The organism is uncultured Microbulbifer sp., from assembly GCF_947489355.1.
Classification (GTDB): domain Bacteria; phylum Pseudomonadota; class Gammaproteobacteria; order Pseudomonadales; family Cellvibrionaceae; genus Microbulbifer.
Window position 1 is genome coordinate 1 of the sequence record NZ_CANLDD010000017.1, and the last position, 57,671, is coordinate 57,671.

Annotated in this window: 48 protein-coding genes and 4 pseudogenes (1 of these 52 running past the window's edge); 28 read left to right on the plus strand and 24 right to left on the minus strand. The window is 52.8% G+C overall.

Features of this window, described 5'->3' with window-relative positions; translation table 11 throughout:
- Positions 1–128 precede the first annotated feature (128 nt).
- Positions 129–1,078: pseudogene (locus Q1A48_RS09265) on the minus strand (IS5 family transposase).
- A 594-nt stretch (positions 1,079–1,672) separates the two neighbouring features.
- Here Q1A48_RS09265 and Q1A48_RS09270 point away from each other — a divergent pair.
- Positions 1,673–2,259 (plus strand): annotated as a pseudogene (locus tag Q1A48_RS09270) (DDE-type integrase/transposase/recombinase).
- A gap of 98 nt (positions 2,260–2,357) precedes the next feature.
- Here Q1A48_RS09270 and Q1A48_RS09275 read toward each other — a convergent pair.
- Positions 2,358–2,675: a multidrug efflux SMR transporter gene (locus Q1A48_RS09275; RefSeq protein ID WP_299943876.1), complete on the minus strand. Its 318-nt coding sequence runs from the start codon at positions 2,673–2,675 to the stop codon at positions 2,358–2,360.
- Between the two features lie 178 nt (positions 2,676–2,853).
- Here Q1A48_RS09275 and Q1A48_RS09280 point away from each other — a divergent pair, with 178 nt between their 5' ends.
- The 4 genes from Q1A48_RS09280 (at position 2,854) to Q1A48_RS09295 (ending at position 6,388) form a co-directional block, all read left to right on the plus strand.
- A complete protein-coding gene (locus Q1A48_RS09280) occupies positions 2,854–3,192 on the plus strand; it encodes a hypothetical protein (protein ID WP_299943879.1) in 339 nt (112 codons plus the stop codon).
- A gap of 144 nt (positions 3,193–3,336) precedes the next feature.
- On the plus strand, positions 3,337–5,424 hold the full coding sequence (locus tag Q1A48_RS09285) for a TonB-dependent receptor (protein ID WP_299943882.1): 2,088 nt from the start codon (positions 3,337–3,339) through the stop codon (positions 5,422–5,424).
- A 244-nt stretch (positions 5,425–5,668) separates the two neighbouring features.
- Positions 5,669–5,803, plus strand: a complete 135-nt coding sequence (locus Q1A48_RS09290; RefSeq protein ID WP_299943885.1) for a hypothetical protein — start codon at positions 5,669–5,671, stop codon at positions 5,801–5,803.
- A 207-nt stretch (positions 5,804–6,010) separates the two neighbouring features.
- Positions 6,011–6,388, plus strand: coding sequence for a transposase (locus Q1A48_RS09295; protein WP_299943887.1), 378 nt, complete (start codon positions 6,011–6,013; stop codon positions 6,386–6,388).
- 47 nt (positions 6,389–6,435) lie between these two features.
- Here the strand turns inward: Q1A48_RS09295 and Q1A48_RS09300 are convergent, their stop codons facing one another.
- Positions 6,436–7,101 (minus strand): replication protein P, encoded by a 666-nt coding sequence (locus Q1A48_RS09300; RefSeq protein ID WP_299943890.1) that lies wholly within the window; start codon positions 7,099–7,101, stop codon positions 6,436–6,438.
- Positions 7,013–8,386, minus strand: coding sequence for a DnaT-like ssDNA-binding domain-containing protein (locus tag Q1A48_RS09305; RefSeq protein WP_299943893.1), 1,374 nt, complete (start codon positions 8,384–8,386; stop codon positions 7,013–7,015). The genes Q1A48_RS09300 and Q1A48_RS09305 overlap by 89 nt, the downstream gene beginning before the upstream one ends.
- A 306-nt stretch (positions 8,387–8,692) precedes the next feature.
- On the opposite strand from Q1A48_RS09305, the gene Q1A48_RS09310 reads away from it, so the two are divergent.
- Both Q1A48_RS09310 and Q1A48_RS09315 read left to right on the plus strand, forming a co-directional pair.
- Positions 8,693–10,951 carry a heavy metal translocating P-type ATPase gene (locus Q1A48_RS09310; RefSeq protein WP_366523397.1) on the plus strand — a complete coding sequence of 753 codons (2,259 nt, stop codon included), beginning with the start codon at positions 8,693–8,695 and terminating at the stop codon, positions 10,949–10,951.
- Entirely contained in the window at positions 10,951–11,322 is a 372-nt protein-coding gene (locus Q1A48_RS09315) for a cupredoxin domain-containing protein (protein WP_299943895.1), read from the plus strand. The genes Q1A48_RS09310 and Q1A48_RS09315 overlap by 1 nt, the downstream gene beginning before the upstream one ends.
- Before the next feature lie 214 nt (positions 11,323–11,536).
- Here the strand turns inward: Q1A48_RS09315 and Q1A48_RS09320 are convergent, their stop codons facing one another.
- The 6 genes from Q1A48_RS09320 to Q1A48_RS09345 all read right to left on the minus strand — a co-directional run bounded on the left by Q1A48_RS09320 (position 11,537) and on the right by Q1A48_RS09345 (position 16,076).
- Positions 11,537–12,052, minus strand: a complete 516-nt coding sequence (locus Q1A48_RS09320; RefSeq protein WP_299943897.1) for a hypothetical protein — start codon at positions 12,050–12,052, stop codon at positions 11,537–11,539.
- 351 nt (positions 12,053–12,403) lie between these two features.
- Positions 12,404–12,736, minus strand: coding sequence for a hypothetical protein (locus tag Q1A48_RS09325; protein ID WP_299943900.1), 333 nt, complete (start codon positions 12,734–12,736; stop codon positions 12,404–12,406).
- A 92-nt stretch (positions 12,737–12,828) separates the two neighbouring features.
- Positions 12,829–13,344: a ClbS/DfsB family four-helix bundle protein gene (locus Q1A48_RS09330; RefSeq protein ID WP_299943902.1), complete on the minus strand. Its 516-nt coding sequence runs from the start codon at positions 13,342–13,344 to the stop codon at positions 12,829–12,831.
- Positions 13,345–13,429: 85 nt separating this feature from the next.
- Complete coding sequence (locus Q1A48_RS09335; RefSeq protein WP_299943905.1) at positions 13,430–13,810, minus strand: STAS/SEC14 domain-containing protein; 381 nt, start codon at positions 13,808–13,810, stop codon at positions 13,430–13,432.
- 1,011 nt (positions 13,811–14,821) lie between these two features.
- Complete coding sequence (locus Q1A48_RS09340) at positions 14,822–15,619, minus strand: MBL fold metallo-hydrolase (RefSeq protein WP_299943908.1); 798 nt, start codon at positions 15,617–15,619, stop codon at positions 14,822–14,824.
- 13 nt (positions 15,620–15,632) lie between these two features.
- A complete protein-coding gene (locus Q1A48_RS09345; protein WP_299943911.1) occupies positions 15,633–16,076 on the minus strand; it encodes a plastocyanin/azurin family copper-binding protein in 444 nt (147 codons plus the stop codon).
- Positions 16,077–16,340: 264 nt separating this feature from the next.
- Here Q1A48_RS09345 and radA point away from each other — a divergent pair, with 264 nt between their 5' ends.
- Positions 16,341–17,735, plus strand: coding sequence for a DNA repair protein RadA (gene radA, locus Q1A48_RS09350; RefSeq protein WP_299943914.1), 1,395 nt, complete (start codon positions 16,341–16,343; stop codon positions 17,733–17,735).
- Positions 17,736–17,954: 219 nt separating this feature from the next.
- Here radA and Q1A48_RS09355 read toward each other — a convergent pair whose 3' ends face one another.
- Positions 17,955–19,001: an AraC family transcriptional regulator gene (locus tag Q1A48_RS09355; protein WP_299943917.1), complete on the minus strand. Its 1,047-nt coding sequence runs from the start codon at positions 18,999–19,001 to the stop codon at positions 17,955–17,957.
- An 890-nt stretch (positions 19,002–19,891) separates the two neighbouring features.
- Positions 19,892–21,493 carry an AbgT family transporter gene (locus tag Q1A48_RS09360; RefSeq protein WP_299943920.1) on the minus strand — a complete coding sequence of 534 codons (1,602 nt, stop codon included), beginning with the start codon at positions 21,491–21,493 and terminating at the stop codon, positions 19,892–19,894.
- A gap of 368 nt (positions 21,494–21,861) precedes the next feature.
- Between Q1A48_RS09360 and Q1A48_RS09365 the strand changes: the two genes are divergently transcribed.
- Together Q1A48_RS09365 and Q1A48_RS09370 are read left to right on the plus strand one after the other, a co-directional pair.
- Positions 21,862–22,563, plus strand: coding sequence for a gamma-glutamyl-gamma-aminobutyrate hydrolase family protein (locus Q1A48_RS09365; RefSeq protein WP_299943923.1), 702 nt, complete (start codon positions 21,862–21,864; stop codon positions 22,561–22,563).
- A gap of 383 nt (positions 22,564–22,946) precedes the next feature.
- Positions 22,947–24,244: pseudogene (locus Q1A48_RS09370) on the plus strand (IS1380 family transposase).
- Positions 24,245–24,688: 444 nt separating this feature from the next.
- Here the strand turns inward: Q1A48_RS09370 and tnpA are convergent.
- The 7 genes and pseudogenes from tnpA to Q1A48_RS09405 form a co-directional block, all read right to left on the minus strand.
- Positions 24,689–25,117 (minus strand): annotated as a pseudogene (gene tnpA, locus Q1A48_RS09375) (IS200/IS605 family transposase).
- A gap of 127 nt (positions 25,118–25,244) precedes the next feature.
- Positions 25,245–26,570: an ATP-binding protein gene (locus Q1A48_RS09380; RefSeq protein ID WP_299943925.1), complete on the minus strand. Its 1,326-nt coding sequence runs from the start codon at positions 26,568–26,570 to the stop codon at positions 25,245–25,247.
- On the minus strand, positions 26,570–27,922 hold the full coding sequence (locus tag Q1A48_RS09385; protein ID WP_299943928.1) for a sigma-54 dependent transcriptional regulator: 1,353 nt from the start codon (positions 27,920–27,922) through the stop codon (positions 26,570–26,572). Before Q1A48_RS09385 ends, Q1A48_RS09380 begins: the two co-directional genes overlap by 1 nt.
- A 351-nt stretch (positions 27,923–28,273) precedes the next feature.
- Entirely contained in the window at positions 28,274–29,476 is a 1,203-nt protein-coding gene (locus Q1A48_RS09390; RefSeq protein WP_299943930.1) for an FtsX-like permease family protein, read from the minus strand.
- A gap of 9 nt (positions 29,477–29,485) precedes the next feature.
- Positions 29,486–30,802, minus strand: a complete 1,317-nt coding sequence (locus tag Q1A48_RS09395; RefSeq protein ID WP_299943933.1) for an ABC transporter permease — start codon at positions 30,800–30,802, stop codon at positions 29,486–29,488.
- A gap of 12 nt (positions 30,803–30,814) precedes the next feature.
- Positions 30,815–31,516: an ABC transporter ATP-binding protein gene (locus Q1A48_RS09400; protein WP_299943936.1), complete on the minus strand. Its 702-nt coding sequence runs from the start codon at positions 31,514–31,516 to the stop codon at positions 30,815–30,817.
- A 71-nt stretch (positions 31,517–31,587) separates the two neighbouring features.
- Positions 31,588–32,868: an efflux RND transporter periplasmic adaptor subunit gene (locus tag Q1A48_RS09405; protein WP_299943939.1), complete on the minus strand. Its 1,281-nt coding sequence runs from the start codon at positions 32,866–32,868 to the stop codon at positions 31,588–31,590.
- Between the two features lie 398 nt (positions 32,869–33,266).
- On the opposite strand from Q1A48_RS09405, the gene Q1A48_RS09410 reads away from it, so the two are divergent.
- Together Q1A48_RS09410 and Q1A48_RS09415 are read left to right on the plus strand one after the other, a co-directional pair.
- On the plus strand, positions 33,267–34,757 hold the full coding sequence (locus tag Q1A48_RS09410) for a SulP family inorganic anion transporter (protein WP_299944040.1): 1,491 nt from the start codon (positions 33,267–33,269) through the stop codon (positions 34,755–34,757).
- The gene (locus tag Q1A48_RS09415; RefSeq protein ID WP_299943941.1) at positions 34,757–35,659 is read left to right on the plus strand and encodes a universal stress protein; all 903 of its coding nucleotides are present in this window, start codon (positions 34,757–34,759) and stop codon (positions 35,657–35,659) included. The genes Q1A48_RS09410 and Q1A48_RS09415 overlap by 1 nt, the downstream gene beginning before the upstream one ends.
- 9 nt (positions 35,660–35,668) lie before the next feature.
- Here the strand turns inward: Q1A48_RS09415 and Q1A48_RS09420 are convergent, their stop codons facing one another.
- On the minus strand, positions 35,669–37,342 hold the full coding sequence (locus Q1A48_RS09420) for an aminotransferase class V-fold PLP-dependent enzyme (protein WP_299943944.1): 1,674 nt from the start codon (positions 37,340–37,342) through the stop codon (positions 35,669–35,671).
- 196 nt (positions 37,343–37,538) lie between these two features.
- On the opposite strand from Q1A48_RS09420, the gene Q1A48_RS09425 reads away from it, so the two are divergent.
- A complete protein-coding gene (locus Q1A48_RS09425; protein WP_299943947.1) occupies positions 37,539–38,009 on the plus strand; it encodes an Lrp/AsnC family transcriptional regulator in 471 nt (156 codons plus the stop codon).
- Between the two features lie 27 nt (positions 38,010–38,036).
- On the opposite strand, the gene Q1A48_RS09430 is transcribed toward Q1A48_RS09425, so the two are convergent.
- Entirely contained in the window at positions 38,037–38,723 is a 687-nt protein-coding gene (locus Q1A48_RS09430; RefSeq protein WP_299943949.1) for a DUF2238 domain-containing protein, read from the minus strand.
- Positions 38,724–39,065: 342 nt separating this feature from the next.
- Between Q1A48_RS09430 and fabV the strand changes: the two genes are divergently transcribed.
- Positions 39,066–40,247 (plus strand): enoyl-ACP reductase FabV, encoded by a 1,182-nt coding sequence (fabV, locus tag Q1A48_RS09435; protein ID WP_299943952.1) that lies wholly within the window; start codon positions 39,066–39,068, stop codon positions 40,245–40,247.
- Positions 40,248–40,986: 739 nt separating this feature from the next.
- Here the strand turns inward: fabV and Q1A48_RS09440 are convergent.
- Complete coding sequence (locus Q1A48_RS09440; protein WP_299943955.1) at positions 40,987–41,757, minus strand: SDR family oxidoreductase; 771 nt, start codon at positions 41,755–41,757, stop codon at positions 40,987–40,989.
- Positions 41,758–41,964: 207 nt separating this feature from the next.
- On the opposite strand from Q1A48_RS09440, the gene Q1A48_RS09445 reads away from it, so the two are divergent.
- Both Q1A48_RS09445 and Q1A48_RS09450 read left to right on the plus strand, forming a co-directional pair.
- A complete protein-coding gene (locus Q1A48_RS09445; RefSeq protein WP_299943957.1) occupies positions 41,965–42,933 on the plus strand; it encodes a flavin reductase in 969 nt (322 codons plus the stop codon).
- A gap of 44 nt (positions 42,934–42,977) precedes the next feature.
- Positions 42,978–44,051, plus strand: coding sequence for a Rieske 2Fe-2S domain-containing protein (locus Q1A48_RS09450; RefSeq protein ID WP_299943960.1), 1,074 nt, complete (start codon positions 42,978–42,980; stop codon positions 44,049–44,051).
- Positions 44,052–44,087: 36 nt separating this feature from the next.
- On the opposite strand, the gene Q1A48_RS09455 is transcribed toward Q1A48_RS09450, so the two are convergent.
- Both Q1A48_RS09455 and Q1A48_RS09460 read right to left on the minus strand, forming a co-directional pair.
- On the minus strand, positions 44,088–44,861 hold the full coding sequence (locus tag Q1A48_RS09455) for an SDR family oxidoreductase (protein WP_299943963.1): 774 nt from the start codon (positions 44,859–44,861) through the stop codon (positions 44,088–44,090).
- A 373-nt stretch (positions 44,862–45,234) separates the two neighbouring features.
- On the minus strand, positions 45,235–46,797 hold the full coding sequence (locus Q1A48_RS09460) for an AMP-binding protein (protein WP_299943966.1): 1,563 nt from the start codon (positions 46,795–46,797) through the stop codon (positions 45,235–45,237).
- Positions 46,798–47,890: 1,093 nt separating this feature from the next.
- On the opposite strand from Q1A48_RS09460, the gene Q1A48_RS21805 reads away from it, so the two are divergent.
- The 12 genes from Q1A48_RS21805 to Q1A48_RS09515 all read left to right on the plus strand — a co-directional run.
- Positions 47,891–48,073 carry a CoA transferase gene (locus tag Q1A48_RS21805; protein WP_366523398.1) on the plus strand — a complete coding sequence of 61 codons (183 nt, stop codon included), beginning with the start codon at positions 47,891–47,893 and terminating at the stop codon, positions 48,071–48,073.
- Between the two features lie 153 nt (positions 48,074–48,226).
- Entirely contained in the window at positions 48,227–48,379 is a 153-nt protein-coding gene (locus Q1A48_RS09465) for a hypothetical protein (protein WP_299943969.1), read from the plus strand.
- Between the two features lie 406 nt (positions 48,380–48,785).
- On the plus strand, positions 48,786–49,274 hold the full coding sequence (locus tag Q1A48_RS09470) for an Lrp/AsnC family transcriptional regulator (protein WP_299943972.1): 489 nt from the start codon (positions 48,786–48,788) through the stop codon (positions 49,272–49,274).
- Positions 49,271–49,744, plus strand: a complete 474-nt coding sequence (locus Q1A48_RS09475) for an Lrp/AsnC family transcriptional regulator (RefSeq protein ID WP_299943975.1) — start codon at positions 49,271–49,273, stop codon at positions 49,742–49,744. Before Q1A48_RS09470 ends, Q1A48_RS09475 begins: the two co-directional genes overlap by 4 nt.
- A gap of 127 nt (positions 49,745–49,871) precedes the next feature.
- Positions 49,872–51,029, plus strand: a complete 1,158-nt coding sequence (locus tag Q1A48_RS09480) for a flavin-dependent monooxygenase (protein WP_299943978.1) — start codon at positions 49,872–49,874, stop codon at positions 51,027–51,029.
- A gap of 165 nt (positions 51,030–51,194) precedes the next feature.
- Positions 51,195–51,827: a winged helix-turn-helix domain-containing protein gene (locus Q1A48_RS09485; protein ID WP_299943980.1), complete on the plus strand. Its 633-nt coding sequence runs from the start codon at positions 51,195–51,197 to the stop codon at positions 51,825–51,827.
- Between the two features lie 414 nt (positions 51,828–52,241).
- Entirely contained in the window at positions 52,242–53,072 is an 831-nt protein-coding gene (locus Q1A48_RS09490) for an alpha/beta hydrolase (protein ID WP_299943983.1), read from the plus strand.
- A 3-nt stretch (positions 53,073–53,075) separates the two neighbouring features.
- Entirely contained in the window at positions 53,076–53,867 is a 792-nt protein-coding gene (locus tag Q1A48_RS09495; protein WP_299943985.1) for a fumarylacetoacetate hydrolase family protein, read from the plus strand.
- A gap of 26 nt (positions 53,868–53,893) precedes the next feature.
- Positions 53,894–54,832, plus strand: a complete 939-nt coding sequence (locus Q1A48_RS09500) for an acetaldehyde dehydrogenase (acetylating) (RefSeq protein ID WP_299943988.1) — start codon at positions 53,894–53,896, stop codon at positions 54,830–54,832.
- The gene (gene dmpG, locus Q1A48_RS09505) at positions 54,829–55,920 is read left to right on the plus strand and encodes a 4-hydroxy-2-oxovalerate aldolase (protein WP_299943991.1); all 1,092 of its coding nucleotides are present in this window, start codon (positions 54,829–54,831) and stop codon (positions 55,918–55,920) included. Before Q1A48_RS09500 ends, dmpG begins: the two co-directional genes overlap by 4 nt.
- A gap of 196 nt (positions 55,921–56,116) precedes the next feature.
- Positions 56,117–57,037, plus strand: coding sequence for a VOC family protein (locus tag Q1A48_RS09510; RefSeq protein WP_299943993.1), 921 nt, complete (start codon positions 56,117–56,119; stop codon positions 57,035–57,037).
- A 32-nt stretch (positions 57,038–57,069) separates the two neighbouring features.
- Positions 57,070–57,671: the 5' portion of a CoA-transferase gene (locus tag Q1A48_RS09515; protein ID WP_299943996.1), read on the plus strand. It continues 280 nt past the right edge of the window; the window shows 602 of its 882 coding nt (coding positions 1–602); it begins with the start codon at positions 57,070–57,072; its stop codon lies beyond the right edge, outside the window.

A 57,671-nucleotide genomic window follows, 5' to 3' on the forward strand; every position in this document is an offset into this window, starting at 1 on the left:
CCTCCCGCGCTCCTACACCAAAACGGGAGAAGTTGATCAAGGATCAGTCAAAAATCACGTTTTCACAGCAAATAACCTCCGTTTTCCCACCCAAAATCCGCTTTTCACGGATTTTGGGCGCACTGCCCCTATGCGGGCAGATATTTTTTCCCAATCAACAAATTGGTGAAGCCCGTCAACAGGCACAAGCGTTGGGTATTTTTCTCCAGTCCCCGGTAGCGCACTTTGCAGTAGCTAAAGATGCATTTGATATAGCGGAACGGGTGCTCCACTTTAGCCCGGATCTGCGCTTTGATTTTTTCCGCCGCTTTCAGCTCTTCTTTGCCCGGCAGCGTCTTCAGCCTGCTCGGTTTCATGGCGATATGCCACTCAACCTCCTTATCTTTTAATTCCTCACGCTTCTCGGCACCGGTATAGCCGAAATCACCCCAAACATGCTTTTCCTCGCCGTGCAGCAGTTGTTCTGTCGCTGTCACGTCGTGCGCATTGACGGTCGTGGTTTCGAGGCTGTGGATAAGTCCGAGCACGTCGTCGGTACCAATGTGCGCTTTCATTCCGAAGTGCCAGGTGTTGCCTTTTTTGTTTGGTGCATTTCCGGATCGCGTTCTTTGGCTTGGTTTTTTGTCGAGCTGGGTGCAGAAATAATGGTGGCATCGACGATGGTGCCCTCGCGCAACATCATGCCTTTTTCCCGCAAGTAGCTGTTGATCTCTTCGAAAAGTTTACGCCCAAGGCCGTTCTTTTCCAGCAGGCGGCGGAAGTTAAGGATGGTGGTTTCATCCGGAATTCTGCCCGCCAAACGCAGCCCGGCGAAATTGCACATAGATTCTATTTCGTAGAGCGCATCTTCCATTGCCGGGTCGCTGAGGTTGTAAAACAGCTGCATGCAGTGGATGCGCAGCATGACATCCAGAGACTACGCCCGTGGGCCGCGGTCGTTGTTGTGGTAGAAGGGCTCACTACGGTCAAGCAGGCGCTGCCAGGGAATGAGCGCATCCATCTTTGCCAGAAATTTTTCACGCCGGGTTTGGCGACGCTTGCTGCGGTATTCGGCTTCGGCGAAGGTGACTTGATGCATGATTTTGGGTAGCCTTGAGGAGTAGTACGATTCTATCCGATACTTGGGGAATTATTCAGAGGTTCCTTAATAGGATTAGCGAAACTGAGCTACAAATAAAGATACCTAGTGGGAAAACGATAACCTACAAAGACAGAACTGACAGTAAAGTATATGTAGAGAATGCTTCTTATACTGCCATCGAATTAATGGTGGCAATCGACTACCTGCTTATCCATAGGCAATTTTGGGGGGCAGCGCATATACTTTACTCAATCTCAAGTCGGGCAAAGAAACAAAAATATGGCGGTATGCAAATGTTTCACCTGATAACAACTATATTGTTGTTGCCGAGTCAGATCTTGAAGCAAACTACAGCCCAAACATGTTACAAATTTACAAATTAATCAATAATGAGCCATCATTAATATATGATGCCAAGCCTGACGTCTGGGCACGAAGTAGTGTGCATTGGGTATCTAGTAATAAACTAAAGTTTTTCATCACTGAAACAAACCTTAATAATATTTCAATGCAAGAGTCTGACTGTAGTGGTCTACTAATCCCGGACACCAATTTAGGTGGTAAAGTCGCTGCCTGAGACAGAGGTGTTCAATGAGTAAACAACGTAGATCCTTCTCACCCGAGTTCAAATTAGATGCTGCCCGCCTGGTCGTCGATCAGGGCTATTCGATTTCAGAGGCGGCCCGGTCACTGGATGTCGGTACCACCGGCATCCGTCGCCGGGTAAAGCAGCTTGTGGCTGAACGTGGTGGTGAGACGCCTACCAGTAAGGCCCTTACCCCTGAGCAGCAGCACAGCCGGATGCAGCTCTGACGATAAAGGCGCTGGAAATGGCCTGGGAGCAACGAGGTCAGCCGAAAGGTGTCATGTTCCACTCGGACCAAGGGAGTCAATATGGGAGCCGTAAGTTCCGGCAGCGGCTGTGGCGCTATCGGATGACTCAGAGTATGAGTCGTCGTGGAAATTGCTGGGACAATGCTCCGATGGAAAGACTGTTCCGCAGCCTGAAAAGCGAATGGGTACCGTCTCTTGGCTACGCCTCCATCGCAGAGGCAAGCCGGGACATCAGTCACTATCTGATGACCTACTACAACTGGGAGCGTCCCCATCAGCACAACGATGGTATACCACCTGCAAAGGCGGAAGAAAATCTTAACTTACTGTCCGGAAAAAGTTGACCACTACACACTGAATTCGGTACGGACAGGTATGTTGATCTGAGCCTATTTGTGCATGTGACCCCATACATGTGATCGATTTTTTCTTTAATGAAGGTCTAGTGCGCCAGCTTTAATGTGACCACCCCAACTATAATCAGCAACACACCGAGGTAGCGGCTCAAACTGGCGGGGTCCCCAAAAAAGAGAATGCCTACCAGAAATGCCCCGGCGGCGCCGATACCGGTCCAGACCGCGTAGGAGGTGCCGATGGGTATCTCCCGTTGCGCCAGCCACAGCAGCAATCCGCTGGCCCCAATAAAGACCGCGGCCATCAGGATGCCCAAAAGGCGCGTGGTGTTGTCCTGGGAAATCTTTAGCCCGAAGACCCAGCCGATTTCACACAGGCCCGCCAGTATCAGGTAGAACCAGGCCATTTTTTCCTCTTCGAGACGCAGGGTTGTGTATCCGGGCGGATAAGTATACGCCCGCGCGCTCCCCTTAATATATAGCCAAGGCGCAAGCAGCGAGGTTCTTTCTTTCGGGGTGTGCAGTAAGGGTAACCCCTATAGGCACGTTAACGGTATCCACGCCACACACATAAGGCCCTGGGCGATGTACGCCAAACAGCCGAAACCCATCCAGTTGCTGTACAGTCTGGGCAAAACCGGTCCTGCTCAAAGAGGGATTGCACAGGGCAAACCGGGTTTAATTGCTGTCGCTGAGTGTATTCCGGGCCCTGTTGTGTTGATATTCTGTTATCTATCCGGACCTGCTGGATGGGGTTATCAGGTAGTATTTTTGCCCTGTGAATTTGATACCGTAGAAATCCTTGGCGAATTTTTCAGGGGAGTTGTAAAGCAAAGTGATTGCGTAAAAAAGCCAACTACACCGGTGCCTGTAGTGGTTTACTTGGCCCGGAAATTTCAGGATTTTATTGACTGTATTTATTAGTGATACTTTGGTCGAAACCTCCGTGGGCCGCCCAAGTGACCATTCATACACATAATGACGCTGAACTTTCCTTTTGGTCAGGGAGAGAGCGGGCATTGAAAATGCTATAGGGGGTTTCAGATGCTAAGGGGGATAGCCCGGTTAATGCGGCAGGGGACAAACCTGTATTGCATGATCGGTCTGCTGGGATGGCTTATGCTGCCGGGCAGCGGCATGGCCGAGCAGGAGCGCATCGAGACCTTGCTGGTAACTGCCAGCCGCGCCGGGGCACCCACAGGGGCAGCGCCGGAGCGCTTCTCTGAAGTTGGCGATGAGGCCCTGGCCCTGGTGGGACATAGCCATATTCAACAGAGCCTGGTGCGGGTGCCCGGTGTGAATCTGGCCAGGGGCAATGGCCAGGAATACCTGCCGGCGCTGCGTTCGCCGGTGCTGTCCGGTGCCGGGGCCTGTGGCAGTGTGCTGAGCGCCGAGGACGGCATACCACTGCGGGCGAAGGGCTTTTGCAATATCAATGAACTCTTCGAGTCCCACAGTGAGACGGCCCGGAGTATTGAGGTGATACGGGGGCCCGCTGGCATCCTGTTTGGTGCCAATGCCCTGCACGGCGTGGTGAATGTGATCAGTCCCACCGTGGGAGAGCAGGCGGGCGGGGCCTCGGCTGCGGTTGGGCTTGAAGCTGGTCCCGAGGCGTTTTACCGGGCGAAACTCTCGGCAGACACCGGTACCGAAAACCCTTGGGGCCTGCGTATGGATCTGTCGCTGTCCACAGACGGTGGCTACCGAGACCGCTCCGGCTACGACCAGCAGAAACTCAGCCTGCAGCACCTGGTGCAGGCTGGCCCTCTTGAGGCCCGGACACGTCTGGCCGCAACCAATGTCAATCAGGAGACGGCGGGATATATTGAAGGTACCGGTGCCTATCGAAGCCGCCGGGCCAGTCGGGAAAACCCCAACCCGGAGGCTTTTCGCGATGCCGGCGCCCTGCGGCTGTATTCGCGGATAGATATCGATTTGGACGGGGATCGGGCGTTGGTACTGACGCCCTACCTGCGAAAAACAGAGATGCGTTTTTTACAACACTATCTGCCCGGGCAGGCCCTGGAGGAAAACGGCCAGGAAAGTGCGGGAATTAGAAGCCGTTACCGCGTTGCTAGCGGAGACCTGTTGGAACTGGTTGCGGGGGTCGACGGGGAGTTTACCCGGGGCTATCTGCGCGAGAGCCAGGCACATCCAACGGAAGGGTCGGATTTTCTGCAGGCGACAATTCCCACTGGCAAACACTACGATTACGAGGTCGACGCCTGGAGTATTGCCCCCTTTGCCCTGGCCACCTGGCGCCCGAACGAGCGATGGGATCTTCTCGGAGGCCTGCGCTTTGAAGCGGTCAATTACCACTACGACAATAACATGCTGACCGGGCGCACCAGGGAGGACGGCACACCCTGTGGGTTTGGCGGCTGCAGGTTCAGCCGCCCGCAAGACCGGGAGGACCACTTTATGAATGGGTCCCCGAAACTGGGTGCTATTTTCCGGGCCGCGCCGGGCCTGCAGCTATTTACCAATCTGGCCCAGGGGTACCGAGTCCCTCAGACTACGGAACTCTACCGCCTGCAGCGGGAGCAGCGCGCTGCGGCGCTGGATTCGGAGCGGATAAAAAGTATTGAGCTGGGTTTGCGCGGCCGCGACAGTGGGTTTTCATACGAGCTGGTGGCCTACGGGATGCGCAAGCGCAATGTGATTTTTCGGGATACTGAGTACTTTAACCGCGCCAATGGAAAAACCGTCCACCGCGGCCTGGAACTTGCGTTCGAGTACGCATTCGCCAGCCGCTGGCGGATAGAGACTGCCGCCAGTTATGCCGAGCACCGTTACCGGGACTCGCGCCGGTTGCAGGGTGTGGCACTGGATGGCCGGCTTGTGGATTCGGCGCCGAGGGTGTTTGGCAGCGCCCGCCTGCGCTGGCAGCCACTGGCGGGGATGGCCGCCGAGTTGGAGTGGCTGCACCAGGGGCGTTACTACACCGATCCGCAGAACCGGCACGAGTATCCCGGCCACAATCTGCTCAACCTGCGCCTGCGCTGGGCCGTGGAGCGCTGGGTGCTGTCTGTACGGGCACTGAACCTCGCCAATAAAGCCTATGCGGAGCGGGCGGATTACAGCCGTTTTGGCGGCGAGCGGTATTTACCCGGTGCGCGGCGCGCACTCTGCCTTTCGGTGTCCGCCGACTGGTAAATACGGGGCGTTCCTGCGGGGGTTGAGCCGGAGCCCCACACCTGCCGGGTTGCCGGGTAACGCTAGGGGCTGTTCCCGTTTTGATGTAGCAGGGCCATTTTCCGCTGCGCCCGTCGAGCTCCGGCAAACGCTGGCTGAGCTGCTCCGATTACAGCTGATCTTTGATGGGATTGGGGTGCAAAAGTCACGGAAATTAAAGCGCTATAAGCACAATGTTTAGCGCCATCTTGGTATAATCCAGGCCATGAAACGCGCAGAAAAATCAGCGAAGATATGCTCCGAGGAAATCATTCAAGTCCAGAAGCCCCTCTCCGAGAAGCTTGAAGAAAATACTGGCCTGCGCGAAGAAGACGTCTCACTAAAAAACCGTCTCGCCTGATTTGAGAAGCAGATCTTCGGCCAGAAGCCGGAAAAACGTCCCGCGGATACCAATCTCCATCAGCCCTCCCTGCTGGGCGCTGCCGCCGAACTTGCCTCGGCGGAAGGCGAGAAGATCACGGTCATCTACGAGCGGGGCAAGGCATCCAAGCAGCGCAACAACGACTGTGTTAATGCTAGCGACTTGCGTTTCGGCCCGGAAGTGCCGGTGCGGGAGATTGCGCAAACTCCAACGGAATTCGCAGGCCCAGTCGCGGATAAGGAAGTGATCGGCATCAAGACCACCCACCGTCTAGACCAGCAACCGGCCAGTTACGTGGTGCAGGAGTGTCGCCGGTTGGTACTCAAGCGCAGGGGTGGGGGCAAACCGCTGCCCAGCCCGGTACCGGGCAATGTGCTGGACAACAGTATCGCCGATGCCAGCTTCCTGGTGGACATGCTGGTCGACAAGTTCCAGTACCATCTGCCGTTGTACCACCAGCACCAGCATCTGGGGCAGGCGGGAATCACCCTCAGCCGCGCCGCAACTAAACAGCATTCTGCAGGGTATGCAAGGAAACGTTCGCCAGTAATCCGTTGCGATTAGATATCCATGGCTGGGGCAATGACGCCGTAGAATGAGCGGTTACGGGGCTAGAGCCCTAATTCCTCGCGAAGTTCGGCCAGTTTATGGGCATTTTCCCGTTTCGACAGCGGTTTACCTGGGTTCTCTTCCAGCTTCAGGGGCTCCGGAGCGGTGAGCTTTTCTCCCTCCAATACCCGCGCACAGAGTTTGCGATAGTGGTCGGCAAAGACCGGGTAGGCCACTGACTCCGGATTATTGGAGAGAAAAAACCAGTTGGATTCGCGCCCTGCATAATACACCGCCGGGTGGCTCCAGGTGTGGTTGGTTTTCGGGCTGGGTGCGTTGCAGGCTTCGCGGTAGGCGGCGCGGGTGTCTGGAAAACCGTTTTCTCCAGCGGCGCAAAGCAGCAGCATTTTGTGTATCGTGGGAAGGTACTCACTGTGCAGAATAGCGCGTTTGGCGCCCTGCATAATCTTCTGCGGCGCAAAGGCAACGAGGGCTTCCAGCCACAGGCGCTTGGCGTGGTGCAGCGTTTCGGTGTCGGGGAAAGCCGCGCTGAACTGGTTGTGGTAGTTCAGCTTGAACAGTGCGAAAACCTCGTTGATCGCGCGCTTTTTTTCATTCAGCAGTCCCTGCTCCGCGGTATTACCAGCTTGTGTCTGTGAGGATGTCGCCGATTGGGCGGTCGCGGGTGCGCTGGTTTGCGCTGTTTTTGGGGTCTTGCCGCTTGCCATAGGAGTCTCCAATTGCCAACTTGTTGCGCTGCGCCCACTGGTGGCGCGCGTGACGCACAAAGACGGCGTCCCAGCTCTTGCGCGCGGCGTTCTGGCCGCGCCAGTAAATAATAAATTCCGCAACCAGAGACAGGGCGAAGTCGCGCTCTATCTCGCACTGGTTCACCAGGTGATTGAGGCAGTCGTCCCCTGGCCGCCAGTTGCGCGAAATGGACTTGGCGACAGGGTTCTTATCGATACCCTGACAGTAATAGGCCCATTCCTCGCGGGCGTATTCAATAAACAGTTCGCCCCAGCGCGCGCTGTGTCCGCCGCGCTCTAACCACTGGTAGATAAATTCCGGCAGTAATTCTGCGCAGAAGCGCGGATTGATGGCCAGGCGCTGCAGTTGTTCCCAGGTGTGCTCGCTCGGTTGCCAGTCGCGGCACATGGCGGTGGGTTTGCGCTTCTCGATAAATGGCGTTTCCTGTTTTTCCCAATCTTCCATGACCCAGTCATTGAATTCCAGATCCCAGGAAATGGATTGCTTGCCACTGGAGCGATGATAATCCAGGAAGCGTTGCAGAGCACGGCTGACAAAGGTGCTGGGGACACCTTCATCGGCCAATTTTTGCAGGGTGTCGCTGTTCGGCTGCCAGCTGTCGGGCAGGGCCTGCTTGCGCTGGGTGGTGGCGCGAAAAGCTTCCCATTTACCCTTGATCTGGCGCAGGAAAAGGGCGCCGAATGAATGCCGGGGCTCGCCCCGTTCGCGCCAGTAAGTGACGAATTCCGGTAAATGCTCGCGTACAAAGTGCTCCGGAATCCCCAACTGGCCGATGCGCATCAGGGTCTCTGCGTCGGGTTGCCAGTTGGGCGCAATGGTGTTGGCACTGCGGCTAGCGGGTGTCTGCGGTGCCGGGGCGGGGCGGGTCTGTCCCGTGGGCAGGGCAAACTTGAGGATCTCGCCGCTGCCGAAGGGGGCCGCGCCCAGAAGCAGGGTCCCTTGGTTGCGCAGGCTGGTGGCCACCCGCTGGATATCCGCCGCTTGCCAGAAGGGCACCAGCGGGTACAGCTGTTCCCCCTCTGCCGTATACCAGTCCCGCCCAGCGTAGGGTTGCTGGGGCAGGAAGGGGAGCAGGTCGCCAAGTGCGGTGAGCAATACCGCCTCCTCAAGGCCGACAGTAGCCGCCAGGGCAGGGGAGATACAGAGGGGTCGTTCCGGGAGCAGGGGGTGTGTCATGGCGTGATAATAACACTCCGTCGGTGGGCTTGCGCAGCTATTGCGCCAGATCTGTGGTCCCGGCACTAAAGAGCTGCTCCAGTCACTAAGCTGACTATGGGCGGGGCCACAGTGTTATCATTAACCTGGTAATTCAATCGGCTTTCCGGGGCCTGATGCGGCCGCTTGAAGCGCTGCCCTTGAAATTCCGCTGCAAGGGATGGGTTGTTAATATTGCTGCAGGCCCTCTGCAGGAGGCCGAAGGCGGTATCGCTTTTATTTTGCTATCAGTCCGGCAATCCCTATTTCCAATTCGGGTAACAAAGGGGCCGCCGATGCAAAGGGTTGCCCTGCCTGCGCGGTGCGATTGGCGGTTTGTCGCTGGAAACAGTAATGCGAGAGCGCAATATGACCAGAGAGCAACAGTCAGCGCCAAGGGTCTTCCGCCTGTATGGCATCACTTGCGCCGGCTGTGTGCACAAAATTGAAACCGCCGTGCAGCGGGTGGTGGGGGTGCGCGATGCCCGCGTCAATCTTGCCGGGAAAACACTGACCGTGCGCGGTGAAGCCGAGCCTCGGGCCTGTATAGAGGCGGTGCGCTCGGCAGGTTATGACGCCGAGGTTGCAAAGCAGAGCGAGCGCGAGCTGCGCGCGCAACAGCATAAAGAAGAGATATACCACTACCACCAGCTGTTGTGGCGCTCAGCATTTGCCCTGCTTGTGGGTGTTCCACTCATGGCCTGGGGTTTGGTTACCGCCAAGGTATCGGTGAATACCCCCACAGATCAGCTTGTCTGGGGCACGATGGGACTGATCACTCTGGCGGTGCTGATCTTTTGTGGTGGGCATTTTTTCAGTGGTGCCTGGAAGGCACTGCGCCATCACAGTGCCACAATGGACACGCTGGTAGCGCTCGGTACCGGTGCGGCCTGGCTGTTTTCCATGGGGGTCGTTGTGCTGCCCCAGCTACTGCCGGAGTCGGCGCGACACGTGTACTTTGAGGCCAGTGCCATGATTGTCGGCCTGATCAGCCTTGGACAGGCCCTGGAGGTACGGGCACGCGGGCGCACCAATGCGGCGGTGGAAAAATTACTACAGCTGCAGGATAGCTCGGCGCGGGTATTGCGCGATGGCAAAGAGGTGGATATTCCCATCGAACAGGTACAGGTGGGAGACCGGTTGCGCGTGCGTCCCGGGGAAAAAATCCCGGTGGACGGTGAGGTGATCGAGGGAAACAGCCGGGTGGACGAATCCATGCTCACCGGGGAACCGGTGCCGGAAAAGAAAAGCGCCGGCGACAGCCTGGTTGCGGGCACCCTGAACAAGAATGGCAGCCTGCTGTTTCGCGCGGATAAGGTCGGCGACGAGACCCGTCTCGCGCAGATTATTGAGATGGTCAAAAACGCACAGGGTTCCCGGGTTCCCATTGCACGCCTGGCGGATAAAATTTCTGCAATCTTTGTGCCGGTGGTTATGGTTATCGCCGTGGTGGCGGCACTGATCTGGTTCAATGCGGGCCCCGAACCCCGCGCCGCACATATGCTGGTGGTGCTCACCTCTGTGCTCATCATCGCCTGCCCCTGTGCGCTCGGGCTGGCCACCCCCATGTCCGTGATGGTGGGGGTGGGCAAGGGGGCCGAATACGGTGTGCTGGTGCGCAATGGCAAGGCGCTGCAGCAATCCTGCAACCTGGATGTCCTGGTTGTGGATAAAACCGGAACCCTCACCGAGGGATCGCCACGCCTTACCGCTATCGACACGGATGGCGACAGCGATGAACTTTTGCAGTTGCTTGCAAGCCTGGAGCAGGGTTCTGAGCACCCCCTGGCAGAGGCCATCGTCAGTGCGGCCCACGAGAAAAAGCTGGCGCTGCAAACACTGGGTGATTTCGAAGCAATCACCGCCCATGGGGTCAGCGGCACTATTGCCGGCAGGCGCGTAGTGCTGGGCAACACGAAATTAATACGGCGGGAAAACATTCCCATGGGCACCTGGCAGGCCCGCGCCGACCAGTTGGCGGAGGGCGGGCGCAGCATCATATATGCGGCCGTGGACGGCGAGTTGAAAGGCGTCGTCGCCATCGCCGATCCCGTCCGGGGCGATGCCGAGGCAGCCATTGGGCGCCTGCGCAGACTGGGCCTGCGTATCGAAATGCTGACCGGCGACAATCGGGCCAGCGCCGAAGCCGTCGCCAGGCGCCTGAAAATTAACCAGGTGCATGCGGAGCTTTTGCCTGAAGACAAGGAGCGGATTGTCGCGGAGCTGCAACGCGGCGGCGAACGCGTGGGAATGGTGGGAGACGGAATTAACGATGCCCCGGCCCTGGCCCGTGCCGATGTGGGCTTTGCAATTGGTGCCGGCACCGATGTCGCCATCGAAAGTGCCGATGTCACCCTGATGCGCTCTTCCCTGCACGGCGTGGCCAATGCGGTGGAACTCTCGCGGGCAACACTGCGCAATATCAAGCAAAACCTGTTTGGTGCATTTATTTATAATACCCTTGGCATCCCCATTGCCGCCGGTATTTTGTATCCCCTCACCGGCATGCTGCTCAGCCCGATTGTTGCCGGTGCTGCGATGGCATTGTCTTCCCTCACGGTGGTCAGTAACGCCAATCGATTGCGCCTTTTCAAACCCTCGGAGCCACATTGATGGAAGTGTTATGGGTAAACATTATTGGTCTTTTGCTGATTGCCTGGATTATCTGGTGGTTCTGGTTGGGCCCTAAGCATAAAGCAGGCAAAGAGGTCGCCGGGGGTGAGAAACTGCATATCCTGGTCAAAGACGGTGTCTATGAGCCGGATCGTATCCGCATGCCGGCAGGCCGCCCCGCCACCTTGCACTTTTGCCGCGAGGATCCCAATCCCTGTTCGGAGTGGGTGCTTTTTCCGGACCTGGAAATCAGTGCGGAACTGGCGCTCCATCAGGAGACACTGGTAGAAATTCCGGCGAGTGCGCCGGGTGAGTACCCTTTTACCTGCCAGATGCAAATGTACCGGGGAGTACTGGTGCTGGAGCCTTAATCCGGCTTGCAATCCGCCGCGGTGTACCTACTAAGCGGGTTTGCTGTCGTGAGATCTCAAAAAGCCGGCAGCCTTTCAATGGCGGTATGTATAGAGGTCTTGGCAGAGCAATCAGATTGCCCGGTTTAAAATATCCATAGGTAACGCCTGAAAGGGAAAAGTTACGCACCAATGTTGTCCTGGGTTTTTTTATACAATCCTGTGAGCGGGGTTTTCAGCCTGTGCCACTGATATGACCGATATAAATCACTGCGTCTCTGATATCAAAGATAAAAGAAAATAGGATGACGCCTGTGATGGTGCCCGTCCAAATTCGAAACCCGGCCGGTTCATTTGTATTCAGGAATGGCCGGTGCATGAGTAAAAGAATTAGCCCCGGCAACCAGCAGAGAATATGCATTAATGCGATGGAACCACCCAGGAAAGGCAGTCTCAACAGCGCAAAAGCCATAGACCCGCCTGCTGCTGAAAGGATGAAGCCACCCGAAGTCCACCGGGCCAGTGGGTGCTTCCAGGCAAAGTAAAATCCTACTAAAAATGTGATCGCCAGAAAGCAAACCCAAATCTGTACCCATGTCGGGGTCTGCATAAATCCATGGGCATTGAATACTTCTAAGGCGCCATGGCCAGCGATATATTGCTCCTCCGTACCCGTAAGCGCAGCGTTGGGAGTCAGGAAAAAAGCGAGTAATGGAAGCTTCAGAGCGAAACACGATTGAGTCAAGTGCATATTCCCCTTCTAGAAATTTTAGAGTTCACGGCAGGGTTCCGACAATAAAACCGCTCTACCGTCTGGCATTGAGCGGGTCCGGTCTGGGGACGCCTGGAGGCCCTTTGAGGCTGTGACCTTTTCAGGTGGGCCATAATTGAGGCTTTCAGCGCCTCTGACCGGTGCCGGTATAAATGCCTGACTTAAATACTGCAAATCAGAATCTCGTACACCTTGCCAGACATGGATAGATGAATCCTCTTTGCAGCCCATTCATTGGTCTTTAGTTTGAGGTGTGAAAACCCTTATGCTTTATGCCGGAATGACTTCCTGCTTGTTTGTCAGTGGGTTCAATACTCCGGTTTTTTTTATCTACATGCCGGGTTGTTTTTTCCTGTATGCTGATCCAACCATATATATACATTTTAAGCAATTTCCTGATCCCATTTGCTCATTTTCAATAAACACCAGGGTTCCGGCCTGTTGGGCAGCCTGATTTTTCATATCGTTGCGACAACTTTTAATAATATCCAAAATGGAGCTGAAACTTCCTGTGTAGCTGCAGGACACATCAGTAATATATTCGTATTCATCTGCGTTAGGGATGCCTTTGGTAAAACGCACTTGTTCAGCACCAGAAGTTAACTTGGTAGAAGCGCAGGATGTCAAGAAGTAAATCGTGCCAAGCAAGATGGCTTTTTTCATGAAAGGCTCCGTAACTATTCTTGTTTCAATGGATGGGTAATATCAGAAACAGCGGTGTGCGTACCCTTTGATGGCGCTGTCTGTTGAGAGGTTCACATTAGTTCGTTTTTCTTTTTGAATGTTCTAACTCTGGTTCGCATATTTCGCATTGGTGAGGTGGTGTTAAATTGAATCATCCTTCCGAGAGTATATTTCCTATACCAATTGTCACCATAAAGCTCCTCTTCAGTCAATGAGTTAACCAGGGTTAAAATTTTATTGGTTGTGACTTTAAATTCATGAAGAAGGCATGGGTAGGACCAGTCTTTGTAATGCGCATGAAAATGCTGGGCAAGTTTTCCCAGTTGATTCCATTTGTATCCAGTAGCTGGCAGCGTAACGGGTTGTCCGATAGAAGTCTGTTTGTGCCACTTTAGGACCAATTTTCCCCAGCCAATAAGATAGGCCAGAGTATCACATACGCTAATTTCAGTACCTTTTACATTTCCCTCGACACCAGTCTTCCGGGAATAGCTATCGGGAATGGTTTTATAGTCAGCACTCAGCTTGTCATAGGCATGTTGGATCGAATCGTATAACGCCTGCTTATTCATTGGTATGGATGACATGGCTGGCTCCAGGGGGCTGATGCATGTAATACGGGTGCGAATAGGGTGACGTCAAGCCAGGCCTGACGTCGATAAGCGGATGATATTATTCGCTCAGCCAACGCATAGCCTCGCTTTCATCTTCAAAATACTTGGCCTCGCCCGAGATGAACCAGTGGCTCAGTTTTGCCGCGACCTCCTGCCATTTTTTATTGCCGTAAATGGCAATTTTCTGAAACTCATTGCCATGTTTGAGCCCGAGCTTGAAGTCATCCCATGCCGCTCTTGGCTCCCAACCCTCGAGTTCTGTGCCATCCAGGAAGACCTTGACTCTGGGGTCTTTAACTTCTTTCAGAGCTGAATCAATCATTGGGGTTATTGTTTCATAATCCTGATGGGTAAGCTTCCCCTGGGCTTTTAAAGACAGGAAAAAAAGATCACCGGCTCTTTCAATGCCGATGGATAGCCCGTGCCGTCTGGATACCATTTGTAGCTCCTTTTGTTCAAGTAGGGTGCCTGCAATACAGGTGGAACAGTCAGTTCATATGGCTTTGCGGTTTTGATCGTCTGCTCAAAGCAGGCACTGTCTGTTAATTCTATCTTTATTGAAAATGACTGTCACCTAAATTGCATTTTTTGAGGATTGAGTTTTCAATGAAGGGCCATCGAGGAGGCATCTCCTGAGCATAGGCACTTTTCGCCGTCAAGACGTGATGCGACCCAACGGTGAAAGTAGTGTCATCATGCCGTATTTTTATGCTTGATTGGAGTTACTAGTAAAGCAGGAGGGAAGAATACCCCTCTGTCAGGATCGTATGAGGCATGGATGCCGATTACGAGCGTACAAGGAAGTATTCACAGCGTGTCCTGGGAGAGGGGTATTCTTTCCTTCCGACCCGGTAGTATGTATTCAAAAGCCATCTCCAGCATTTTTCCGGCTGACAAGCCGTTTTCCCTGCTCCCGTTATTTTAAGCGCGTGAAATGATATCCCGACGCAGCGTTATTATAGCAATTGCCGGTTACACGCCAATTGCAACGTAGTGTCTGTGTCTCGATCTTTGAACCCCCTCGGGGGTGGTAATAGTGTCCTCTCTTAGTGTGGCTGGGAGCGTGCGCAGTTATTCTATGCCGTTATAAATTCAATCAGCACATTCCGAGCCAATATGGGCGTCATGCTTTTCGACATGGTGCATTCCACTATCAGGAGGCTGTACGGATCAGGCTCCACAGGCGGAAATTATCGGTCTTCTTATTCCTCGCAAATGGCGCGGTGCTCCCGTGGTGCCAGGGCTGAAACATCAGGTTGTGACTCCGATAAAAGTTGGCCGCTCTATAAACCAGCCAAAGCCACTGTATTTCAGCGGTTTAGGTAAATCGTTGCGAAGTACAGGCGGTCCCGGGTGACAGAAGGGCCGGTTGAGTGCCTGGCAGGGCGAATCGGCACGACAATGGCTTTGCATCAATGAGAGCGTGTGGATGCACTGTTGAATTTTTGAATCAGGCCTTGTCTATTGGCAGTTGAAAGTCCTGATGACGCAGCAGATCCGGCCCGCACTCCAGCTGCTCAAACCAGTCCAAAAAGCGCTTCTTGACTGCTTCTGACACGAAATAGCCACCGTGCTGCGGCACGATCATTGCGGGGTTTAATTCGCGCACCATCTGTACCCATAAGCGGCAGGCCCGATTGCCGCCCATATAACGTCGATGGAAGCCTTCCATGGACTGTAACTGGGCGTCGAAATCCGTCACCTCCCCCTCTTCTCCTCCCAATGAGGCGCCGATATCGCCGGAAAAAAGGATTTGGCTGACCGGGTCATAAAAGCTGAAATTGCCGCAGGAGTGGAGAAAGTGGGCGGGCAGGGCCCAGATTTCACCGCCGGCAAAGCTCAGTACCTGGCCCCGGTCATCCAGTGGCACTATGCGATCGTGCCATCTTTCATTACCGGCACGGGAGGCTACAAAACCGGACACCAGGTGCGGCAGGAAGCGCGACCACAGTTTTGATACTGCCACTTTGCAGCGGGAGTGCAACATCCAGCGGGGCAGGGAGGTGATAATGTCCGGGTCCTGGTGCGAGGCCAGGATATATTCCAGGTCGCTCAGGTTCAGGTGACGACTGAGTTCGATCGTCAGGTGTGTGTAGGTGAGATCGCCGCCGGGATCGATAAGCGCTCCTTTGGCACCGCGTCGGATCACGAATTGATTGGCCTGTATGCCGTCACTGTCATGTTGCTCCTTAACAAGATCGCAAAACCGCGCAACCAGGTGATTTCCCTGTTCAAATAGAATATCCACACTGCGGCTCCCCTTATTTCACCTGGTCTGGGTATTGTTCGAGCCGTGCCTTGTTGACGGCAATGAGGCCACGCATTGTCAGAGCCTGTTTCCCGGTATTCTCCAGGTTGCCGGCTTTGCCCACCTGGAAGACACCCACTATGCCGAGCGCCAGGTGGAGGTCACACTGGTACACAAAGACGCCCTCCTCTTCGAGCATCACCGTTACCTCCTCGCGCATGTTGCCATTCCAACTGGCCCCGTTTGCCGGTGAGAATACCGAGCGGGTGTTATGGGCTATATCGGTGGGCAGGAAGGTGACGGTGTCGTCGGGGGCAACTTTCAGGAAGGTGGGCTCAAAAGCCATCATGCCGTGCTTGCCCCGGTTCAGCATCTGGAGCTGCTCATTCGCAGCCAGGGCGGAGGTTGAAGTGAAGATGAGTACCAATATCGCACTGCGAAGAAAAATAGACGGCATTTTGACTTCCTGTTTGATGGCTTGCCGGTGTTTTGTCTGTACCCACCCAATCGCAGTTACGGACCGCGGCGGATAGTATCTTGCTGAAAATGCGGTGAATTGATCTGGATCAATCGGGCAGAGTCCCCTGAATGAGGAAAAATCTGCCATTGGGAGCAGGATGTGTCAGTGCTTTATCCCTCGGTGTAGGCCCTGCCCAGAAGTGGCCTGTCCGGGGTAAACTGTGCGCCAAACAAATGATGGGCGACTTTTCGGGAGAAAATCTTGGCCACAAAACGCAAAACGGCCTATGTGTGCAATGACTGTGGGGCCGATTACACCAAGTGGGCAGGGCAGTGTAGTGCCTGCGGTGCCTGGAACAGTCTGTCAGAAGTGCGCTCGGGGTCGGGGTATAAAGACAGCCGCGCGGCCGATTTTACCGATACCCAGAGCGGCTATGCCGGTGCAGCCGGTAGCGGCAAGGTGCAGAAACTCTCGGAAATCGACCTGAGCGAATTGCCGCGTATCCCCACCTCTGCCGCGGAGCTGGACCGGGTGCTGGGCGGCGGCCTGGTGCCGGGCTCGGTGGTATTGATCGGAGGTCACCCCGGCGCGGGTAAATCCACGGTGCTGCTGCAGACCCTGTGTCACCTGGCCGCGGGCATGCCCGCGCTGTATATCACCGGTGAGGAATCTCTGCAGCAGGTGGCGATGCGCGCCAAGCGTCTGGGGCTGCCCACGGATTCCCTACAGGTTCTCAGCGAGACCGGTGTAGAACGTATCTGCCATGTGGCCAAGAGCGTCAATCCGCGCGTGATGGTGGTGGACTCCATCCAGGTGATGCATATGAGCGAGGTGCAATCGGCACCGGGTTCCGTGGCTCAGGTGCGCGAAAGCGCAGCCTTCCTCACCCGCTATGCCAAACAGACCGGTACCGCACTGATCCTGGTGGGCCATGTCACCAAAGACGGCAGCCTGGCGGGCCCCAAGGTGCTGGAGCATATTATCGACTGCTCCATCCTGCTCGAAGGCAGCCACGATTCCCGCTTCCGTACCCTGCGCGCCCATAAAAACCGCTTTGGTGCGGTGAACGAGCTTGGGGTGTTTGCCATGACCGAGCAGGGCCTGAAAGAGATTTCCAACCCCTCCGCCATTTTCCTGCAGCGCGCTGAGGAGGTGGCAGCCGGCTCGGTGGTGACTGGGGTGTGGGAGGGCACCCGCCCCCTGCTGGTGGAACTGCAGGCGCTGGTGGACGACAGCAGCCTGGGCAACCCGCGTCGGGTGGCGGTGGGGCTGGACCAGAATCGCCTGAATATGCTGCTGGCGGTACTGCATCGCCACGGCGGGGTGCTGGTGGGGGACCAGGATGTGTTCATTAATGTGGTAGGTGGCGTCAAGGTGGTGGAAACAAGTGCCGATCTAACCCTGCTGCTGGCGGTGGTCTCCAGCTTCCGCAACCATCCCCTGCCGCGGGATCTGGTGGTGTTCGGTGAGGTGGGCCTGTCCGGGGAAATCCGCCCGGTGCCTTCCGGTCAGGAGCGTTTGCGCGAGGCCGCCAAGCACGGTTTTCGCAAGGCCATAGTGCCCGCTGCCAACCGCCTTAAAAATGATATCGAGGGCATGGAGATGCAGCCGGTGCAAACCCTGGCAGAAGCGCTTGCGGCCATTGATTTGAGCTGAGGCGGGGCGATTCCCCGGGGAGCAAACAGTGATAATCATCGGGCGGGGCGCCAAGCAGTAACTCAAGGAGATTGCCGATACTGCCAGTGAGATGCGTGCAGGCAAGCTTGCTTTTGCCAGTGGACTTGCCGCTCGCAAGGGTATCGAATGGTGAGCGGGTTGGTATTGGTATACCCCGCCCATTCCTAGCCAGTATTGCCCACGCGATAGAAGATGGCCTTATTCGGCCTCACAAGTCCCGAGTGCTGCATTGGCCAATAACCTGCGTCTTACCCGCATTGGCGTAGCCTTGAACCACCGGGCGCAGGCGCGGTTGAAAGAGCTCTGCTCGCGGTACCCCAACATACTGGATATCTGCGACATAGGCGGCTGTTTGCCACTTAAATAGTATTCCGCACGCTCCCGGCGTATACGATCCAGTATATCCTCAAATACCAGCCCACGATTCCGCAACCTGCGCTGCAGGGTGCGCTTGTGCAAGCCCAACTGGTTGGCCACTTCCTGCAGGCTGCAACGTTTCAGCGGCATTAGGCAGTCAATCAATTGCTCAACCTGTCCTGGCAAGTCCGTCGCACCTTGCTGGAGCAAGTCATCGATATAGGCTTTGAACAGTGCACGCAGGCCCGTACCGCACTTTTCTGTCGGCAATAACAGGGCGTTGCTGCTGAGAACGAATAGGTTGCAGTCACTGTCAAAACGCACCGGCGCCTTGAAATATTCCTGGTATCGTCCGTGCAGAGGCCGTTGTGTTTTCAAATGCACAGCTTCCAGCTGAAAGTGATCACCACACAAGGTTTGCAAGGCAATTAGACACACACCCATCAGAAATTCCCGGCACTGCTCGGGAGCCTGCGGGGTTTCCACCTGTTCTTGTGGGTCCTCCAGACAGTGAAAGCTGATACAGGCTCTGTCGCCGTTGTTCTCTAATGCCAAGCGCAGACCGTAGGGTGGGTTGCCCAACAGATCTATGGCAACTTTCAGGAACTCTTCCAAAGTCAAAGACTGCAATATTGCTGGGCCCAGGAAGGCCAGTGCGGCCACTCCCTGACTGTGTGCCAGGCGCAGGCCAAAGTCGGCACAGTCCAGTTGCTGTGCCGACTTTTGCAGTAGTGTGGTGACAGAACTCAGGGGGAGGTACCCTGACAGGCGTGCAATCTGGTGCGGATTAATGCCGGTGCTGGTCAGCAGTATCTCCGGGTTGTGGTGCAGCTGGTCGACCAGATCGCAGAAACCTGTCAGCAGCGTCGTTTTTATTTGTTGAGTCAATTCCTGTGAGTCCTGTGTGTCATCCGCAAAACTAAAGTCGCTGAATCTTTCTGTTGAGAAGAATATGTTCAGGCGGAATCGATCGGGTTTTTGCGATGCCCGGATATTAAAGACAACCAGAATATTACGGTGTCGTTTTCAATCGTTGTCTCTAATGGCAATACTGCGACTGGTTTTTGAACAGTCTCGCCGACAAAGGCCTGCGCTGTTTTGATACCCTGCTATGCTGGCGAAGGAGCGCAATAGCTATCTGTTTCTCATCGAGATGAAGGCAAATCAGGGTACAACCAAGGTGCTCGTCCTGAGCGGAAAAATAATGATCGCTAGGTCAGGGCAGATTTTGCCGGTGGCGATAATCCGCGTATCCATCTCCGCTAAACGTTTTTACAGGAAACTATATTACTTGTTTTATTCCACGTTTTTGAAGGCTATAAATCGCATCGGGAATACATGAATGTCGCCTAATGAAAAAAAATACCCCTATAAGCCTTCATTAAGGAATAGTGTTTCTGCATTTCATTGTTTTTTTTTTTTTGTTTTAAGGTGGACGCGTATTTGGGAATATAAGTTTTTTCCTCTTTTGGCTGTCAGTGGATTCTCCACAGTTAATCCCGGCGCGGGTGGCCCCATTTGCGGGCGGTTGGCTGGACCGATACCAGGCAATATCCGATTGGGGCAGTCTCCCGGGGGGGTCGGTTAGTCCGGCTACCCAATGGGCCCTGCCCTACAGGACCTGTTTGAACACGGCTTTTGTGATAGCGGTGGATTTGCGCAGCACCTTTGTCTCTTGAGGCTCTTGCCGGCTGGGGGGTGCATCTCAGGGTATGGGTAGGGAGATGGAGTGTGGAATAAAAAAGCCCGCTGGCGCGGGCTTCCCGGTTGCGTTTATCTTAGTTGGCGTAGTAGGTGGCCGCACTCGGACCAACGGGCAGGCCGAAAACGAATACCCAGAGATAGAATAGAATGGTCCACCCAACAAAAAAGAAGATGGAATAGGGAATCATCGTGGCGATCAGCGTGCCCATACCCAGGTCTTTCTTATAGCGGGCGGCGAAGGTGATGATCAGGCCAAAATAGCTCATCATCGGGGTGATGATATTGGTTACCGAGTCGCCAATGCGGTAAGCCGCCTGGATCACTTCCGGCGCGTAACCCACGAGCATCAACATTGGCACAAAGATAGGCGCGGTCACCGCCCACTGTGCTGAAGCGCTGCCCAGCATCAGGTTTACAAAGCCGCACATCATAATAAAGAACAGAAACAGAAGCGGCCCGGTCAGGCCGATGTTTTGCAATGCATCCGCCCCCAGCACGGCGAAAATAGTGCCCAGGTTGGTCACCTTGAAGAAAGCGACAAATTGTGCGGCGAAGAACACCAGTACGATGTACATGCCCATGCTGTTCATACTTTTGGCCATAGCGTCGATTACGTCACGGTCATTCTGCATGGTGCCGACAGTTTTACCGTATACGAAGCCTGGAACGGCGAAGAAGACCAGGATGAGTGACACTATACCCTTGAGGAAGGGAGAGCCGGCTACCGCGCCGGTTTCGGGGTTGCGCAGCACGCCCCAGGAGGGCACCACTGACAGCGCAAACAGGGCTGACACGGCGAGGACGGCGAGGCCGGCGTACTTCAGGCCGCGTTTCTCGGCATCGGTGAGGGTTCCCAACTTGTCCTGGCTCAAATCTACAGAGGCTTCCCTGGGATCGTACTTGCCAAGTTTGGGTTCCACGATTGACAGGGTAACCCAACTGCCTATGGCGGTAATCAGGAAGGTGCTCACGAACATAAAGTACCAGTTCACTTCCGGGCCCACTGTATAGGTGGGGTTTATGATATGGGCCGCGGCCTCGGTGATTCCCGACAGCAACGGGTCCACGGTGCCCAATAGCAGGTTGGCGCTGTAGCCGCCGGAAACGCCGGCAAAAGCGGCAGCCAGGCCGGCAAGTGGGTGGCGTCCCAGGGAGTGAAAGATCATTGCCGCCAACGGAATCAGTACCACGTATCCGAGTTCGGATGCGGTGTTGGAGATGATGCCGGCAAAGACCACGATAATGGTCACGGTGCGCTTGGATGCCTGCAGTACCAGCCCGCGTACAGCGGCGCTGAGCAGGCCGGAGCGCTCGGCAATACCCACGCCCAGCAGGGCCACCAGCACCGTTCCCAAGGGGGCAAAGCCGGTGAAGTTTTTCACCAGGCTGGTCACGATTATCCTGAGGCCGTCACCGCTCATCAGGTTAAAGACTTCAATGACACCATCGGGGTCGCGGCCCGCGGACCCAACCGGCCGCGGGTCTGCCACAGACAGCCCGAAATAGGAGGCCACGCCGCTAATCAGTATCACGCCTATCGCGAAGAGCGCAAACAGGGTGATGGGGTGGGGCAGGAGATTGCCAAGCCATTCCACTGCATCCAGAAAGCGGGTAAAGGGCGTCTTGCGCCCGGCAGGGCTATCCTGCCGATCATTCGGGGAGGTCGTTGTGGTCATTGTTTGTCCTCGATCGTTGAATTACGGGCGGGCTCTAATGGCTTCCGAGCCGTCCGGCAGCCCAATAATTGGCTGAAAAATGTTCTAAGGTCGCGATCATACACAAAAGTCTTGTGGGTAAGAATGCCCGGGTAGGGATGCGGCCGACTGGACGGTCGGGGAAATGCAGGCCTGGTCTGCCCTCTGGGAAAAGATCCTAGGGTAGGGGATATGGCGCCTGACTTATTCCTGCTGATCTACAAAGAGGCGCTAGGGCCCCTGGGCTCTAGGCGGGTGGGGGGTAGCATCCAAAAGGATCACTGATACGACCCGGCATGCCCGGATATGCCATAATCCCAATACTCAGCAGTCAACCGAGCGGTGAAATAATGAAGATTGGAGTGTTAAAAACCGACGATGTACGCAAAGAGCTGGTGGGCGAGTTTGGCGAGTATCCGGAAATGTTCGCCGACCTGTTGCGCAGCCAAGACCCGGAACTGGCGTTCACTACCTATGAGGTTCAGCACGGCCACTACCCGGATCAAATGGATGAGGTGGATGCTTATCTGATAACCGGAAGCAAGGCCGGTGTCTATGATAACAAAGACTGGATTTCACCTCTGATGGACTTTGTGCGCAAGTTGCATGAGGCCAGAAAACCCACGATCGGTATTTGTTTTGGCCACCAGCTGATCGCTCAGGCACTGGGCGGCAAAACCTGTAAATCAGATAAGGGCTGGGGGTTGGGGGTGCATACCTATGAGATGCAGGAGACGCCCTCGTGGATGTCGGAGCCCATGACCAAATTCAGCTTACTGGTGACCCACCAGGACCAGGTAGCAACATTACCGCCAGGTGGCCGGGTGTTGGCCTCGAGCGAATTCTGCCCGATGGCGATGCTGCAGGTGGACGACCATATGCTCAGCTTCCAGGCCCATCCGGAATTTAGCAAACCCTATTCCAACAGCCTGATGGAATTGCGCCGCGAGACCTTTGGTGAGAAAGTGGTTGAAAAGGGGCAGATCTCCCTGCAAAACGATATCCACGAAAGTGTCGTTGCCAAGTGGATGCTGGAATTTTTGCGCAGATAAATGCCTCTTACCTATTGGGTGGGTTTACCCGCCCGTATTCCTAAATGAACTCCTACTGTTCATAGTACCTCTTAACGCTTATCTCGTTCTGCTTCGGCTATACCAGCTGGGGCATATTCCCGATGCTAAATTTTATTTTGGTGCGGCTATCGACCTAATACAATCTGGTAAAGGCGGGTTTCTAGCCCTCCCTCCCCACACCACCGTACATGTGGGTCCGCATACTGCGGTTCATTAAAACTATCTGTTCAGATAGTGAAATTTCACCCATACATCCCTTACCGAAACAAGCCCTAGCCCGGATTTTGCACTACTTCAGATACAAAAGCGGCGGAAAGTCTTATTATTTTGGTATTTAAAACAGCCCAATAAGAACTTCCGCCGTGCTAAAATGCTACCAGCCTGAACTCAGTTTTTCATCTCTTTCCCGTCGCAAAACCACCGCAGATTTTACTGGCGGTGATTTGACCTCCAACGTCAGCCTGCTGCTTCTGAGAGAGTGCGACTGCCATCTGGGCTTGGCTCGCTCCGTCGCGGATGACGTCCATGATCTGCGAGATCCTCCTGGGTTGACACAGCACCGTACAACTGGCGCGACAGAGGCTGCTGGCTTTGAAGACCTGAACGATCATGGTCAGTTACGCTTCGATTCCGCGTTCCAGTTCGGTTTCCAGCGCCCGAAAACACTCGCGAGCACGGCTACCCTGTGTCGCTTTGAGCAGCAGCAGAATCGCTCCGTGGCGGGCAACTTGCACAAGCTGCTCTTTGACCAGTTCGTGGCTCGCCATAAGAAATCGCCCAGGCGCCTGATTCCGGACTTCGATACCACGGATATTCCGGTGCATGGGGAGCAGGAGCAACGTTTCTTTCATGGCTATTACGACAGCCATTGCTTCATACCACTCTATGTCTACCGTGGACGGCACCTGTTGGTGAGCTATTTACGCCACTGCCGACAAGACACTGCTAAGCACAGTTGGGCCATTCTCGCTTTGGTGGTTAAAGCCCTATGCCAACAGTGGCCCGTGGAGGAGATCCTTTTTCGAGGTGACAGCGGCTTTTGCCGTCACCGGATGCTCGACTGATGCAATCTAACCGAGTGAAATACATTATCGGTATCGCCCGCAAAAGGCGCCTGGAAAGGTCGATTAGTGGCTATCTGGAACTTGCGAAACGCTGGAGTCTCAACGGTACTTTCGAATTCAGTCTGTTCCGGAGCTTCCTGTACGCTGCCGGCACCTGGAAACACAAACGACGAGTGATCGGCAAGACCGAGTACACCCAGAGCGGCCCCAACCCCCGCTTTATCACTACCAACCTCGAAGACGAGGATGCGGAAAAGCTCTATCGCGAAGTCTATTGCGCTCGCGGCGACATGGAGAGCCGCATTAAGGATCAACAGAGAGATTTGTTTGCTGACCGGACCTCCTGTCATCATTGGTGGCCGAATCAATGGCGACTACTACTTTCGGCCCTGACGTGGGTACTGTTCGAATACCTGCGGGATCACCTGCACAACACCAAACTTGCCAAGGCATCGGTGGCCACATTACGTAATCGCCTGATCAACATTGCCGCTGTGGTGATTAAGAACACACGCCGCCTGCGCTTTCGGTTACCAGCAGCGATGCCGGACAGGGAAACCTTCTGCGCGTTGGTATCCCGTCTAAAGCCGACGTAGTCAAAAAGTGTGCTATTCCCGGCAAAGAAAACAATGGTGTAGTGGTATCCAGAAAAAACTGGGCTGCCTTAAGCTTAATCAAAGAGAGCAAATGATAACCATTTCCCACGCTGCTCTAGCGGATCACTGGCTGCCAGAATAATATTCTGCCAAGTCAGATTGTTGATGCAAAATTCCGGCTAACGCTCTACCCCTCGTCTTTATCGCTTGCCAGTGAAGCCAAAGCAGAAGCTTGGGACTATAGCCGATAAGCGTTGCTCCCGTGCGGGTCATTCATTTTCGGTGACTGCCAGGAGCTGCTGATTCAGGTCAGCTTTATATACAAATGAGAAGGAAACCAGTAAATAGCCACCGGCAAAGCCGGTGGCTTTAATCGTGAACCGCTCAAAGCGGTCTGTAGGGAACTAACGTTCCCTGAGCCCCCAAAGGAGGCTGCCTATATCTTCATACCAAGTTCAGTTGCTCTACTCGCGATCTTCTCTTCTCCTGATGACAAATATGCTCCCTGATCACATTCTCATCACGATCAACGGTGGACGCAAAGTAACCTCTCGCTCAGAAGTGTTGCCCTACATAATTTATATGCCGGCCAGAGTGGGTCCTCGCACTGTAAATAGCACTTTTACCTTTGATATATCCCACCACCTGGGAGACAGCATATTTGGGCGGAATCGATATCATCATATGGACATGATCCGGCATTACGTGCCCCTCCTCAATCAGGCTCTCCTTTTGCCGGGCCAACTGGTGAAATACCGTGGGCAACTCTCTGCGCACCCGTCCAAACAGCACCTTTCTACGATACTTTGGGATAAAAACTATGTGGTACTTACACTCCCATTTCGTGTGACTTAAACTGTCCACTTGTCTCATAGTGACTCCTTTGTGTGTTGCTTGGCGGCTCACACATTGGAGTTACTATGGGACTTCCGGATCTGTCAAACTATGCGTGCCTCCCCGGCAAAGCCGGGGGTCTCCCTTTTGGACTAGGGAAAGCCTCTCAGCTTTCTTTCCTTACCCAGGGTAGCCACAGGGTGATCTGCAGACCGCCGTCAGAGCGATTGAGAAGTTGAATATGGCCGTCATGGGCATCGACAATTTCCCGGCAAAGGGCGAGTCCCAGGCCAACCCCCTGTTCCTTGGTGGAAAAAAAGGGGAGTAGCGCTTGTTGCAGTATCTTTTCACTCATGCCGCAGCCTCGGTCTGCGATCACCAGCCGTTGGCCGAGTCCGTCTGTGGTAATGTGCAGTTCAATATCCTTGCTATCGCTTCCGGCTTCGCGGGCATTCTTGATAAGGTTTAGCAACGCTTGTTCAATTTGTATGGGATCAAAATAGCCGGGGCGTTCCGGCAGTTTGCCCGATAGGGTCAATTGTTGCAGGGGGGCTATACGCCCTATCAATTGTGGCCAATCCACAATTTCACAACTGGGTGCAGGCAGTTTGGCGAAGGTGGCATAGCCCTGGGTAAACTCGGTGAGATGTTCGCAGCGCTCGGCGATAATATCGAAGACCTTTTCCAGTGCAGCGGCCTTATCCGGTTGGGTGGTCAGCAGTTTGCCGGAATGTGCCAGAGATGATATTGGCGCCAGGGAGTTATTCAACTCATGGCTGATGAGCCGGATCACTTTTTTCCACACGGCCACTTCCGCGCGGGTCAACTCCCGGGTCATTTCGCGCAAAACAATCAGCCGGTGCTTGTGGGCGTTGAGCACAAAAGTGCTGTTACCGATATGCATGGAATGGACACCATTGTTATCGGTGAAATTAAACAGGCCGTTTTCCCAGTTCTCAATGGCCTTGGCAATTTCCCTGGGGCTGTTCGGGAGCAGTTTCTGCAAAAGCAGGCCCTGGAGGGGTCTGCCCTGGTTCAAAAGTTGTCTCGCACTGCTATTGGAGTAAATAATATGATTGTTCTGGTCCACAAGTAACAGGGCTTGTGGGGAACTCTGGATCACGGTATCGAGGAGCAATTCACGCTGGTAGATATGGGCACGCTCGCGCCGCAGATGCTGACCAATGTCGTTGTAAAGATTTGTGATTTGGCGTAGCTCAATATCCCCTGGAGGAACCAGGGAAATGGAGAAATCACCATCGCGAAAATTCAGCAGGCCCCACCGCAGGGCCTTCAGGGTAGAGGTCAGCGGGCGCAGAGCCAAGCGTATAAAGCCAATCAGTAAGAGTACGCCCAATAGTAAGCCAAAAGCCCAGGAAAAGTGCGCACCGAGGCCGAGATACGCCAATAGCCAGGGAAGGGCGGTGCCTAGGGCGAGTGCCGGGATCGCGATGGCGACAATGCGGCCCTCCAGGGAGAAAACCTTGGACATCAACAGGCAATCCCGTGTTTTTCCAATCGGCGGTACAGCGCTTGCCGACTCATGCCCAACTCCCGTGCCGCCTGAGCAATAATGCCGTTGCAGCGGGCAAGGGTCTGCTCTAATAGTTCGCGACTGGGTTCAAAATCCACCTCTCTTCTTTTGGCTGTTGGCGGTTCCGGCAAAGCCAGGATGGCGTCGTCAATCGTGTCTTCCAGACATAAAACAGTGACACGCTGCATCACATTCTGCAGTTCCCGCACATTGCCTGGCCACGTATAGCGGGTCATGGTAGTCAGCGCCTGCGCAGAGAGTTTCTTGGTGTTGCCGTTTTCGGCTAAAAAACCCATTGCCAGAGGAGCGATATCCTCGGGGCGTTCACAAAGTGGTGGCAGGCGCAGCTCGATCACATTCAGGCGGTAAAACAGGTCCTGGCGGAAGCTGCCCCCGGCAATGGCTTTGGGCAGATCACTATTGGTGGCACTGATAACGCGCACCTTAACCCTGCGGGTCTGGCTGCTGCCGAGGCGCTGGAATTCTCCAGTTTGCAGCACGCGCAACAACTTTACCTGGCCGCTGGCAGAGAGTTCGCCGATCTCGTCGAGAAACAGAGTACCGCCATCGGCGGCCTCGAAACGTCCCTCGCGGGCCCGGTTGCCGGCTCCGGTATAGGCGCCGGGCTCGGCGCCGAACAGTTCCGCCTCCATCAATTCTTCCGGCAGGGCGCCCACATTGACCTTGATATAGGGGCCATCCTGCACTCGGGAGTTGGCCTGTACGATATCCGCGATCTTTTCCTTGCCGGCGCCATTGGGCCCGGTAATCAGTACCGGTACATCGGATCTGGCCACCTGGGTGGTCATCTCCAGCAGTTTCTGCATTTTGTCACTGCGATAGATAATGCCCTGAAGGTCAAATGTTTTTGCCAGCGCGTTGCGCGCATCCAGAGCCTGCTGCTGAGACACCTGCTGGCGCCTTTGCAACTCGCCCAGTTCCAACAGGTTGTTGATAGTGGCAATCAGCTTGTTGTCATCCCAGGGCTTGCCCAGGTAATCCGCCGCTCCGGACTTGACCAGCGCGACTGCCATCTCCAGCTGCGTCCAGGCAGTCAGTAGGATAATCGGCAAGTCCGGATGGATTTCCCGGATGGCGAAAAACAACGCACGGCCCTCTTCACCGGAGGTAGTATCGGCAGTGAAATTCATATCCTGGATGACCAGGCGAATATCCCGATTTTCACGCAATAACTGCAGGCCGGCCTGGGGTGTGATGGCGCAAAGGGATTGTAAATTGTGCAGAGACAGCAATATCTCCAGCGCAGAGAGGATACCGTTGTTGTCGTCGATAATCAGTATTTTATCCATAAGTGTTGGGATTCGGTTGCTGTGTGCCCATTATGCAATGACCGGGCAGGGGTGGGAACTTTGGCCAGATCCCGGGAGGTTGCCAGGTTGCAGTGGTTGAACACTGTATCGAAAAATATCTGCTCAATGTTGGTTGCTTCCTCAATCAACTCATGGGGGTCGCGGTTGCGGAAATGACCGGGTTTGTTTGTATAACCGGGCAAGCTGAAAGTAGCGCGTTTTGCTGTAAGTAAAATGGATACCGGTTCGAACCTCACAAACTCTTCAAAGCGTATAGTTTGGGTGATCGGCAATTGCTTGTTTTAGTATCCCGGCAGCCTGTCTGGCTGCCGGTGCCATGGTGTATTGGCACTACACACTTCTGGTGGCGGTTGCCGGGGAAATATTGGCGGCGCGCAGCGCGGGAGCCAGAGCGGCGCCCAGGCTGACCAGTAAAATCACCAGGGCACAGATGCCCAGCGGTAACAGGGTCAGCACCGGCTGCGAATAATCACGTACCAGATACTGGTTTGCGATCAAAGCGGCGGCGGCGCCCAGAGCGATACCGGTAGCGGCAATCAAGCTGTTTTCGACCAGAAAATAGCGGCTGATATTGGTGCGTGTGGCCCCCAGAGCCCGACGTACACCTATTTGTTTGGTGCGCTGGTTTATCCAGAAGCTGGTGAGGCCCACAATGCCCAGTGCCACGATAAAGCCGAGCATGGCGCCAACCGTGGACAGGACCTTGACCATCATATTGTCCACGGCGTAGCTACGGGCCATATGATTCGACAGAGTATTCACCTCGATTACTCTTTCCGAATCCCGCTCCGCGAGCTTGTCGGCCAGTAGCTTGAAGAGCGCGTCGCGTTCACCGCTCTCTGTGCGTACCAGATAGTTCATGGACTGAGTGGTTCGCAGGGCTGGAAAAAATACCACGTTGCCGGCTTTTGACCATTCTGGCCAGGCGCCCAGGTGGCGCTCCACAATACCGATAATCTCCATGGGACTGTCGCCATTGTACAGGGGCTTGCCCAGGGCATCCTCGCCGGGAAACAGCTTATCCGCCAGTTGCCGCGTAACAATAATAACAGGTGCTTGACGTTGCTCATTGGGGGCCAAAACCTGCATTTCTGTTTCAGTAAAATTGCGCCCGGTCACCAGGGCCAAGCCTAGCGACTCGATAAAATGGGGGTCGGTCCTGTAATAATTGGCAACTTCTCCCCCGGTTTCCTGGTTCGGCTGGGTTTGAAATGCATTTGCAGAGCCGGAACCGGATAGCGGAATCTGGTGGCTGTGTGTGGCATCCACCACACCGGGCAGGGCGCGCAGCATATCCAGGTCGGCGCGCACCGCACCGGCCATATCATAGTCCTGCGGGATCGCGAGGAAATTCACTGTAAGAATATTCTCGATGTCCATGCCGCTTGGGCGAGCCATTTTCTCCATGCGATCCGTGATGATCAGCAGGGTATTGCTCACAATGACCAGGGTTAGCGCCAGTTGCAAGGCAATCAACAGCGCGGAAGCCTTGTGATGCCATAGGGTCGATAATATGGGTTTGAATTCGAACATGGGCGGATCTCACTGGGTTTTCAGGTAAATGGCGGGATTGGTGTGGCTGATGCGCCAGGCCGGGTAGAAACCCGCGAGCAGGCTGGCGAATAATGCCAGTCCAATGGCGGCGAGCATCATCAGCCAGTCCATGGAAGCCACGGTGTCGATCCATCCCATCGCAAGATGGCGACTGGTGCGGATACCAACCAGGGCGACAACAATACCGGCAATACCGCCTATGACCCCGATCGCGGCACTCTCGATCAGGTGCTGGATAAACAGGGCGCTGCGGCTCGCTCCCAGGGCACGGCGCACGCCCGCCTCGGGGGCCTTGCGTAGGAATTTGGCCAGCAGCAGGGCTACCCCATTGATTACGCACACCAGCAGAAACGCCAGGGAGACCCACCCCAGCACGCGGTTGTCGTTTCTGAGGACTTTGTTGAGCCGCAGCCATTCGGAGGGTCTGCTCAAAGCGAATTTCAGTGGCCGCTGAAAGCGCCCCTGGGCCTTTTCACCCTGGATATAGGCGGTGAGGAATGTCTCGTATTGTTGTTTTTGCTCGCCATCGCGCAGCTCCACCCAGTATTGAATCCACACAGATTCGCTCTGCAGAAAGCCCTCATAGCCCTCTGATTTGGAACCACTATCCCATCCGCTGTCATTGCCCCAGGTGTCTATTTCAAATTGTCGGTGCAGGCCGAATGGCACGAACAGGGATTCCGCATCTGCAAAGGGACTGTTAGTGAGGTCGTAGACCTTGGGGGCGGGGTTCCAGTGGTCGATCACCCCCACCACGGTAAAGGGTTCGCCATTCAGGGTAATGCTCTTGCCCATACTGTTTTCCCCGGCAAAGACCCTGTCATTGGTGGCCTTCGGCAGCACCACCACTTGCGTATGCGCCTGGTCAGCCGCGCTATCCCAGGTGCCGCCATACAGAAAAGGGACATCGAACAGGGCGAAGAAGTCGCGGCTGGTCACCCGTGCCGAGGCCACAAAGGGGCGCAGATGCGAATCTTCCCGTTCGACAGTGAAGCCGAAACGGTGCATGGCGACCTGGCGGGTGGGAATATCCGAGCGCAGCAGTGCCTGGGCATCCTGGTAGGTCAGCTGCCAGGGTATTTCATTGGCCGTGTCATTGGCTTTATTGGGATCCCAGCTGTCCAACTGCACAGCGTAGAGGACGTTGTCTTTATGCTGCAAGGCATTCCGTGACATCATATAGTTGAGGGTCAACACCGTCATGGCGGCGCCCACACCGACTGCGATCGCGGCAACCATTAATGCGCTGAGAATGGGGGTGCTGCGCAGGCTGCGCAGCGCGAGAGAAATATAGTAGATGATCATTCTGTGGGCTCCCTAAGCGCTGACGGCATCGGATTGTTCGGTGACCGGGCGCAGATCGCAGACCTGCCCATCCACAATCTGGATATTGCGCTGGGCGCGGCGGGCCAGGTCCGGGTCGTGGGTAACCATGACGATGGTGGTGCCCCATTCGTTGACAAATTCCAGCAGTTCCATCACCTGGCGGGCCATCAGGGAGTCGAGATTGCCGGTGGGTTCGTCCGCGAGCAGAAAGCGCGGTTCGCCGGCCAGGGCGCGAGCGATGGCGATACGCTGCTGCTGCCCGCCGGAGAGCTGTGCCGGCAGGTGTCTGGCGCGGGCCGACAGGCCCACCTGCTCCAGTACTTTTTCAATACGCTTACGGCGCTCTTTGGCATTAAAGCCGCGGTAACGCAGCGGCACGTCGATATTGTCGAACAGGTTCAGATCGGGAATCAGGTTGAACCCCTGGAAAATAAAGCCGATTTTCTCGTTGCGCAGGTGCGAGCGCTGGCGATCATTGAGGTTGCTGACGTCCTCGCCATCGAGCAGGTATTGGCCGTCGGTGGAGGGCTCAAGCAGTCCGGCGATATTCAGGAAGGTGGTCTTGCCGGAGCCGCTGGGGCCGGTCACGGACACAAACTCGCCTTCTTTGACTTCCAGGCTGAAGTCGCGCAACGCGTGGGTTTCGATAGTGTCTGTGCGGAAACTCTTGCGGATGTTATGCATTTTGAGCATGGCGATGTTCCTTGTTGATCACTGAATTTTTTTTGCGGTCTTTGTGTGGGCGGCACCCTATTTGCGCGGCGTTATTCCTTCAAGGCAACCAGCTGCGCGTTTTCCAGTTCCTCGGCGGAAGAGATTATGATTTGATCCCCTTCCTGCAGGCCGGAAACAATCTCCACCTGTTTCAATCCCAGGGCGCCGATCTGGATGGATACCCGCTCCGCCTGTTGTGCGTTATTGAGACGGAATACATGACGACCACCGCTTTGGTGGAGAAATCCTCCCCGTTTCACCAGCAGTACACCGTTGCGGTTTTCCAGTAGGATGCGGGCGGTGAGGCGCAGGTTCTGGCGCAGGTTCTGGGGCTGCCCTTCGGTAAAGCGCACCCGCGCAATGACCTGGTTATTGATCACTTCGGGGGAAATGGCGGTAATCTCGCCGGGTAATTCTTTGCCGCCGAGATTGATAGCGACGGCCATGTCCAGACCCAGGTCATCGGCATAGTTTTCAGGCACAGCGGCCTCCAGTTCAAAACTGGTGAGATCCACCACTGTGATCAAGGGGGCGTTGGCCGCAACGGCACTGCGTTGTGATGCGGCTAGGCTGCCGATGGTGCCGCTCACGGGGGAGAGGATCTCCAGTTCGCGTACGCGACGCTGCAGCTCCTCTACCTGTAATTTCTGCTGGGAGACCTGTAGGTGGAGTGTCTGGGTATCAAAGTGGAGGGATTCTTTTTCCAACTCGGCATTTTGTACGGCTTGCTCATATTCCAACTGTGCACGGGCCATATCGTCCTTATTTTTTTCAAAATCGAGCAGGGAAATAATCTGCTTTTCCCTGGAAAGCTCAGCGCGTTTTAATTCCCGTTTGGCAGCGGTGAGATTGACCCTGGCAAGATCGGCCTTTTGTCGGTTTTCCATCCGTTGGCGTTTGGCCTGGATCTTTTGTCGCTGTAACTCCACGGTTAGTTGGTTGAACTGAGCTTCCCCCTGGGCCAGTTGGTTGGACAACGCGGGGCTTTCGACTGAGGCCAGCAGTTGACCCGCCTCCACGGTATCGCCTGCCTTTACCGCGAACTTCACAATGCCCTGGGCCGGGCTGTACAGGGTGGGGCTGTTGGCGGCGACCACTCTGCCCTGGACTACCAGGTCGCGGATCAGGTCGCCGCGCTGGACCTGGGCGATATTGATCCGCGCCAGCGAGAGGGTGCCGTCTACAGACCCGGTGTTATGCCAGGCGCCAATGCCCCAGGTTAAAAAGGCGACGGTGATACCGAGCAGAGCGGAAGCCTGATAGGTTTTCGGGTTCTTCCAAAGCGGTACGGCTTCGATTCTTGTGTCCTGCCTGGAAGTGTCTCTTATCATTGCGGCTTTCCATCTCTCTGTGTGGTTGCGTCTGCTTTGATAATTTGGATGCAGCGCATTTCTGTTTTGGATGCAAATCAGGAAAATCTGCTTTATGGAATAGATGGCAATAGCCGTGCCAAATTTTCAAATGCAAATAACCTATTAATAGTTAAAGGTTTTATCGTTTTTCTGGGATTGTGTATCGCTGCCGAGGTGTCCGCTAAAAGTGTCCGCTGTCCGCCTTGTACGGGAGGGGGACAACATTCCTCAAGATGTAACAGGTGCTGTTGAAGGTGTCGGTGATTCAGGATATGGCCGTCTGGGGTGCGGCCATGCAGGGGCGGGTGGTTTGTGGTAGAGTGCGCGGTCTTTTTCCGATCCTTTCAGCTGTATTGCATTTTATGTTTCTCCCTTCGTTGTTGTCTTCCACCCGGGCCGATTGGTTCGGGAATATCCGTCGTGACGTACTTGCGGGCCTGGTGGTGGCCCTGGCACTGATCCCCGAGGCCATCGCCTTTTCCATTATTGCCGGGGTAGACCCGCGGGTCGGTCTCTACGCTTCATTTTGTATCGCTGTGGTGATCGCCTTTGTGGGCGGTCGACCGGGGATGATCTCCGCTGCCACCGGCGCCATGGCCCTGCTAATGGTCACCCTGGTGAAGGAGCACGGTCTGCAGTATCTGCTGGCGGCGACACTGCTCACCGGGGTATTGCAGATCATTGCCGGCTATCTGAAGCTGGGTAGCCTGATGAGCTTTGTCTCCCGTGCGGTGGTCACGGGGTTTGTGAACGCCCTGGCCATTTTGATCTTCCTGGCGCAGATGCCCGAGCTGACTGGAGGCTCCTGGGAAGTCTACGCCATGACGGCTGCGGGCCTGGGTATTATCTATCTGTTTCCGTATATTCCTGTGATCGGCAAAGCCGTGCCTTCACCGCTGGTATGTATCCTGTTACTGACCGCTATTGCCATGACCATGGACCTGGATATCCGTACCGTAGGCGATATGGGTGCGCTGCCGGATACCCTGCCGATTTTCCTCTGGCCGGAGGTGCCGATAAACTTCGAGACCCTGCAGATTATTTTCCCCTATTCCGCCGGTTTGGCGGTGGTGGGGCTGCTGGAATCTTTGATGACTGCGACCATCGTCGATGAACTCACCGACACTCCGAGCGATAAGAACCGCGAATGCAAGGGGCAGGGCATCGCCAATATTGCCGCGGGCACCCTGGGTGGAATGGCCGGCTGTGCGATGATCGGGCAGTCGGTGATCAACGTGAAATCCGGCGGTCGCGGCCGCCTCTCCACTCTGGTGGCGGGTATTGGCCTGTTGGCGCTGGTGGTCTTCCTCAGTGACTGGGTGGCGGTGATCCCCATGGCGGCGCTGGTTGCGGTCATGATCATGGTCTCTATCGGTACGTTTAGCTGGGACTCCATCCGCAATCTTAAGCACCATCCCCTCTCCACCAATCTGGTGATGCTGGCGACAGTGATTGTGGTAGTGTGGACCCACAACCTGGCCTATGGTGTATTTGTCGGCGTGTTGCTGGCGGCTTTGTTCTTCGCCAATAAGGTCAGCCATTTTATGTATGTCAGCAGCACGCTGGATGCGGTGAAAAGCCGCCGCACCTATAAGGTTATGGGGCAGGTGTTTTTCAATTCCGCGGACAAATTTACCGCTTCGTTTGATTTCAAAGAAGTGGTGGACACGGTGGTGGTCGACCTGAGCCGGGCGCATTTCTGGGATGTTTCCGCTGTGTATGCGCTGGACAAGGTCGTGCTGAAGTTCCGCCGTGAGGGCGCAGAAGTGACGCTGGTAGGGTTGAATGAAGCCAGTGAAACCATCGTCGACCGATTCGGCGTACACGATAAACCCGAGGAAATTGAACGGGTTCTTGGAGGGCATTGATGGCTGTAAGCAACAGAGACAATAACAATAAGACAACCTGTAATGGTGGCACCCCGCCGTCGGTACTCTCCTGTATCGACGGTTCCCATTACACCGGTGCGGTGTGCGATTACTCAGCCTGGCTGGCGGGCAATCTGCAGGCGCCGTTGAAACTGTTGCACAACATCGAGCGCAGCAATGTCCCTGCGTTGACGGACTTTACTGGCAGTATCGGCCTTGGCAGCCAGGAGGAGCTGTTGGAAGAGCTGACCGCGCTGGAGCAGGAGCGCGCGCAGCTATTGGTGAAGCAGGGCAAACTGATGTTGCAGGCCGCGCGCAAACGCGTTGAAGAGGCCGGGGTTGGGCAGGTGATGACCTGCCAGCGCCACGACAGTCTTCCAGAGTCTGTGCTGGACTTGGAGGATGGTATCCGCGCCCTGGTGTTGGGTATTCGCGGCGAGGAGCACGGCGATTCCGAGCAGGGCCTGGGGGCGCAATTGGAAACCGTGGTGCGCTCCCTGCACAAACCGATCCTGGTGGTAAACCGGGAATTCCGGACGCCACATCGGGTGATGCTCGCATACGATGGCAGCGAGGCGGCGCGCAAAGCGTTGTCTTTGGTCGCCGGGAGTGCACTTTTTCGCAGCCTGTCTTTGCACCTGGTGAATGTGGGGTCTGCAGAAACGGCGGAAGTACTGCTGGCGGAAGCCAGTGCCCAGCTGGATGAGAAGGGCCTGGCAGTGAGTGCCAGCCACCTGCAGGGCAATACCGTCGAGGCCCTGATTGCCTATCAGATGGAATATCAGATTGATTTGACGGTAATGGGCGCCTTTAGCCACAACCGCTTGCGCGATCTGTTGATGGGCAGTATTACCGCCAAGATGCTGCTGAACACCCGCCAGCCGCTGCTGTTGCTGCGATAGGGGTTCCCCTTAAAGTGCCAGCGCGGCTTCCTCGGGGCTCACAAACCAGCGCAGTTTGTCCGCGTCCGCGGGCAGCGACAAATCGTAGTGTTGCCCATTGCGCTGCTTGCGACACAGCTCCCGCTCGGCAAGGGCCAGGTACTTGTCGAGGGCGCACAGCGGCGGCTTCGTTTCTGTCGGCATTGTTGGCAAGTCGCTGAAGTCCGGCTGCGCCAGACAGGAGGTCGCAAGCGGTTTTTTGCCCTGGTAGCGCCAAACGCCCTGGGCTTCATCGAAGCAGTAGTAAGGCAGCAGTTTCCAGCCGTGCTGCGCCACCAGTGATACGGCATCCAGCAAGTAGGCAAACACCTCCTCACTGATAAAGTAGTTAAAATTCAGGCGTACCCAACCGGGGCGCATCAGCTTCTGTCCCTTGAGTATCTGTTCTTCCAGAGCGCGGCTGTAGGCCATATCGATGCCCAACAGCGTGTGGCCGTAAGGGCCGGCACAGGAACACCCACCGCGGGCCTGGATACCGAAAAGATCGTTGAGCAGCGCCACCACGAAGCCGTAGTGCAAATCGCCTCCGCGCCATTTGATGCGCAGCGAAACAATGGAGAGGCGCGGTACGTCCGGATTGCCGAGAATCTCGATATTTTCCTCCCTGGACCAGTGCGCCAAGGCGCGATCCACCAGCGCTTTTTCCCGTCGGGTAATCTCATCAATGCCCACCGCCCGCTGCAACTTGAATACCATGCCGGCGCGGATGGATTCGATGATGGCCGGGGTGCCCCCTTCCTCCCGGCGCTCGGGGTCGGCCAGATAGCGGTGATCCTCGGGAGTGACGTAAAGTACCGTGCCCCCGCCGGGCGTCGCCGGTACCGTGTTTTGCAGCAGCCGCTTATGCACCACGAGTATCCCCGGAGTGCCGGGTCCGCCAACAAATTTGTGGGGTGAAATAAATACCGCGTCCTTGCCGCTGTCCCCCTGGGCATCCCGCCGGCCGCACATATCGATGGCCAGATAGGGGGCGGCCGCAGCATAGTCCCAGAAGGACAGGGCACCGTGTCGATGGAGCAGGCGGGTCACAGCTTCCACATCGGTCACAATGCCTGTCACATTGGAGGCGGCGGAAAAGCTGCCGATCTTGAGGGAGCGGCCGGCGTGGGTGTGCAGCTGTCTCTCCAGGGCATTCAGGTCCAGGGTGCCGGCATTGTTCAGGGGTATGGAAACCAGATCGGCAATGCTCTCCCGCCAGGGCAATTCGTTGGAGTGATGCTCATAGGGGCCGATAAAGACCACCGGTCGCCGCTTCGCAGGGATACTGTCCCGCAGGCGGTACTGCCGGTCCAGGTCGGCGGGCAAGCGCAGGTTGAGGATATCGATCAGTTTATTGATTGCCGCGGTGGCGCCGGAACCGCAGAAAATGATCTTGTGCTCGGGGCCGGCATTGATCGTGCGCCGGATTTCCTCGCGCGCTTCTTCGCGCAGGGCGGTGGTCTGTGCTCCTGTGTAGGAAGTCTCGCTGTGTGTATTGGCGTAGTAGGGCAATACCCACTGGCGGATCGCGTCCTCGATAAAGGTCAGGGAACGCCCGGAAGCCGTGTAGTCTGCATAGATCAATGGCTTCGGGCCAAAGGGGGTATCGATCGGTTGCATATCACCGATCACCGAATCGCGGATGCGTTTTATCAGCGTTATCATGTTGCATTCCCCTGTTTGATCGGGCCTTATTCTAGGGCTTTACAGGCGAAACAACATGTCTCTTGGTGTCTCTATTTTGATAATTATCGAAACAATGTGCCGGAAAAATTTCTTAATTGGAACGATAAGATATAATATTTGTTAATTGCGAGACGTATGGGGTTTTGGCTAATGTGGGGCGGCGAGGGGATAGGCAATGGGATTCAGTAAACAGGACAGACAGATTCTGGAATGGCTGCAGCGGGATGCGACGCTTTCCGTGGGGGAGGTTGCCGAGCGGGTAGGCTTGTCCAAGTCTGCCTGTTGGCGGCGCATACACCGGATGGAGGCGGATGGCGTGATTGCCGAACGGGTGACCCTTCTGAACCAGCACAAGTTAAACCTGCCGCTGACGGTGTACATTTCTGTCCGCACCAACCAGCACAATGATCAATGGGCGGCACGGTTTGGTGAGCTGGTGCAGGGGATTGCAGAGATTCTGGAGGTCCACCGCATGAGCGGGGACCTGGATTACCTGCTCAAGGCGGTGGTCACCGATATGCCCGGTTACGACCGTCTGTATAAGGAGCTGATCAAGGCCGACCTGTTCGATGTCAGCTCCAGTTTTGTGATGGAAACCATGAAGCAGACAACCCGCCTGCCATTGAAACATGCTATGGGCAAATGACACACAATGGCTGTGGCGTCCGCGCGATTATCGCCGGTGTTTCGCCTCGCCCAGGGCCTGGTCGTGCGCCGGTACAGACAGGCTATTGCGAATATCCCCCAAGGCATTGGCGCTGCGCCAGCGGTTTAAGGCCAGAACCACCAGCATCGCAACAATGGAGCCCAGCCCGGCCAGCAGCATGTCTTTTTGAGCGTCCCAGATATCTCCCTGGGAACCTAGATAGGCAATGCCCAGTTCCGGTGAGACAGTGCGGGCTGCCAGCCATTCGATGATTTCATAGATGGAAGACAGGGCGAAGGTCATGTCAACGGGAAAGAAGTAGGCCCAGAACCCATGCAGGCCCGCCATACGCACCAGTATTTCCCGTACCGGATAGGCCAGCAACAATCCAAAACTGAAATGCACCAGCCGATCGTACATATTGCGTTCGGCACCGATCCACTCCTGCAGGGTAAAGCCGAAGGGCACTTCCGCATAGGTATAGTGGGAGCCGACCAGATGCAGGCACATAAACAGGGTTATCAGCGTATAGGACACTTTGGAGAGCGGGAAAGCGTGTGTGCTGATCAAAATCACCGGCAGCGCGGCGAATACTAGGTAATTTTCCAGCAACCAGTCGTCCGGATGCAGGGGCTGCCAGGCGGACCAGCCCCAGGTAAGGGCAAAAACGACCAGTAAAGACAGGTGGAATCCATGTTGGCGGAGTGTGAACATAACGGCGGAAACCCCACTGCAGACAAGGTGAATCCGCGCCAGCATACACCATTGTGCGCAATGGGTTGCGCCTGAACACGTCTCTCAACGCGACCTGGCGCGGGGTTGGGCGATGGGGCAGGTGGCTGCTTTGGCCGGTGGCCCGGATATTTTGGACAAGCCGGGGTCGCGCGGTGGAATGCCGCTATGGGACTCCCGAGCCACAACCATTAGAATGGCGCGTCGAGATGGCCCAGGCGTCGGTACGCTTGTATTTCGGTCATCGTTTCCCCTGGTACGCCATCGGCGTATCTGTGATTACACAACCACGATTCCCCAACTGCGAAGGGAGAGACAGTAAGGATGATCATCCAGCCAAAAGTACGCGGGTTTATTTGTACCAATGCCCATCCACAGGGTTGTGCAGCCAACGTGCGCGAGCAGATTGCGTATATCCAGTCGCAGCCGACCCTTGAGAAGGGACCCAAGCGGGTATTGGTTGTCGGTGCCTCCACCGGTTACGGGCTGGCCTCGCGAATTACAGCCACTTTTGCCTGCGGCGCCAAAACCCTGGGGGTTTTCTTCGAGAAACCACCAACAGACAAACGCACCGCCTCCGCCGGCTATTACAATGCCGCCGCTTTCGAGGCCGAAGCGCACCAGGCAGGGCTCTACGCCAAGAGTATTAATGGTGACGCCTTCTCCGACAAGGTGAAGGCTCAGGCCATCGATTCGATTAAAGAGGATCTGGGACAGGTGGACCTGGTTGTCTACAGCCTGGCTTCTCCGCGCCGTACTGACCCCAAAACTGGTGCATTGTACAGTTCGGTACTAAAGCCCATCGGTGAATCCTACACCGCCAAGAACCTCAACACCGACAAGCTGGAAATCACCGATATCACTGTCGAGCCTGCCACCGAGGAGGAAATCACCTCCACAGTAAAAGTGATGGGTGGCGAGGATTGGGAACTGTGGATGCAGGCCCTCGGTGATGCCGGGGTACTGGCGGAAAGTTGCAAAACGGTGGCCTACACCTATATCGGTGACAAGCTCACCTGGCCGATATACGGCAACGCCACTATCGGCAAGGCCAAGGAAGATCTGGACCGTGCGGCAAAGGCCATCAGCACGAGTGGCCGGGCCTCCGCCAATGTGGCAGTGCTCAAAGCCCTGGTGACCCAGTCCAGTTCCGCTATCCCGGTCATGTCCCTGTATATCTCTCTGATCTATAAAGTGATGAAGGAGGAGGGGACTCATGAGGGCTGTATCGAGCAGCTGTATCGCCTCTTTACCGAAGGGCTCTATACGGATACACCGCGTCTGGACAGGGATAACCGCCTGCGCATGGACGATAGGGAACTGCGCCGGGAGACCCAGGCCAAGATCGAGAAACTCTGGCCTGCAGTGACTGGGGAAAACCTCTTCGACTTGACCGACTTCAAGGGCTACCAAGAGGACTTCCTCAAGCTGTTTGGGTTTGGTGTGGAGGGTATTGATTACAATGCTGATATCGGGCCGCAGGTCGAGGCGGGGTTCAGCGATTAAAAAAGTGGAAGTGCACTAGCGGGCCTTTGTTGCCCGGGAGTGCCTTTGCCGCTCCCGCCTGCGGCTCACGGTGATTCCTGTTCGCACTATGCCCGCTGCCCGCAAAGCGGCATATTCACTCCTCCCTGAAACCCAGGCGTGGCAGGGTTTTCAGGGGCGCTGTACTTTCTGGATGTTCCCCGGAGTTGGCTGATTTTCAACGGATTGCGCTGGGATCGGACGTTTTTGGATGCCCGAATGAGCCTGAAAAGCAAGCGCTGGATTATCCCCCTGGATTCAGAGACTTATGATCTGTACGGCGCGCCGAGGCCCCTCTTCGAACCTCCCTTTTTTGTTGTCAGAAAGCCGGAAATATTCTGCTGGTGGCAAGATTAGAGGTATCGCAAGATACCAGAGTGGAAAACTCGATTGAGGCTGTGATCATAGTCGGGACATTGGGGCATAAAATTGCAAAATCTTATGATCAATAACTGGGGACTTTGTACGATCATACAGTGGCGTGCTGCAATTAGGCCATCTAAGCCTTAAGTACATGGTTTGGGTATTGAGACTACGACGAGTTGGTGGTTGGTTCGGTGGATAAATCGGTATGTTTTATCTCGGCAACAATGACTGAATATCCTTTATCAATCATCTGCGGCTTTATGGCTGCGCCGATACCAGAACGGCTTCCTGTAACCACGCAATTGCCCATGATTTTCACCAGGGTAATTCGGCTTAGATTATTTTCTAGGCGCTTCTAAGTGTCGCTTTGCAGAGATAAAAACGAGGGCGGTTCGCCGCCGCCATGTACCGCAAGTGAAGCGCCTGAAATATAAGCTGCGTCGTCCGATGCCAGGTATAAGCAGGCTTTGCCAATATCATCAGCGGCGGCCATACGTTTCATTGGCAGATGCTCCTCAATTTTAGTAATACCCTCTGCGCCGCCATAGTGCTTAAATGCCGCTTCGGTTTTTGCCATTCCAGCGATGATCGCGTTTACGCGAACAACTGGCGCCCATTCTTGGGCCAGTGATTGCGTCAGGTTTACCAGGCCCGCTTTGGCGGCACCGTAAGCAGCGGTGCCGGGAGAGGGCCTGCCGGCGGAAATACTGGCGATATTGATAATAGAGGCATTCTCAGCGGTATCGACCATTGCCTTATATGCCTGCTGACACAGCACCGCGGGTGCAATAAGGTTGAGGGTGATAATGGAGAACGTAAATCGAGGGGAAGCTTTTTTTGCATCGACCTCCGGGCTGCCTCCAGCGTTATTGATAAGTACATCCAGTTGCCCGGTTTCAGTCAGTGTGAAATCGATCAGGCTTTGCGTTGACTCAGGGTCTCGAACATCGGTGGCTTGGAATAGGACGGATCTGCCACTGATGGATGGCAGCACCGCTGGTTTTTCGCGAGCGCAGATGATTACGTTGGCGCCAGCATTGAGAAACTGTTCTGCAATACCTTTACCGATGCCGCGGGATCCACCTGTGATCAACGCTGTTTTGCCGTGGAACTGAAGTGCGCTCATAGTAACCCGGCGGTCAGGTAGTGATGGTGTGTTGCGGAAATTTTATTGATCATTTCTGTATTTAATCATCACTATATAACTGCCAGGCTCAGAATATATTGGCGCATTTATTTTTGCGTGAATTATAAAAAACGATATTAACAAGTAATTGAAATCATACTTAGCTTTTGCGTAGAATACTACTCAAATATTTAAAAAATATTTACCATGAGTAAAATAGATCCATTGGAATTTCGCCAGGCTCTAGGCAGTTTTGCTACGGGTGTTACGGTAATTACCTCTATTGATCCTGGCAATAACCCGGTCGGGGTCACGGCGTCGAGCTTTAACTCGGTATCACTCGATCCACCGCTGGTGCTTTGGTCATTGGCTAAAAATGCAATGTCGCTGTCTTCTTTTCAAAGCTCAGGGTATTTTTGTGTGCATATACTGGCGGCCAGCCAGCAGGATACCTCAGATCAATTTGCTTCCAGGGGCGTAGATAAGTTCGCAGGTATTGACTGGGGGAGGGGTATTGGTAATTTGCCAATTTTATCTAAGTACGCTGCACGCTTTCAGTGTAAGACAAGTTATCAGTATGAAGGTGGTGATCATATTATTTTTGTTGGAGAAGTGCTGGAATGTGACCGGGTTGAAGAATTGCCACTGGTTTTTCATGGTGGTAAATACGCGCTTGCAAAAACTAAACATGGCAATGAAAAATATAGAGAGGCTGTCAATATCGAGGCGGGTACTTTTTCGGATCAGTTTTTTTTATACTTGTTATCTCGCTCACATTTCCAGGCTGCTCATAAGCTGCAAAAAGATTTGCGTGAAAGTAATTTGAATAAGGAAAAGTATCTTGCTCTGACATTGTTTGGTATGGGGGGTGGGCTTTCTTTACAGGACTTGCATGTTCGCATGGAGCATACCGGGCATAAACCTAGTCATGCGATGCTTCAAGATATGTTCGAGCGCGGACTGATTGTGGAGACGACAAGGGGTACTAGGGATAAGATCAAGTTTTCCTTATCTGTTAAAGGGCGTGAGCTCTACGTTAGTCTGCTGGCAAAATCGAAAGCAATTGAAGAAGAATTGTTAGATGACTTTTCGCCTGAGGAAGTGGCGGATACACGGGATTTTCTGCAGCGCTTTATCCGGAAATCCGATCCCGGTGTTCCGGATTTATGGCAGTGAAAATGAGTCATAACCAGTTACATAAATAGTCAATTGGAGAAAATATGGCACTTGTTAAAGGGTTTGATTTGGGGGTATACACCTTTCCTCGGGGTTGGTTTATGATCGCTGAGGCCAATGAGCTGGATGATGGCCCCAAGGGTGTGCGGTTTTTTGGCAAGGATTTTGCTCTGTATCGTGGTGCAAGCGGTCGGCTTGTGTTACTTGATGCCTACTGTTTGCACATGGGGACACACCTGGCAAAAAGCAACAGTGCCTCCATCGTGACCAACAGTGAGCAACTTGAAGGAGACTCAATTCGCTGTCCCTATCACGGTTGGCGCTATAACGCAGAGGGCCAGGTAGACGATATTCCTTATTTTGACGGCCCGTGTCCCAAGGCTAGAATTCAAAGTTACCCTGTCGTTGAAACGCTTGGTGCCATTATGATGTGGCACGATCCTGCTGGGGGTGAGCCTGATTACGAGGCCCCGGACTTGGAGGCGTGGCATGACTCACAGTGGATTAATGGGCGCTACGACCATCTGGGTGAAATAGGTATTCACCCGCAAGAGATTATCGATAATATGGCCGATGCGCATCATTTGGGCCCAACGCATGGTGCGCCCTGTGAGTATTTTGAAAACGAATATATAGGTCATAAATATTACCAGCGTCAGGGCGGCTTCCACCGGATGTATGGCGCCCATCTGACGACATTGACCTGGTATACCGGGCCGGGTCTGTTATTGTCTAGGCAGCGCTTCGGTGATACCAATGGCTATGAGTTTATTTTCCATACGCCGGTTGATGAGGGCGTGGTTAAAGCCTGGCACAATAATCTTTCACTGGCGCCAAGTGCCAATCCCGATGAGCAAGACATCGCAAATGCAAAAATGGCACAAGAGGGTGCACTTGCGGCTTTTGCTCAGGACCTGCAAATATGGGCGAATAAAAAGCCGGCATTACAAATTATGGCTTTACCTGTCGAGCGCAATTTTCGGTTGGGGAGAATTTGGTACAAGCAGTTCTACAATCCGATCGAAAAAGCGAATGAATTTCATGCTAAGGTGGATGGTAAGCACCACCTAAAAGGCCTTGCTAAACCAGCTGAGTTAGCGGCGGAATTACAGGAATAAGTCAGGCGAAGGGTAAGGAAAATACAATTGGATGGATTAAACACTGTATCCGCCATCCACGCAGAGTATCTGCCCGGTGACGTAATTTGCGCGGTCCGAGGCAAAGTAGGCGGCAGCTTCGCCGACATCCCTGGTTTTACCGAAGCGTTTCAGACAAAGCGTTGCTTTAACGGCTTGTTTCCACTGTTCGTCAAAGATGCCTTCTTTTTCAAGACGTAGATAGATACCAGCCTCAATCACACCGATTGCAACAGAGTTTGCACGAATATTGTGAACACCCTCTTCTTTGGCAATGTATTGCATAATGGCTTCAATACCGGCTTTAGGGGCAACCGATAGCGCATCTCTGGGCGGGATACGGTTTAACCCCGCAGAAGATATGTGTACAAAGCTGCCGCCACCCTGGGTGCGCATATGAGGAATGGCTGCTTTGGCTATCCGATAAAAACCGTTGAGATCGTTGTGGATCACTTCTTCCCACTGTTGATCAGTGATGTCATTAAAAAAGGGTTGAGCAATGTCTGATCCGGCTGCCACAATCACAGTATGCACCCGGTGGTGCATTTTGACAGCAGAATGAAAGGCGTTGTTAATACTGTTTGCGTCGGATAAATCGGCCCGATGAATAGAGCATTGACGATCCATGGATTTGATTTGTTCAGAAAGTTGACGCGCTTTTTCAACATTACTTCTATAGGTAATGGCAATATCGCTGCCATAGGCCGCGATTCGTTCGGCACAGCTACTACCGAGGCCGCCGCTTCCTCCATAAATTAATGCAGCACCACTTGGGAATTCATGTTCTGCCATAGTATATTTACCCGGGTATCGAGATATATCTTTTTCAGTAATATCCAGCCAGATTTTGGATTGAACTTGCGTTCAATGCTTTCTTTGTTAACAGTGCCCACTGTAGGTCGCCATACCAAAACTTGATCTACCGGCAGTGAGCAGTGCGGATACGAAGCCAAATATGAACGGGAATCGTAAATTGTGTTGCCGGCACACTGGATTATAGCAATCCGAGGCCGTTCATTTGTAGCCCATAGCTACCGCCAATGCGGTGTATTGAAGTTTCCGGTGTACAATAGTCTTGAAGTCGCGCATGGTCGCAGGGAGCAAGCCGGAAATAGCGGGACTGTATTCACGCACTTGCTTTTAGGTCGAGTACCATTGGCGTTTCCTATTGCTTAAGAAGAAATTTTTGCACTTTGCCTGAGGCATTCCTCGGCAACGATGTAACGAAGTGCAACACTCGAGGCACTTTGTAATTAGCCATATGTTCCCGGAACCAGTTGCGTAGCGTATCGGGGGACGGTTGCTCCCCTTCTTTTAGTATGATATGTGCAACCCCCACTTTGCCAAGTCGGTCATCATGCATGCTTGTTACTGCGGCGTCTGTAATAGAAGGATTCCTCAATAATAAATTTTCGATTTCCGCGGGATAACAATTAAACCCGCCGCTGATATACATATCCTTGGCTCTGTCAGTGATCTTGACATAGCCATTGGCGTTTTGCCAGCCGATATCACCGGTATTTAGCCAGCCTTCTTGGTCGATCATTTGTTCGCTTGCCTGTGGGTCATCAAGGTAACCCTGCATCACGTTAAAACCTTTCACAAAAATATTGCCAATTTCACCGGACGGGAGGCACTGGTTGTTGTTATCCAGAATCTTGATTTCAACACCATCAATAGCGCAACCGGCAGTATTGGCGATGGTTTCAAGATCATCATCCTGGCGGCAAATACTGACAACGCCGCATTCAGTTAAGCCGTACCCGGTGTAGACCTCTTTAAAGCCGAGTATCTTTTTCATGTCGCGCACCAGTTGCTGTGGAACTGAGGCTGCACCGGTCACCGCACAGCGAAGGCTGTTTAAAATCGTGTGGTTTAACTGCGGTGAGTTTAGCAACGACTGGAATACAGTGGGGGCACCAGGCAATACACTTATTTGCTTTTCGTCGATAGCCTCCAGAATAGTATCGGCATCAAATACAGGCTCCGGAAAGGCTGTCGCACCAGTGATTAAACAGGCCAACCAACCCGCTTTGAAGCCGAAGGTATGAAAGAAAGGGTTAACAATTAAATAACGGTCTTGATCGTTCAGTCCGACTGCGGCTGCCCAAAGTTTAAAACTAGCGACTACTTGACCATGGTTGCTCATGACCCCTTTGGGCGCACCTGTGGTGCCCGAGGTATACATGATGTCAGACAGTGAATCGCCACTTAGTGCACAGATACACTCATCAACCTGTTGATCTGTGACGCCGTGACCGCGAGTAATAAAAGTTTTTAAAGAATTTACATGAGCATCATCATTAGAGAGATGTCCGCGCAATACAATTATCTCGTGTACGCACTCGGGCTTATATTCATCGAGTAATTTTATATAGTCCGTATCGAGAAAATTACTGACCGTAAATAAGAGCTGACTATGGGATCGGTTCAATATGTCTCCGGCTTCGATCCCCCTGTAGCGGGTGTTCAATGGTACCAGAATGCCACCAGCCATCATGCCACCAATGGCTATCCAGACCCATTCATGAATATTTGGAGCCCATATGGCAAATCGGTCATCGGCCTTAAGTCCGCTCGCAATAAAGCCCTTCGCCGCTTCCTTTGACCTGTTTTTCAATTCTTCAAACGTCAGAGTGATACCATGGTCATCAATAGCGATTCGCTCGGGCCATTGATCGGCCGCATCGATGATAATGTCGGGAATAGTTTGTGTCAGATCTATCATGTTGTCAGTTCGCTTTAATGATGTCTTATATGTCTTTTAAAGCAGCGGCATGTGGTGATTGCCAGGGGTCGATAATTAAATGTAATAATTTTTTACTGCATTTAAGCTTACTATCATACACATAAATAAATTAAAATATGATAATTTTAGACAATGCTCAGGATAGTCTTAATGAACCTCTCTCTGATTAATACAGTACAGCAGTCAACAACTATCTGATATTGCAATGTCCACAGCTTAAGTTTTCGTAACCGTCAAATTATAATTACGTGGATTCAAATTGAAGTTCCTGTCCAGAAAGGCAACTTACGTGCCAGTAAGGTCGGTCTTTGGAAAGACCTTAATAGGTGGACAGGCTGGGCTCAGCTAACTGAGCTCTGAAACCTGAATTGCATGTCATGCTTGTGCATTGCGGTGTGTTCTCGGCAATTTATAATCCGCTATCCAGCGTTGTTGCGCCAAACGTATCGGGTTCACCCTGATGAGCTCGCTAGTTGTGATCAAATAAGGGAGAGCGGCGTGATGCGTCCCCCAACATCCAAGTATAACATTTGAAGACCGCCACTAGGTCAGTGGCGGTATGCTGTGGAGATCAGTCTCTCAGTGATATCTGAGGTTTGTTCGGTATATCACCATGACGAGTCACATAATGCACTCTGAGCGGTTTCCCAAAAGCGCACGGCAGTCTGCGGCAGTGTAGAAATGCGCTCCGCACCTGTGCCTCATTAATGGAGATACTAACGAGTCGGAAGGAAAGAATACCCCTCTCCCAGGACACGCTGTGAATACATCCTTGTGCGCTCGTAATCGGCATCCATGCCTCATATGATTCTGGGAGAGGGGTATGCTTTCCTCCTGCTTTACTGGTAAGTCGCCAGGAAAACCTTAAACCAGCAGAGATCGAACTTTTTATCTGTAGCCTGGTCCCCCTTATTGCGTGTTGTTTCACTCTGTATTAATTTTGACTGATTTGTACGAGTATATATAGTTTAAAGCAAAAAAGTAATATCAATCGTAAAATACTTGAAGCAAATATACGAATAGTGATATGGTTGTCAAAAGGTGTGCGGGGCAACAGGTTTCGGAATAGAGGGTGGCAGGAGTACTAGACAAAATTAAAGTTTTTGATTTGTCGCGGGCCATTGCCGGTCCGATGGCCGCTATGGTTCTATCTGACGGTGGTGCGGGGCTTATCAAGATAAAAAGGCCTGAAGGCAATTCCAATCGAGAGTCGCAGCTCGGGTATCGTGAGGTAAGCGGTGGGCCTGCTATATAGGCCGTGGTGGTGCGCTTTTTACAGGTACCTATTGGCTCAGTCTTGGCGCAGAATAATTAATTGGACAGCAAACCCGAGGTTTGTGTTTGGCACTTCCCCAGGTAGGGCCTTGTACCCGGCGCTGGATAGGTCATCTGAGGTCCGGATCGGATCATGCCTGCAATGGACGGCATGCTGGTGCTTGGCCACTCTTATCCGCAGTTGGCAGAGGTGTTTAAAAAATTTGCAGCCGACGAGAGGATCGCAGCAACTGAGATAGCCGGGCAATGTATCCAAAAAACATTCGCCAGAAGAAGTTTTAAGTGATGAGCTGTTTTTACAGGATGCTTGTGTCGCCAAAATTGGCGATCCTAAATACGGTGTTACGCCTCAGCCAGGTAACTTTAGCCGTCAAGGTGCCTCGATAGGGCTGAAGCTGCCAACAGTGGCAATAGATAGAGGTGATGTACGGAGCCACAGCGTGCGCGTTTTTTGAGCTGTACCGTATTCTGGAAATAGGCGCCATTGCTCAAAAAACACTCGAAATTGCCGCGGTTCATGTTTTGTAAAGCGCTATAAAGATCGTCCTGTATTTCAGACTGTTGACGAATAGAGCGTAAAGGTGAGGTCAGCACAATTGTGAACACGAGATTATCATGCGGTTGCCCTGAGGTAATGTGTTACCTGAAGTGATAGAATTTGTTTGGATAGTAATCATTCATCGGGTAAGCATATGGTTAAAGAAAACAAAAATGAGGCTGATAAGGATATCGTTTTAGATGAGGTTGATCACCGGATTATCGAAATGCTGCAAATTGATGGGCGGATGTCGATACGGGATATTGCTGACAAAATTGGCTATACATCCTCAATCGTGCGTAAGCGCATACAGCGTATGACAGATGCTGATGTGATGCGCGTGGTTGCGGTTACCGATTTTAAAGCCGCTGGTTACGAGTTAATGTTAGCGATTGGTATAGAGGTGGAGAATCGTAGTGCCGAAGACGTGGGGATGGAACTGGCGGAATTGGACGAAGTGTTCAGCGTTAACATGACGACCGGACTACACGATCTGGATATCATGGTTGCCGCTCGTGATTTCGAAGAATTATCATATTTTTTACACGATAAATTCCAGAATATTGAAGGAATTGCCAAATTGACGCCAGCGATTACTGTTGATGTCTTTCGTTATGAATCTGGGTGGGTAGGCGAGTTATGAGTAACGGAAAACTTGACGAAACAGATCGAAAAATCCTCGAATATCTCTCTGTTGATGCCCGTGTCAGTAATCGGGAAATTGCAGAATCGATGAATTTAACTGAGGGTACCGTGCGTGGCCGGATTAAGCGTATGCAATCAGAAAATATGATTCGCATCATGGCTATTGCCGATGTGCGGGTGCAAACCGGCTATGAGAATCCGATGATGGTCTATCTCGGCATTCATGCCGATCTTAAGGGGGTCAAAGAAACTGCTAAAGAAATTAGCATGTTACCATTTATTCGCTTCACGGCGACTATGTTGGGTCGTTACGATATCTTGGCGATTTCCTTTATTGGCTCTAATGAAGAGTTAATCCAGCACATCAATGCGGACATTATGACAATTAAAGGGGTACGCCATGTGGAAACGAAACTGGCAATAAAAAGCTTAAAATACAATTACCGCTGGGGGCGAGTAATCAAATAAGTAATATTCTGCCAATAATTTTACTAATCTATATACATAAAACTTTTTGAATGGTAAATTTCGCATTATTATTATGCATTATCTGCTTTTTCAGCTGTTAGAAAAGCGGCTAACCAGGAGAAAGTCTATGTCGCTGGCAGTAACAACCGAACGCCAAACGTCAGGAATTGATGTTGCATCCTATCTTGAGAGTATCAAGCAGCGTAGTGCTGAAAATCGGAATCAAAGACGGCTGTCTGATGCAACTATTCAGGAGTTCAAAGCATCGGGGCTGATAAGGTCGATGTTGCCCAAGCGCTGGGGTGGATTGGAAGTGACGCCGCAAGAGTTCTTCGCGGCGCAGATAAAAATTGCAGAATACGATATGAGTTCGGCTTGGGTTGGCGGTATTATCGCTGTCCACGCATTTCAACTCGCCCTAATGGACGAGCGGGCACAGGCCGATATTTATGGCGAAAATCCAGACGCTTGTGTATCGAGTTCTTATAATCCGGTGGGAGGTAAAGCCCAGGTTGTGGATGGCGGTATCATGCTCAGTGGCCGCTGGGGCTGGAGTTCGGGTAGTGATCATTGTCAATGGGCTTTGCTTGGCGCAATTGTGCCAAATGAAGGCTATCGAACCTTCCTGGTGCCACGCTCTGGCTATGAAATTGAAGACACCTGGCACGCGATGGGTTTGCAGGGGACAGGCTCCAATGACATCGTCATCGAAAAGCCAGTATTTGTAGCGCACTACCGTACACATAAACAAATAGATGGTTTTAACTGCAAGAATAAACAGAAAAACCCAATGTATAATTTGCCCTGGGCTCAAATCTTTGTCCGTGTCGTGTCGGCACCGGCCATTGGTGCTGCTCGGCATGCACTGAAAATTTTCAAACAAAACGCCAGCACCAGTAGCACAGATCCAACAAAGCTTGTTGGAGATCCGGATGTGCTGCGCCGTGTGGTGGAAGCTGAGCATCTGATTGATAGTAATGAAACAATTATGATGCGTAATTTCGATGCAATGATGAAGAGTGTTAATCATGGCCAAGAGATACTATTGCTCGATCGTGTTCGATACCGATACCAGGCTTCTGTTGTAATTGATGAGATGATCAGGGCTGTTGACTGTCTATTTGATATTGCAGGTGGGCGGAGCGTTTTCAAAGGCGCAGAAATTCAAAATATTTGGCATGATATACACGTTGCTCGGGCACACGTTGCAAATAATCCGGTGCCGTTTGCACGAAACTTTGGCAATATGATGATGGGGGGTGAAAATCCGGACTTATTTGTCTAGATGGCACCTGCTTTTAAGCTTTTCACTATTTGAGTGTTTAGGGATGGATTTCTAAAAATATAAAAACTGTGAAATTTGTAATGTTAAAAACAAAAAAATAAATACAACAGAGGGTTGTCGGACTAGTGGTTATTTAATAACCAAGGTGCTAGTGGGGATAATATAATGCGAACATTAAAAAAAGAAGATGCGCGAACACTATCATCTGCCGCGAAAGAAGAAAAGCGCAAACAGGCGATTCGTTTACGCGAGGAAGGTTATTCCTACAAAGATATTGCCGATATGGTTGGTGTCCACTTTGAAACTGTAGGAAAATGGTATCGAGCATACAGTGCTCAAGGGTTAGAAGGAATTTCGGCAAAACAACTGGGGCGAAAACCTGGAACGGGTCGCCTGCTTACTGAAGAGCAGGAAATCCAAATAGAAACATTGATTGTTAATAAAACGCCCCAGCAGATGAAACTTGCGTATCCTCTATGGACTAGAAGAGCAGTTCAACAGCTCATCAAGCAAGAATTCAATATTCGAATAGCCATTAGGACGGTTGGGGATCTGTTGGCTCGGCGGGAGTGTACTCCGCAAAAACCACTCAGGCAGGCTGATGAATCAAATCAATACCGAGTAGAAAATGGATTAGTAGAGAAGTATGCACTAATTCAGAGCAAAGCACAGAAAGAAAATGCAGGAATATATTGGGTGAATGGAGTCGGTGCACCCTCAGATTGTCAGACAAAACGGGGATTAGCACTTCAGGCTCTGAAACCGGTAATTCGTTTAAATACCAAGCACACGTCATAAAATATGGTATCGACAATTATCAATCAGAGGAAAGTGTACTTTCAAAGTTATAAAGATATGCGAAAATACAGTAACTGATTGAATATAAAAAAATAATTATGAGCTCGATGAGTCAAGCCATTTTGTTCATGGGTATTTAACGCAGGCAATATGTAAGCTTGATGAATAATTGGCTTTCGGGATATAAGGGTTAAACAGGAAAAAAATATTTTCCTGCATATTCATCAGAACTATACCCTAATGTAATTTCCTTTCGAACTTTAAGCTTTGGAAGGGATAGCAGGGTGACATCACGTGGCACCTGACAGATAAGAAATATTTTGTACATGTAGGTGTTATAAAGAATATCCAGCTGAGATACCAGTTATTTACAGTTTTAAATAAAAGGCAGCCCAGCAAAATACTCAATGCTATATGTCCGCTATGAATGCTTCTGCGCCACCACGAGGATGTATCGCCAAAGCCGGTGACTATGATATCCACTACTTAAGTTATGGTGAAGGGCCTGCCGTCGTTTTTTTGCATGGCAGTGGCCTTGGTGCCAGTGCCTACAGTAACTTCAAACAGAATGTTGCGGTTGTGGTTAGTTCAGGGCATCGTGCCGTATTGATCGATATGATCGGTTTCGGCTATTCAAGTAAGCCTACCGGTCTTGACTACACAACGGAGCTGTTTGTGACCACAGTCAAGGCAGCACTCGATAACATTGGTATTGAGCGGTGTTCTCTGGTTGGTAATTCATTGGGTGGAGGAATTGGGATCCGTTTGGCATTGGACCATCCTGAACTGGTTGAACGGCTCATTATGATGGCACCCGGTGCTATTGAGGAACGGGAAACCTACTTTGCTATGCCCGGTATCGCCAAGATGGTGAGCGTATTTGTTGATGGTGTGGTAGATCGGGATGGGCTGCGGACTGTGCTGGAAAGCCTGGTTTTCGATCCAAAGCACATAACGAATGAATTGCTCGAAGAGCGATTTTGTATTCTAGAAACGCAACCTAAAGAGGTGTTATCGAGAATGGCGATTCCATCGATGGGCGAACGGTTGAGTGAATTGCAGTGTCCTGTGTATGGTTTTTGGGGGCAACAGGATCAGATGACGCCAGCCAGTGGCGCCAACAAATTTCTGAATCAAGTGCCCAAATGCGAATTCCTGATATTCTCAAATTGTGGGCACTGGGTTATGGTTGAGTACGCTGAACGTTTTAACCTTGCACTGAGAAACATACTTACAGGAGCCTGATTAATGCCATTAAGCCAATCGGATATTGAACGACTTGGCAGTGAGTTGTATCACGGCATGGTTAATCAAATTACCGTTCGGCCATTAACAGAAAGAATTCCTGATATCACAATCGGTGATGCCTATAATATTTCTCGACACTATTTGGATTTGCGCTTGGCGGGTAATCGAGAAGTTGTGGTAGGCAAGAAAATCGGGGTTACCAGTACCGCCGTGCAATCAATGCTGGGTGTGTATGTCCCCGACTTTGGTTTTTTGACGGATGCGATGCAGTTTTCGGATGGCGATGTGCCTATTGGACATCTAATTCAGCCAAAAGCTGAGGCAGAGATCGCGTTTAAATTAAAAAAAGCGCTGCGGGGCCCGGGTATCACCATGGGTGATGTGTTGGCTGCCACGGATTCGGTGATGGCTTGTTTCGAAATTGTGGATTCCAGAATCGAAAATTGGAAAATAAAAATACAAGACACTATTGCCGATAACGCATCCTGCGGCGTATTCGTGGTGAGTAATAAGCGCGTCGATGCGACTGGCCTTGATTTGTCTGGTTGTAAAGTCAGGGTGTACAAGAACAGTGAATTCCTAAGCGAAGGGGAGGGTTCAGCGGTACAGGGTTCGCCACTGGCATCGGTTGCCTGGTTGGCCAATACATTGGGTGAACTTGGGGTTGCACTTGAAGCCGGTGAGCTGGTGCTTTCGGGTTCGCTAGTGCCATTGGAACCCATTGTTCCGGGTGATGTGATGAGCCTGACTATTCAGGAGATCGGGTCGTTAAATCTGAACTTTATCAAATAGTGAGTGAGAACGATTCGGAAAAGACTATGGCAAAAATACAATGCATGATTATCGGCTCAGGCAATATTGGCACTGATTTGATGATTAAAATTCGAGATACTTCGGAAAAGTTAGCCGTCGCTGCAGTCATTGGAGTTGACGCTGAGTCAGAGGGTCTGGCAATGGCGGCCAAGTCTGGCTTTGCGACAAGTTGTAAAGGTATCGAGGGCGCGCAAGAATTTACAGAGTGGGATGATATTCGTATTGTTTTTGATGCGACATCAGCGCGCGCTCACAGGCATCATGATGTGATTTGTCGTGCAGCTGGTAAGCAGATGATTGATCTGACACCTGCGGCCATCGGCCCGTATTGTGTACCTGTGATCAATATGAACGAACACCTGGATAAGCCAAATGTCAATATGGTGACCTGTGGTGGTCAGGCGACAATACCGATCGTTTATGCGGTCACCCGCGTTGCCGATTCTGTGCCTTATGCGGAGATAGTTGCTTCGGTATCCTCGCAATCAGCGGGTCCAGGCACGCGAGCCAATATTGATGAGTTTACACAAACTACGGCGCGGGGCTTGGAAAAAGTCGGCGGTGCTAAATATGGTAAAGCCATTATTGTACTTAACCCGGCTGAGCCACCGATGATTATGCGTGACACGGTATATACATTGTCATTCAATGCGAAAGAGAAGCAGATTGAAGAATCCATTCATGCCATGCTGGCCGACATTCAAAAATATGTACCTGGCTATCGATTAAAGCAGGATGTGCAGTTTGAGACAGTGGGTATAGATAAACCGTTGGCGATACCCGGGTACGGTAAGGCTATTGGCTTGAAAACAACAGTTTTCCTTGAAATTGAGGGCGCGGGACACTTTTTGCCAAAGTACTCAGGTAATCTGGATATTATGACTTCAGCAGCTTTGGCGACAGGTGAACGCATCGCTGAATTTAAATACGGGGTAGTAGCATGACTGGTAAATTAAGTAATCCCTTTGAGGAAAAGGTTTTTATTCAAGATGTCACTCTGCGTGATGGTATGCATGCGATTCGCCATCAATACGGTATTGAGCAGATTGCGGCGATTGCTAAAGCGCTGGATCAGGCCGGTGTTGATGCTATTGAAATTGCCCACGGAGACGGATTGAATGGTTCCAGCTTTAACTATGGCTTTGGTGCGCATACGGATTGGGAATGGATTGAGGCAACCGCAGATGCAGTAAAAAATGCGATGCTGACTACGTTGATATTGCCGGGTATTGCAACCGTGGATGCATTAAAGCGGGCCTATAAGTTAGGTGTGCGGTCAGTCCGCGTTGCAACCCATTGTACCGAAGCCGATGTTTCCAGGCAGCATATCGAGTGTGCCAGAAATCTGGGTATGGACACGGTTGGTTTTTTGATGATGAGCCATATGAGTGAGCCAAAAGCATTGGCGCGACAAGCAAAGTTAATGGAAACCTATGGTGCACAGTGTGTCTATGTAACCGATTCAGGCGGTGCGATCGATATGGACGGCTATGCCGAGCGTTTCAAGGCTTATGACGATATCCTTAATCCGGAAACGGAACGGGGTGTGCATGCACACCATAATTTATCGCTGGGTGTCGCTAATTCAATCGTTGCTGTGCAAAACGGTGTTCGGCGGGTTGATGCCTCGCTGGCAGGAATGGGTGCCGGTGCGGGTAATGCGCCACTGGAGGTCTTTATCGCGGCCATTGATCGTATGGGATGGAAACATGGCTGTGATGTTTACCAGTTGATGGACGCTGCTGAAGAATTAGTGCGGCCCTTGCAGGATCGACCGGTACGGGTGGATCGCGAAACTCTGTCACTGGGTTATGCGGGCGTGTATTCGTCATTTTTACGCCACGCAGAAAAAGCGTCAGCAGATTATGGCATTGATGTGCGTACTATTTTAGTTGAACTAGGTCGTCGGGGCATGGTAGGCGGCCAGGAAGATATGATTGTTGATGTTGCACTCGATTTAATCAAACAGCAGAAAAATACACAAACTAATAGCAAAAAGAAGGTGATCGAAAACGCTTTTTCAGCGCTTTAAATTACGCTGCGGACATTTTTATTAAGCCAGTTTGGATGGTTATGTTTATTCTTTGTCAAAATTAAAAACGAGTTTTTGCCTGTCTCGGCGTCATTATGGCAAGATCACATTAGTAATCGCGCAAAAGGTAAATTTACACACGCAATGAGCAAATTGCGAGAAATGATAAACCGTCAGATTATTTTGGGAGAATATTTTGTCAAGCTCTGTTTCTGCTGGAAAAATATCCGGCCTCGGTTACATTATTCTGCTAGCACAGGATATCAAGGGTTGGCGTATATTTGGCTCAGATGTGCTGGGGCTAATGTTAAATTCGGAAGTCAGCAATGCTGAGAAATTATTCTTTCGAATGGATAACCACCCTTCGCGTTTAATCGTGAAGCAACATGACGCGGACAAATTGGCGGCTGTTGGTTGGGAGTGCTCTGGCAAAGCTTCGTATGAGACCGTGATTGGTGCAATTGAAGCGTCGGGGGCCCAGATTGAACGCGGTAGCGTACAAGCGGCAGCCGAACGAAGTGTGGCAGAATATGCGCATAGTGTTGATCCTGATGGTAACTCATTTGAAGTGTTTCATACCCGAACCGACCTGCGTGAGGACTTTCAATCCCCGCTGGATATTAACGGGTTTGTAACCGGAGATCTGGGTATGGGTCATGCAGTTATTCCCGCGCCGAAAACTGATCAAACAGAGGCATTTTATCAAAACGTATTAGGGTTTGGTGCAAGCGATAATCTTACCTTGCCTTCTCCGGCAGAGGGAATGCCGGATATGAATGTTCGGTTTTTTCATGCCAATAATCCCAGGCATCACAGTCTGGCACTTTTTAACTGGCCTAACCCACTTGGTTTGGTGCATTTACTTCTGGAAGTGTCGAGCGTGGATGAGGTTGGAGCCTGCCTGGATCGGGTACAAGCTGGGGGCTACCCCTTGATGGCAACGCTGGGGCGTCATTGTAATGACAATATGTTGTCTTTCTATGTGATAGCCCCAGGTGGTTTTGCAATTGAATATGGTTGCGACGGTCTGCAGATTGATAATGATACTTATCAAACCACCTTCAGCACCCGGGCGGATATATGGGGACATGATTACATGCCACCCGTTCCAGCCTGATTTATGCGCGTTTGAGAAGCAGACAAAACACTATGAGTAAATTGATTTCCCATACACAGGCAATCAACAACATTGAATCGGGCATGACCATTGGCATTGGTGGCTGGGGGCCGCGTCGAAAGCCAATGGCGCTAATCCGTGAATTGCTGCGCAGGGAAGTGAATGATTTAACAGTGATTTCGTTTGGTGGTGCCGATGTTGGTATGCTGTGTGCTGCAGGTAAGGTTAAAAAACTGGTGTTTGCTTTTGTTTCACTCGATTTTATTCCCTTAGAGCCCTATTTCCGTCAAGCTCGGCAAAAGGCTGAATTTGAGGTAATGGAGATCGACGAAGGTTTAATGGTGCTGGGTTTGCGGGCGGCGGCCATGGGTGTTCCTTTTATTCCAACTGAGGTTGGACTGGGCACAGATGTAATCAGGTATAATAAAAACATTAAACTGATCGACTCCCCTTATGACGACGCCAAAGAATGGGTCGCGATGCCGGCATTGAATCTCGATGTCTCGCTGCTGCATGTTGACCGCGCTGATCAGCGTGGTGTTTGCCAAATTAAAGGCCCCGATCACTACATGGATGATCTATTTGCCCGGGCAGCAAACACAACGATTGTCTCTTGCGATGAATTAGTTGATAC

Excerpts from the sequence above, each read along its gene's own strand:
- Q1A48_RS09280 (WP_299943879.1), top strand. The coding sequence starts at position 2,854 with ATGTACGCCAAACAGCCGAAACCCATCCAGTTGCTGTACAGTCTGGGC.
- Q1A48_RS09315 (WP_299943895.1), top strand. The coding sequence starts at position 10,951 with ATGGAAGTGTTATGGGTAAACATTATTGGTCTTTTGCTGATTGCCTGG.
- Q1A48_RS09320 (WP_299943897.1), bottom strand. The coding sequence starts at position 12,052 with ATGCACTTGACTCAATCGTGTTTCGCTCTGAAGCTTCCATTACTCGCT.
- Q1A48_RS09460 (WP_299943966.1), bottom strand. The coding sequence starts at position 46,797 with ATGATAGATCTGACACAAACTATTCCCGACATTATCATCGATGCGGCC.
- Q1A48_RS09485 (WP_299943980.1), top strand. The coding sequence starts at position 51,195 with ATGCGAACATTAAAAAAAGAAGATGCGCGAACACTATCATCTGCCGCG.
- Q1A48_RS09330 (WP_299943902.1), bottom strand. The coding sequence starts at position 13,344 with ATGTCATCCATACCAATGAATAAGCAGGCGTTATACGATTCGATCCAA.
- Q1A48_RS09395 (WP_299943933.1), bottom strand. The coding sequence starts at position 30,802 with ATGATCATCTACTATATTTCTCTCGCGCTGCGCAGCCTGCGCAGCACC.
- Q1A48_RS09415 (WP_299943941.1), top strand. The coding sequence starts at position 34,757 with ATGGCTGTAAGCAACAGAGACAATAACAATAAGACAACCTGTAATGGT.
- Q1A48_RS09310 (WP_366523397.1), top strand. The coding sequence starts at position 8,693 with ATGCGAGAGCGCAATATGACCAGAGAGCAACAGTCAGCGCCAAGGGTC.
- Q1A48_RS09440 (WP_299943955.1), bottom strand. The coding sequence starts at position 41,757 with ATGAGCGCACTTCAGTTCCACGGCAAAACAGCGTTGATCACAGGTGGA.
- Q1A48_RS09495 (WP_299943985.1), top strand. The coding sequence starts at position 53,076 with ATGCCATTAAGCCAATCGGATATTGAACGACTTGGCAGTGAGTTGTAT.
- Q1A48_RS09465 (WP_299943969.1), top strand. The coding sequence starts at position 48,227 with ATGCCTGCAATGGACGGCATGCTGGTGCTTGGCCACTCTTATCCGCAG.
- fabV (WP_299943952.1), top strand. The coding sequence starts at position 39,066 with ATGATCATCCAGCCAAAAGTACGCGGGTTTATTTGTACCAATGCCCAT.
- Q1A48_RS09335 (WP_299943905.1), bottom strand. The coding sequence starts at position 13,810 with ATGGTATCCAGACGGCACGGGCTATCCATCGGCATTGAAAGAGCCGGT.
- Q1A48_RS09455 (WP_299943963.1), bottom strand. The coding sequence starts at position 44,861 with ATGGCAGAACATGAATTCCCAAGTGGTGCTGCATTAATTTATGGAGGA.
- Q1A48_RS09390 (WP_299943930.1), bottom strand. The coding sequence starts at position 29,476 with ATGTTCGAATTCAAACCCATATTATCGACCCTATGGCATCACAAGGCT.
- Q1A48_RS09400 (WP_299943936.1), bottom strand. The coding sequence starts at position 31,516 with ATGCTCAAAATGCATAACATCCGCAAGAGTTTCCGCACAGACACTATC.
- Q1A48_RS09430 (WP_299943949.1), bottom strand. The coding sequence starts at position 38,723 with ATGTTCACACTCCGCCAACATGGATTCCACCTGTCTTTACTGGTCGTT.
- Q1A48_RS09450 (WP_299943960.1), top strand. The coding sequence starts at position 42,978 with ATGGCACTTGTTAAAGGGTTTGATTTGGGGGTATACACCTTTCCTCGG.
- Q1A48_RS09300 (WP_299943890.1), bottom strand. The coding sequence starts at position 7,101 with ATGGCAAGCGGCAAGACCCCAAAAACAGCGCAAACCAGCGCACCCGCG.
- Q1A48_RS09285 (WP_299943882.1), top strand. The coding sequence starts at position 3,337 with ATGCGGCAGGGGACAAACCTGTATTGCATGATCGGTCTGCTGGGATGG.
- Q1A48_RS09345 (WP_299943911.1), bottom strand. The coding sequence starts at position 16,076 with ATGCCGTCTATTTTTCTTCGCAGTGCGATATTGGTACTCATCTTCACT.
- Q1A48_RS09445 (WP_299943957.1), top strand. The coding sequence starts at position 41,965 with ATGAGTAAAATAGATCCATTGGAATTTCGCCAGGCTCTAGGCAGTTTT.
- Q1A48_RS09480 (WP_299943978.1), top strand. The coding sequence starts at position 49,872 with ATGTCGCTGGCAGTAACAACCGAACGCCAAACGTCAGGAATTGATGTT.
- Q1A48_RS09380 (WP_299943925.1), bottom strand. The coding sequence starts at position 26,570 with ATGTCCAAGGTTTTCTCCCTGGAGGGCCGCATTGTCGCCATCGCGATC.
- Q1A48_RS09500 (WP_299943988.1), top strand. The coding sequence starts at position 53,894 with ATGGCAAAAATACAATGCATGATTATCGGCTCAGGCAATATTGGCACT.
- Q1A48_RS09360 (WP_299943920.1), bottom strand. The coding sequence starts at position 21,493 with ATGACCACAACGACCTCCCCGAATGATCGGCAGGATAGCCCTGCCGGG.
- Q1A48_RS09470 (WP_299943972.1), top strand. The coding sequence starts at position 48,786 with ATGGTTAAAGAAAACAAAAATGAGGCTGATAAGGATATCGTTTTAGAT.
- Q1A48_RS09275 (WP_299943876.1), bottom strand. The coding sequence starts at position 2,675 with ATGGCCTGGTTCTACCTGATACTGGCGGGCCTGTGTGAAATCGGCTGG.
- Q1A48_RS09365 (WP_299943923.1), top strand. The coding sequence starts at position 21,862 with ATGAAGATTGGAGTGTTAAAAACCGACGATGTACGCAAAGAGCTGGTG.
- Q1A48_RS09475 (WP_299943975.1), top strand. The coding sequence starts at position 49,271 with ATGAGTAACGGAAAACTTGACGAAACAGATCGAAAAATCCTCGAATAT.
- Q1A48_RS09290 (WP_299943885.1), top strand. The coding sequence starts at position 5,669 with ATGAAACGCGCAGAAAAATCAGCGAAGATATGCTCCGAGGAAATCATT.
- Q1A48_RS09425 (WP_299943947.1), top strand. The coding sequence starts at position 37,539 with ATGGGATTCAGTAAACAGGACAGACAGATTCTGGAATGGCTGCAGCGG.
- Q1A48_RS09420 (WP_299943944.1), bottom strand. The coding sequence starts at position 37,342 with ATGATAACGCTGATAAAACGCATCCGCGATTCGGTGATCGGTGATATG.
- Q1A48_RS09385 (WP_299943928.1), bottom strand. The coding sequence starts at position 27,922 with ATGGATAAAATACTGATTATCGACGACAACAACGGTATCCTCTCTGCG.
- Q1A48_RS09490 (WP_299943983.1), top strand. The coding sequence starts at position 52,242 with ATGTCCGCTATGAATGCTTCTGCGCCACCACGAGGATGTATCGCCAAA.
- Q1A48_RS09405 (WP_299943939.1), bottom strand. The coding sequence starts at position 32,868 with ATGATAAGAGACACTTCCAGGCAGGACACAAGAATCGAAGCCGTACCG.
- Q1A48_RS09325 (WP_299943900.1), bottom strand. The coding sequence starts at position 12,736 with ATGAAAAAAGCCATCTTGCTTGGCACGATTTACTTCTTGACATCCTGC.
- dmpG (WP_299943991.1), top strand. The coding sequence starts at position 54,829 with ATGACTGGTAAATTAAGTAATCCCTTTGAGGAAAAGGTTTTTATTCAA.